Source organism: Mycobacterium sp. BK086 (assembly GCA_004362315.1).
Classification (GTDB): domain Bacteria; phylum Actinomycetota; class Actinomycetes; order Mycobacteriales; family Mycobacteriaceae; genus Mycobacterium.
Window position 1 is genome coordinate 732,516 of record SNWL01000005.1, and the last position, 57,671, is coordinate 790,186.

The following is a 57,671-nucleotide window of genomic DNA, read 5'->3' on the forward strand; positions in this document are numbered from 1 at the left end:
GCCCGCACTGCTGGCCCGGGCGGCCTGGCCGATGCGTGCGCCGCGGGCCGCAATCGTGCTCTGGCAGTCGATCGCGGTGGCCGCCGTCCTGTCCGCGTTCAGCGCCGGCCTGGCGATCGCCAGCCGGCTGTTCGTCCCCGGTCCCGATGGGCGCCCGACCGCCACGATCACCAGCGAGATCGCCGCACTGGGCTGGCCGTTGTGGCTGGCCTACGTCCTGGTTTTCGCCATCACCCTGGTCATCGGTGCCCGCCTGCTGCTCGCCGGTGTGCAGGTCGCCGTGGCCACCCGCCGGCGCCGGGCACACCACCGGATGGTCGTCGATCTGCTCGGCGACTGCCGGCATGGCATGAGCGGGCTGCGAGTGCTGGACGTGGCCGAACCGCTGGCCTATTGCCTGCCCGGGGTGCGGAGCCGGGTCGTGCTGAGCAAGGGCACTCTGGCCGCGTTGAGCGACGCCGAGCTGGTGGCGATCCTCAGCCACGAACGTGCGCATCTGCGCGCCCGCCACGATCTGGTCCTCGAGGCGTTCATCGCCGTGCACACCGCCTTCCCCCGCTTCGTCCGTAGCGGCAGCGCGCTGAACGCGGTGCGGCTGCTCGTCGAGCTGTTGGCCGACGACGCGGCCGTGCGGACCGCCGGTCCGACTCCCCTGGCCCGCGCCCTGGTCGCCTGCGCCTCGGGTCGCACACCAAAGGGTGCGCTGGCCGCCGGCGGGCCGACGACGGTGATCCGGGTGCGCCGGCTGTGCGGCGAGGGCAACAGCCTGCTGTTGTCGCTGGCCGCCTACACGACCGCCGCGGCTGTGCTGGTGGTGCCGACCGTCGCGGTCGCGATGCCGTGGCTGACGGAGCTGCACCGGCTGTTCTTGTCGTCCTGACCATCGTTTTTGAAAACGTTCTTGCCACAACAAAATTCACACAACTGAAAGGCGCGATATGAGCTCACCCCAGACGGACGGCACTGCACAGATCGGTGTTACCGGAATGGCGGTGATGGGCTCCAACATCGCGCGGAACTTCGCCCACCACGGGTACACCGTCGCACTGCACAACCGGTCGGTCGCCAAGACCGACGCCGTTCTCGCCGAGCACGGTTCCGAGGGCAAGTTCGTCCGCACCGAGACGATGGCCGAGTTCGCCGCCGCGCTGGAGAAGCCGCGCCGCGCGCTCATCATGGTCAAGGCCGGTGACCCCACCGACGCCGTCATCAACGAGCTCTGCGAGGTCTTCGAGCCGGGCGACATCATCATCGACGGCGGCAACGCGCTCTACACCGACACCATCCGGCGCGAGAAGGCGGTGCGCGAGCGCGGTCTGCACTTCGTCGGCGCGGGCATCTCCGGCGGTGAGGAAGGCGCGCTGAAGGGCCCGTCGATCATGCCGGGCGGGCCCGCCGAGTCCTACAAGTCGCTGGGCCCGCTGCTCGAGGAGATCTCCGCCCACGTCGACGGCGTCCCGTGCTGCACCCACATCGGCCCCGACGGCGCAGGCCACTTCGTCAAGATGGTGCACAACGGCATCGAGTACTCCGACATGCAGCTCATCGGCGAGGCCTACCAGCTGCTGCGCGACGGGTTGGGCAAGACCGCACCCGAGATCGCGGAGATCTTCGCCGAATGGAACAAAGGCGACCTGGACAGCTACCTGATCGAGATCACCGCCGAGGTGCTGCGCCAGACCGATGCCAAGACCGGCAAGCCGCTGGTCGACGTCATCGTCGACGAGGCCGAGCAGAAGGGCACCGGCCGCTGGACGGTCAAGTCCGCCCTGGACCTCGGGGTGCCGGTCACCGGTATCGCCGAGGCGGTCTTCGCCCGCGCGCTGTCGGGCTCTGTGCCGCAGCGCAAGGCGACGACCGGCCTAGCCTCCGGGGAACTCGGTGAACGCCCCACGGACGCAACGCAATTCATCGACGATGTCAGCAAGGCGCTCTACGCGTCGAAGATCATCGCCTACGCCCAGGGCTTCAACCAGATCCAGGCAGGCAGTGCCGAATACAACTGGGGCATCACCCTGGGTGACATGGCCACCATCTGGCGTGGCGGCTGCATCATCCGGGCCAAGTTCCTCAACCGGATCAAAGAGGCGTACGACGAGAACGCCGAGCTGGCCACGTTGATCGCCGCGCCGTACTTCCGCGACGCGGTCGAGGCGGGCATCGACAGCTGGCGCCGAGTCGTGGTGAAGGCCACCGAGCTGGGCATTCCGGTCCCCGGGTTCGCCTCGGCGCTGTCCTATTACGACGCCCTGCGCACCGAGCGGCTGCCCGCGGCCCTGACCCAGGGGCTGCGCGACTTCTTCGGCGCGCACACCTATGGCCGCACCGACGCCGACCCGGCGGCCCGCTTCCACACCCTGTGGAGCGGTGACCGCACCGAGGTCGAGGCCTAACCGCACTACCCTGGTGTGGTGCGCTTTCTCGACGGCCAGCGGCCTCCGTACGACCTGACCTACGACGACGTCTTCGTCGTCCCCAGCCGATCCGACGTCGCGTCCCGGTTCGATGTCGACCTGTCGACATCCGACGGGACCGGCACGACGATCCCGGTTGTCGTGGCGAACATGACGGCGGTGGCCGGCCGCCGGATGGCCGAAACGGTCGCCCGGCGCGGCGGCATCGTCGTGCTGCCGCAGGACCTGCCGATCGATGCGGTCAAACAGACCGTCGATTTCGTCAAGAGCCGCGACCTGGTGGCCGACACCCCGGTGGTGCTGGCCCCCGACGACTCGGTCTCCGATGCCGTCGCGCTGATCCACAAGCGCGCCCACGGCGTGGCGGTGGTGGTGTTCGAGGGCCGGCCGATCGGGCTGGTCACCGAGGCCGCCACCGCGGGCGTCGACCGGTTCGCCCGCGTGCGCGACATCGCGGTCAACGACTTCGTCACCGCGCCGGTGCACACCGAACCCCGCCAGGTGTTCGAGATGCTCGAGCACGCCCCGATCGATGTGGCGGTGCTGACCGAGGCCGATGGCAGCCTGGCCGGAGTGCTGAGCCGCCTCGGCGCGGTGCGGGCCGGCATCTACACCCCCGCCGTCGACAGCGCGGGACGGCTGCGCATCGCCGCGGCGGTGGGCATCAACGGCGACGTGGCCGCCAAGGCGCAGGCGCTGGTCGAGTCCGGTGTCGACGTCCTGGTGGTCGACACCGCGCACGGCCACCAGGTCAAGATGCTCGACGCCATCAAGGCCGTCGCGTCGCTGGATCTGGGTGTCCCGCTGGCGGCGGGCAACGTCGTCTCCGCCGAGGGCGCCCGCGACCTGATCGGGGCGGGCGCCTCGATCGTCAAGGTCGGCGTCGGACCCGGTGCGATGTGCACGACCAGGATGATGACCGGCGTAGGCCGTCCACAGTTCTCGGCTGTGCTCGAATGCTCTTCGGCTGCAAGGGAACTCGGTGGTCACGTGTGGGCTGACGGCGGAGTTCGTCACCCGCGTGACGTGGCGCTGGCTCTGGCCGCCGGCGCCTCCAACGTGATGATCGGCTCCTGGTTCGCCGGCACCTACGAGTCCCCCGGCGATCTGATGCTCGACCGGGACGGCAGGCCGTACAAGGAGAGCTACGGAATGGCCTCCAAGCGGGCGGTGGCCGCGCGCACCAGCGCAGACAGCGCCTTCGACCGTGCCCGCAAGGCGCTGTTCGAGGAGGGCATCTCGACGTCCCGGATGGCGCTGGATCCCGACCGGGGCGGCGTCGAAGACCTGCTCGACCACATCACCTCCGGGGTCCGCAGCACCTGCACCTACGTGGGTGCGGCGACCATCGCCGAACTGCACGAGCAGGTCGTCCTCGGCGTGCAATCGGCGGCCGGCTTCGCCGAAGGGCATCCGCTGCCGACAGGCTGGTGAACCCGACCGCGACCGGCGAGCCGCTACGATAGGGGTTTGTTCTGCCCCCATCGAGGAAGGGATCCCGTGCCGCAGGCACCCGTCGAGGCCCCCGCGGATCGGGCTGCTTCCGGTGTGCGGCCGGCAGACGATTCCCCTGCAGCCGATTCCGGGGCAGAACCCTCCACTAGTCGGCCGGGCATGCGGCCCGGCGACATGAAGGCCAGCGGCCGGTGAACCTCGCTTTCACCCTGTTGAGCCTGTTGGCGATCGTCGTGCTGACATTCGGCACGGCGTTGTTCGTCGCCGCCGAGTTCTCGCTGACCGCCCTGGAGCGCAGCACCGTCGACGCCAACGCCCGTTCCGGCGACCGCCGGGACCATTTCGTGCAGCGGGCCCACCGCACGCTGTCGTTCCAGCTGTCCGGGGCGCAGCTCGGGATCTCGATCACCACCCTGGCCACCGGTTACCTCGCCGAGCCCGTGCTGGCGCGCCTGTTCGACCCGGTGCTGGAGTTCCTGCACGTGCCGGACCGCGCGGCCGAGGGCGTCGCGCTGGTGCTGGCCATTCTGATCGCCACATCGCTGTCGATGGTGTTCGGCGAGCTGGTGCCCAAGAACCTGGCGGTGGCGCGCCCGGTGCCGACAGCGCGGGCCACGGCCGGATTCCAGCTGATGTTCTCCACCGTGATGACGCCGCTGATCAAGGCCACCAACGGCACTGCCAACTGGATCCTGCGCCGCCTGGGGATCGAGCCGGCCGAGGAGCTGCGGTCGGCACGCTCGCCCGAGGAACTCGGTGCGCTGGTGCGCAGCTCGGCCGAACACGGTTCGCTCGACGAGGCCACCGCCGCACTGGTCAACCGCTCGCTGCAGTTCGGGTCGCGGATCGCCGAGGAGTTCATGACCCCGCGCACCGAGATCGAGGCGCTGGATGTCGACGACACCGTCCTGGACCTGGTGGCAGCGTCGGCCGGCACCGGTTTCTCCCGCTTCCCCATCATCAACGGCGACCTCGACGAAACCATCGGCATTGTGCACGTCAAACAGGTGTTCGGGGTGCCCACCGCGAACCGTTCGACCACCAAGCTGGCCCTGCTGGCCATCTCGGTGCCGACCGTGCCGTCGTCGCTCGACGGCGATGCCCTGATGTCGCAGCTGCGTGCGCACGGTCTGCAGACCGCGATGGTGGTCGACGAATACGGCGGCACCGCGGGGATGGTCACCGTCGAGGATCTGATCGAGGAGATCGTCGGCGACGTCCGCGATGAGCACGACGACTCCACCCCCGACTTCCAGAAGTCCGGCCTGGGCTGGCGGGTGTCGGGGCTGCTGCGCATCGACGAAGTGGCCGAGGCGACGGGATTCCGGGCACCCGAAGGCGAATACGAAACGATCGGCGGTCTGGTCCTGGAGAAGCTCGGTCACATCCCCGAGACCGGTGAATCGGTGGAGCTGTCGGCCTTCGACCCCGACGGCCCGTACGACGATCCGGTCCACTGGCGCGCGACCGTCGTCGCGATGGACGGGCGCCGCATCGACCAACTGGTGCTGACGCAGATCGTGCACCCCGGCGACGGCGACGAGGCCGGCTGATGGGTGCTGACTTCCTGGGTGTGCTGCTGACGATCGCGCTGCTGGGCGCCAACGCGTTCTTCGTCGGCTCGGAGTTCGCGCTGATCTCGGCCCGCCGCGACCGGCTGGAAACCCTTGCCGAACAAGGCAAGCGGAGCGCGGTCACGGTATTGCGGGCGGGCGAGCAGCTCTCGCTGATGCTGGCCGGTGCCCAGCTGGGCATCACGGTGTGCTCGATCCTGCTCGGCCGGGTCGGCGAACCCGCGGTGGCCGGCCTGCTGGAGAAGCCCTTCGATCTGGTCGGCGTGCCCGACGCGGTGCTGCACACGGTGTCGTTCATCGTGGCGCTGGGCATCGTCGTGACGTTGCACGTGCTGCTCGGCGAGATGGTGCCCAAGAACATCGCCATCGCGGGCCCGGAGAAGACGGCGATGCTGTTGATGCCGGTGTACCTGGCGTATGTCCGGTTCGCCCGGCCATTCATCGCGTTCTACAACTGGGCGGCCAACGCCACGCTGCGCGGCTTCGGCATCGAAGCCAAGGACGAGCTGGACGTCACCGTGTCCACGGTGGAACTGGCCGAGATGATCGCCGAATCCCGTTCCGAGGGTCTGCTGGATCCCGAAGAACACATGCGGCTGACCCGTGCGCTGCAGATCCGCAACCGCGTTGTCAACGATGTCGCGGTCCCGCTGAGCGAAATCCGCGCGATCCCGGTCGCCCGGCCCGGCTGCGGCCCGACGGTCAGCGCGGTCGAGGAGGCGCTGCGCGAGACGGGTTACTCCCGGTTCCCCGTCGACGGCGGCGACGGCACGCTGATCGGCTACCTGCACATCAAGGATGTGCTGAGCGAGATCGACGATCCGGATTCGGTGCTCGACGTGTCGGTGGTGCGCCATCTGCCGCGGGTGGCCGCCGACATGGCGCTGCCCGACGCGTTGTCGCAGCTGCGCCGCGACAACAGCCACTTGGCGCTGGTGACCGATGCCACCGGGGCGGTGTGCGCGATGGTGGCGCTCGAAGACCTGGTCGAGGACCTGGTCGGCACCGTGCGCGACGGGATGCACCGTGCCTGACGTGCTGTCCGAGCACGAGTGGACAGCACGGGCGGCGGCGCATCGGACCAAGGTCGAGGCGTTCACCGGCCCGCATGCCCGTCGCGCCGGCCGCGGTGAGGCTCACCCGGTGTGGGATTTCCTGTTCACCTACTACAGCCTGCGGCCCCGCCAGCTGCGGGTTTGGCATCCCGGCTACGGCACCGCGCTGGCCGGACCGGCCGCCGCCGAGTACCTCGATCGGGCGGGCTATGTGGCGAGCCCCGACGGTCTCACCGTCAGTGCGGAGTTCGTGCGCTCGCGGCTGCCCACGGTCGCGTTCGTCGCCGACCTGCTCCGCGCGACCGAGGGCCGGGCGCCGCAGTTCGGCTGCTTCGGCATGCACGAGTGGGCGATGGTCTATCGCGCCGAGGCTGTTCGCCACGGCCGGGTACCGCTGCGACTGGGCGTGGCCGGCACCGATGCGGTGGTCGAGTCGATGCCGTTGCGCTGCACCCACTTCGACGCTTTCCGGTTCTTCACCGACGCGGCCGCTCCGCGCAACCGCGGCGTGCCGACCCGCGCTGACCAGCGCGACTGGGAACAGCCCGGCTGCCTGCACGCCAACATGGACCTCTACAAGTGGTGCTACAAGCTCGGACCGCTGGTGGACTCGGGGCTGCTGGTGGATTGCCTGGAACTGGCCGCGCAGGCCCGTGAGCTCGACATGCGGGCCAGCCCCTACGATCTGACACACCTCGGGTTTGAGCCGATCACCGTGGAGGAACCCGCCGGACGCGCGGAATACGTGCGGTGCCAGGGCGTTATCGCCGAGCGTGCCGTACCACTGCGTGCGGCGCTGTTGGCGTGGTGTGACCGGTTGCTCACCGCTGGAGTGGCCTACGACACTGTGTCGGAGGGGGCCCTACCTGCGGGTAATATGAATTGATTTGTCGTGAGGGAGGACAGATGACCGAACGCGTGTCCGTCGGCAACCTGCGTGTGGCGCAGACGTTGTACGACTTCATCACCAACGAGGCGCTGCCCGGCACCGGCATCGACCCCGATAGCTTCTGGTCCGGGGTGGACAAGGTCGTCGCCGACCTCACCCCGCAGAACCAGGACCTGCTCGCCCGCCGCGACGAGCTGCAGGCCCAGATCGACAAGTGGCACCGGCAGCGGATCATCGGCGGTATCGACGCCGGCGAGTACCAGCAGTTCCTCCGGGACATCGGTTACCTGACGCCGGAGCCCGCGGACTTCACCATCACCACCTCCGGTGTGGACGACGAGATCACCACCACCGCGGGCCCGCAGCTGGTGGTGCCGATCCTCAACGCCCGCTTCGCGCTCAACGCCGCCAACGCCCGCTGGGGCTCGCTGTACGACGCGCTCTACGGCACCGACGTCATCAGCACCGAGGACGGCGCCGAGCCCGGCAGCAGCTACAACAAGATCCGCGGTGACAAGGTCATCGCCTACGCCCGCGGCTTCCTGGATGCGGCGGTACCGCTGGCCGACGGCTCCTGGGCCGATGCAACCGGAGTCAGCGTCGCTGACGACACGCTCGAAATCGCGTTGGGCGACGGGAAATCCACGCACCTGGCCAGCCCGGAGAAGTTCCTGGGCTACACCGGTGAACTCGGCTCGCCGTCGTGGTCGGTGCTGCTGGTCAACAACGGCCTGCACATCGAGGTCCTGATCGACCCCGAGTCCCCCATCGGCAAGACCGACAAGGCCGGCATCAAGGATGTCGTGCTGGAGTCTGCGATCACCACGATCATGGACTTCGAGGATTCGGTGGCCGCCGTCGACGCCGACGACAAGGTCCTCGGCTACCGCAACTGGCTTGGCCTCAACCGTGGCGATCTGGCCGAAGAGGTCAGCAAGGGCGGCAAGACGTTCACCCGGGTGCTCAACGACGACCGCACCTACAAGACGCCCGGCGACGGTGAGCTGACGTTGCCCGGCCGCAGCCTGCTGTTCGTCCGCAACGTCGGTCACCTGATGACCAACGACGCGATCGTCGATGCGGACGGCAACGAGATCTACGAAGGCATCCAGGACGCGCTGTTCACCAGCCTGATCGCGACGCACGGCCTGAAGGCGCAGGACGGCAGCCCGAAGCAGAACAGCCGAACCGGCTCGATCTACATCGTGAAGCCGAAAATGCACGGCCCGGACGAAGTCGCCTTCACCTGCGAGCTGTTCAGCCGCGTCGAGGACGTGCTGGGCCTGCCGCAGAACACCATCAAGGTCGGCATCATGGACGAGGAACGCCGCACCTCGGCCAACCTCAAGGCCTGTGTGAAGGCCGCCGCCGACCGGGTTGCGTTCATCAACACCGGCTTCCTGGACCGCACCGGCGACGAGATCCACACCTCGATGGAAGCGGGTCCGATGATCCGCAAGGGCGCCATGAAGACCCAGCCGTGGATCCTGGCCTACGAAGACCAGAACGTGGACGTCGGCCTGGCCACCGGGTTCTCCGGGCGGGCGCAGATCGGCAAGGGCATGTGGGCCATGACCGACCTCATGGCGCAGATGGTCGAGCAGAAGATCGGTCAGCCCAAGGCCGGTGCCACCACGGCGTGGGTGCCGTCGCCGACGGCGGCGACGCTGCACGCCATGCACTACCACTACGTGGACGTCTACGAGGTGCACAAGGAACTGGCCGGCCAGACCCGCACCAGCATCGACGACCTGCTGACCCTGCCGCTGGCGCAGGAACTGGCGTGGTCGCCGGAGGAGATCCACGAGGAGATCGACAACAACTGCCAGTCGATCCTCGGCTATGTGGTGCGCTGGATCGACGCCGGTGTCGGCTGCTCGAAGGTGCCCGACATTCACGATGTCGCGCTGATGGAAGACCGTGCAACACTGCGCATTTCGAGTCAGCTGCTGGCGAACTGGCTGCGCCACGGTGTCATCACCGAAGACGACGTGCGGGAGAGCCTGCGCCGGATGGCCGCGGTGGTCGACGAGCAGAACGCGTCGGATCCCGATTTCAAGCCGATGGCGACAGACCCGGACAACAGCATCGCCTTCCAGGCGGCTCAGGAGCTGATCCTGGCGGGCGCCGCGCAGCCCAACGGCTACACCGAGCCGATCCTGCATCGCCGCCGCCGGGAGTACAAGGCCAGCACCGGCGCGTAAGCCCGCACCGCACGACCGCTGACACGAAAGAGGATCAAACACCGCCATGGGCAGGCACAGCAGACCCGGTCCCGGGGAGTCTTTCGGCGAACGGGACGAGCCTGCCGAGGGACCGGAAAATCCCACTGCCCGGATCCCCCAGGCCGACGACACCCCGGTGTACGAGCCGTCGCCGCTGACCGATACGGCTCGCCGGCGGGTGGCCGCCTTCGAAGGTGGCCACCGCAGCGAGACCGGCCGGCGCGGGGTGAGCCTCGGCGTGATCGCCGCCCTGGTCACGGTGGTTGTCGTCGTCGGTGCGGTGATCCTGTGGCGGTTCTTCGGTGACGCGCTCTCGCACCGGTCGACCGATGCCGCGCAGAAGTGCATGGCCGGGGCGGTCAACGTCGGGGTGGTCGCCGACCCCTCGATCGCCAGCGATGTCAGCAAGTTCGCCGAGAGCTTCAACGCCACCGTCACCCCGATCGGTGATCGCTGCGTGAAAATGGTTGTCACCGCGGCTGATTCGGATCGAGTGGTCGAGGGATTCGTCTCCGACTGGCCCGGTGACCTCGGCGAGCGCCCGGCCTTGTGGATACCGGCCAGCTCCATCGCCGAGGCACGGCTCCAGTCGACGGCAGGCAAGGCCGTGGTCAGCGACGCGCGCTCGCTGGTCAGCTCGCCGGTGGTGCTCGCGGTTCGCCCGCAGCTCAAAGACGCCTTGGGCCAACAGAATTGGTCGGCACTGCCGGGTCTGCAGACCAATCCCACCGCCCTGGACTCGCTGAATCTGCCCGGCTGGGGTGCGCTGCGCCTCGCGCTGCCGACCGGCGGCAACGCCGACGCCACCTACCTGGCCGCTGAGGCCGTCGCCTCGACGTCGGCGCCGGCGAATGCGCCGGCCACGTCGGGTCTTGGTGCCGTCAATGCCCTGGTTGCCGGCCAGCCGAAGCTGCCCGACACCACCGCCGACGCCGCGTGGAAGGCGCTGTTGGCCGCCGGCGATGCGGCCGGCGCGCCGGTGCACGCCGTGGCCACCACCGAGCAGCAGTTGTTCAGCCGGGCCTCGGCACCCGAGGCCAAGAACAACGTCGCCGAATGGCTGCCGTCGGGTCCGGTCGCGACCGCCGACTACCCCACCGTGCTGCTGTCGGGCACCTGGCTGTCCAGCGAACAGGTCAGTGCCGCCAGCGAATTCGCCCGGTTCATGCGCAAGCCCGAGCAGCTGAGCACTCTGGCGAAGGCCGGTTTCCGAGCCGAGGGCACCGCCCCGGCAGGCAACGACGTCGTCAGCTTCCCGCAGTTGGGTACGCCGCTGTCGGTCGGTGACGAGTCGGTGCGTGCCACCCTGGCCGCGGCGGTGTCGTCGCCCGCCACCGGGTCGGCCACCACGATCATGCTGAACCAGGCGATGAGTGCGGACGAGGGCGGCAGGTCACGACTGGCCAATGTGGTCGCCGCGCTGAACAACCGCATCGGGGCGCTGCCGCCGAACGCGGCCGTCGGGCTCTGGACGTTCAACGGAACCGAGGGCAAATCGGCAGTGCCGCTGGGGCCGGTGTCCGATCAGTCGGCCGCGCTCACCGGCACGTTGACCGGGTTGTCCCCGTCGGGTAGCGGCGCGGTGTCGTTCACCACGCTGCGGCTGGCGTACGGCGAAGCGCTGGCCAACTTCCGTGACGGACAGGCCAATTCGCTGCTGGTGATCACCCAGGGACCCCACACCGACCAGACGCTGGACGGTCCGGGACTGATCTCCTACGTCAAGTCGGCAGCCGACCCGGCGAAACCGGTGGCGATCAACGTCATCGACTTCGGCGACGACTCCGACCGCGCGACATGGGAGGCCGTCGCGCAGGCTTCGGGCGGCAGCTATCAGAATGTCGCGACGTCGGATTCACCCGATCTGGCGAGCGCCGTCACCGAGCTGCTGTCCTAGTCGAGCTGCAGCAACTTCTTTGCCCCGGCGGTGAATTCGTCGGGCACCTCGATCTGCGGGTAGTGCCCGATGCCGGGCAGTTCGATCACCTCGGCGGTGGGCCGCAGCTCCCGCAGACCGGCCAGCACGTTCGTGGTGGCGACGGGATCGCCGGTGGCCCACAGGAATCCCAGCGGTTTGTCCCAATCGCGAACGGCCCCATGCCAGCGCGGCGCGAACCGCACCCGCTCGTTGAGGTAGGCGCACAGCAGGTTGATGATGCGGTGGCCGTCGTTGTTGGCCATCAGCGCCCACTGCGCCTGCGCTTCCTCGTCGGACAGCGGGTGTGCGGCGCTGAACAGTTTGGCGAAGCCCCGCAGGAAGCCCTGTTTGTTGGTCAGCCGGGCCAGGATCGGGCCGAACGGACCACGCAGGATCTTCTGGCTCGGCCGCAGGCTGGCCCGCTCGATGATCACGCTGCCGTTGGTGAGCACCGCGCGCTGGATCTCGAACGGCAGAGTGCCCGAGACGTCACGGGCCAGCAGTTCGGTGGCCACCGAGGTGCCCATATCGTGGGCCAGCAGCACCACCGGGCCGGGTGCGACGTCGGCGACCACCTGCTGCACGATGTCGGCCTGTTCCAGCAGGCTGTAGCGATGCGGACGGGGTTTGTCCGACAGCCCGAAACCCAGGAAGTCCAGCGTCACCCAGGCACGGTCGCCCAGCCGGTCGACGACGTCGCGGAAGTCGTACGAGCTGGACGGGAAGCCGTGCAGCAGAAGGACAGCCGGGCCTCGCCCGGATTGGGAGCGGACGAACACGTTGCCCGCACTGGTGGACAGCATCCGTCCACCCTCTTGCCACTGACGGACGCTGGCAGGCAGCACAGGTGCGACGCTATCAGTCGTCATCGTGTCCGGCGTCGTCCCGCCGGCGTCTGCGCGACTGCACGAACGCGATCACGCCGCCCACGGCCAACCCGGCGATGCCGGCGTACACGATCTGCGTCGGGATGCCCGACCCAGCGGATTCCGCCGCCGTGACGGCCGCTGGGCTCGTCGATAGCCAGAAAGTCGTCAGGGTCACCGGGCTCCTTCCAGATACGGCTGCAAGCACGTCCGAGTCTACGTTTGGCGTAACGCACGACTGTTTGCCTGCGACAATCACGACATGTCGAAGAAATCTGCAGCAATTCTGCTGAGTGTGGCCGCATTGTCGGCAATCCCCGCGGCGATCGCCCCGGTGGCCCAGGCCGATATTTGCGGCGATGTCGGTGGCCGGCACGTCAACGTCGGTGGCTGCACCCCGGGCATCGCCGGCGATGCCGTCGATGCGGCGGTGGCCGGCGACTGGGCGCGCTACGGCTTCCCGCAGGGGTACGCCTACTTGCTGGTGCCCTCGTTCCCCGGCGAGGCACCCTGTATCTCGCCGACCGGCATCCCGTACTACACCCCGGGCACCGAGCCCTGCTACGCCCCGTAAGTAGCTAGGCGAACGCCTCCACCGGCGGGCACGAGCACACCAGGTTCCGGTCGCCGTAGGCACCGTCGATGCGGCGCACCGGCACCCACACCTTGGGGCGGAAGCCCTTGCCCAGCGGGTAGGCGGCCTGTTCACGGGTGTACGGGTGGGTCCACTCGTCGACCAGCAGGCATTCCGCGGTGTGCGGCGCGTTGTGTAGCGGGTTGTCGTCCGCCGGCCACTCACCCGAACCGACTTTGTCGATCTCGGCGCGGATCGCGATCATCGCCTCGCAGAACGCGTCCACCTCGGCCAGGCTCTCGCTCTCGGTGGGCTCCACCATCAGCGTGCCCGCCACCGGGAAGCTCATCGTCGGCGCGTGGAAACCGAAGTCCGCCAACCGCTTTGCCACATCGTCGACGGTGACGCCGGTGGCCTTGGTGATGCCCCGCAGATCGAGGATGCACTCGTGGGCCACCATGCCGTTCTCGCCGGTGTACAGCACCGGGTAGTACTCGTCGAGGCGCCGCGCGATGTAGTTGGCGGACGCGATCGCCGTCAGCGTCGCACTGCGCAGCCCGTCGCCGCCCATCATCCGGATGTAGGCCCAGGTGATCGGCAAGATCGACGCCGACCCGTACGGCGCCGCGGACACCGCATGCCCCTTGGGCAGCTCCTCGGCCAGCGGATGCCCGGGCAGGTAGGCGGCCAGGTGCGAGCGCACCGCGACCGGCCCGACGCCCGGGCCGCCGCCGCCGTGCGGGATGCAGAACGTCTTGTGCAGGTTCAGGTGGCTGACATCGCCGCCGAACTTGCCCGGCCGGGCCAGCCCCACCAGGGCGTTGAGGTTCGCGCCGTCGATGTAGACCTGCCCGCCGGCGTCGTGCACGGCAGCGCACACGTCGGCGATGTCGTGTTCGTACACCCCGTGCGTGGACGGGTAGGTGATCATGATCGCGGCCAGTCGCTCGGCGTGCTCGGTCACCTTGGCGCGCAGGTCGTCCAGGTCGACGTCGCCGTTCTCCCGGCAGGCCACCACGACCACCCGCATCCCGACCATCGCGGCCGACGCGGCATTGGTGCCGTGCGCGCTGGACGGGATCAGGCACACGTCCCGGCCGGTGTCGCCACGGCCCACGTGATAGTCGCGGATGGCCAGCAGCCCCGCGTACTCCCCCTGCGATCCGGCGTTGGGCTGCAACGAGATTGCGTCGTATCCGGTCAGCCCGGTCAGCCAGGTCTCCAGGTCGGCGATCAGCTTGCGCAGCCCCGGAGTGTCACCGGCCGGGGCGAACGGATGCTGGCGGCCGAACTCGGGCCAGGTGATCGACTCCATCTCGGCGGCCGCGTTGAGCTTCATGGTGCAGGAACCCAGCGGGATCATGCTGCGGTCCAGCGCGATGTCCTTGTCGGCCAGCGTGCGCAGGTAACGCATCATCTCGGTCTCGGTGCGGTACCGATGGAACGCCGGGTGGGTGAGGAATTCGGTTGTCCGCGGCTCGATTTCGGGGCCCGCGTACTCCCCTGCCGGCGACGCGCCAAACGACTCGAGGACCAGCGCGACATGCGCGGCGGTGGTGGCCTCGTCACAGCTGATCGACACGTGATCGGCGTCCACCCGCCAGATGTTGATCCCACGTCCCTTGGCCTCGGCCTGCACCGCGGCGGCCCGGTTCGGGACGTGGGCCAGCACGGTGTCGAAGAAGCTGTCGTGCACCACGTCCACGCCGGCCGCACTCAGACCGGCGGCCAGCGAACGGGCGTGACCGTGCACGCGGCGGGCGATCCCGGTCAGGCCGTCGGGGCCGTGGTAGCTGGCGTACATCGCCGCCATCACCGCCAGCAGCACCTGTGCGGTACAGATATTGGACGTCGCCTTGTCGCGGCGGATGTGCTGTTCACGCGTTTGCAGCGAAAGCCGGTAGGCCGGTGCGCCATCGGCATCGACCGACACCCCGACCAGCCGGCCGGGCAGCTGACGGGCGTGCTTGGAATGCACGGCCAGGAAACCGGCATGCGGTCCGCCGAATCCCATTGGCACACCGAATCTCTGAGCGCTGCCGAAGGCGACGTCGGCACCGAACTCCCCCGGCGGCGCGATCAGCGTCATCGCCAGCAGGTCGGCGCCCAGCGCCACCAATGCGCCGCGCTCGTGTGCGGTCTCGACCAGCTTCGACCAGTCGGTCACCCGGCCGCTGGCACCGGGCAGTTGCGCGATGACGCCGAAGAACTCGCCGTCGGGCAGGCCGTTGCGCAGGTCCGCGGTGACGATCTCGATGCCCAGCGGTTCGGCGCGGGTCGCCAGGATCGCGGCGGTCTGCGGGAACAGGTCCTCGTCGACCGCGAGCCGGGTGGCCGGCCCGCGCGTCGCCCGCTGCATCAGGGTCATCGCCTCGGCGGCGGCGGTGGCCTCGTCCAACATGGACGCGTTGGCCAGATCCAGACCGGTCAGGTCGGCGATCATCGTCTGGAAGTTCAGCAGCGCCTCGAGCCGGCCCTGGCTGATCTCCGGCTGATACGGCGTGTAGGCGGTGTACCAGGCCGGGTTCTCCAGGACGTTGCGCAGCAGCACCGGCGGGGTCAGCGTGTCGTAGTAGCCCTGACCGATCATCGACACGGCGATGGTGTTGGTGTCGGCCAGTGCGCGCAGCTCGGCCAGCGCTTCGTGCTCGCCGACCGCGGCGGGCAGTTGATCAAGTCCGGGCGCCAGGCCGGCAGAACCGACGGCGTCGAGGATGCCGGCCGGCAGTGCCTTGGCGGCCAGGTCGTCGAGCGAGGCGACGCCGATGACGTCGAGCATGGCCGACACGGCGTCGGCATCCGGACCGATATGACGATCGGCGAACGTGGGCTGGGAGTGGTCGGGCACTGGAGCGGTCTCCTGACTCGGGCGGACGCAGCCGTCAGCGGCGTCCTCTCCCTCTGTCGTCGACCCGGACCGGGCGCCTGAGAGATTCGGCGTTACGCCTTTCCCCATGGGCGGGCGACCGTGCGGTCACCGCTTTCCAGAGGCATCGTGGCCATGCGCGGTCCTGGGGCCTGAGAGGTTGACGGAGAGGTGTTGCTCCTTCGGCGTCCGTGACTGGCTGCCACGAAGCTCTCCCGCGCGAGGGCGATACGCCGCCGAGTCTAGCCGATCTTGCGGTCGCGGCTCTTCCGCCGGGAGGCCAGCTCGTCCTCGGGCGAGGCGATCGATTCGCCGCCGTCGGCACGCTCGCCCGGGAAGTCGGCGATCGCGCCGGAGAGTTCCCGCATCGCACCGCTGACCGCGATGCCGAACACGCCCTGTCCGCCCTGCAGCAGGTCGACGACCTCTTCGGCCGACGTGCACTCGTAGACCGTTGTGCCATCGGAGAACAGCGTGATGTTGGCCAGGTCCTGCACGCCGCGCTGGCGCAGATGGTCGACGGCGACGCGGATGTTGTGCAATGAAATGCCGGTGTCGAGCAGGCGCTTGACGATCTTGAGGACCAGGATGTCCTTGAACGAGTACAACCGCTGGCTGCCGGAACCGGCCGCGCCGCGGATGGACGGCACCACCAGCGAGGTGCGGGCCCAGTAGTCCAACTGCCGGTAGGTGATGCCGGCGATCTGGCAGGCGCTCGGGCCGCGGTAGCCGACGAGTTCGTCGGGCACCGAGTCGTCGGGGAACAGGCCCGGCTGCACCGGCTCGCCGACCGGCATACCGGCTGCCGAATCGGCTTCGAAGCGCCCTTCGGAAGTGCCAGCAAGGTCCAGTTGTCCCTGACGTGGCTGCTCGCCCACGATGCTTCCTCTCGCCGTTCGAACTATGGCCCGCTGATCGCTCTACCTACCGCGTTTGCCCATGTCGAGTCCATCGAGCATACGCTTTTCGACGGGCAGTCGTGCTCGTCGTCGTGATGAAAGTATGGCTGCCCGTGCCCGTGCTCCCCGTCATCCGTCGCGCGTGTCGAGCCGCTGCAGGCCAAGTGATACGCGTCCGTGATCTTGGCGTTCAGGTGGCCTTGAAATCGTCCGGGGACACGCTGTCGAGGAACTCCTTGAATTTCTCGACCTCGTCCTCGCGGACGGCGCCGGAGGGCTCTTCGTCGCTCTCGTCGGGAATCAGCAGGCCGGCCTCGGCCAGCACCGCTTCTTCCACGTAGATCGGCACACCCATCCGCAGCGCGATCGCCACCGAGTCCGACGGGCGCGCCGACACCTTGATATCGCGGTCGAAGATCAGGTCGGCGTAGAACGTGCCTTCCCGCAGATCCACGATGCGCACCTCTTTGAGCGAATGCCCAAGTGCGCCAATGAGATCTCGGATCAGGTCATGGGTCAGCGGGCGGGTCGACTCCACACCCTGCTGCTCGAGGGCGATGGCGTTGGCCTCCGGCTGGCCGATCCAGATAGGCAGGTAGCGGTCGCCGTTGGATTCCCGCAGCAGCAGAACCGGCTGGTTCTGGGGCTGCTCGACTCGAATGCCAACCACACGAACCTCACCCATCTGTGTCTGACCTCCGCGCCGGTTGTGCTGCCCCGATTGAGTCTAGTCCTCAGCGGTCGAGAACGTCGCGTACAGCGGACTTGATCAGCGACGTGTGCAACGTGATTGCCAGGGCCGCCACCTCGCGCGCCAAGTCGTCGGCGCGGTCGCGAGCGCCGGTCTTCGACGCCTTGCCCACCGGGCCCGCGATCTGGGCGATCAGGTCGGATTGCCGATCGGCCGCCGAGCGGAACGCCCGCAGATGCCGCGGTTCGACGCCGTACTCCCCCAGCGCCCGCGCGCACTGCGCGATGACCACCGAATGCTCGTCGAACAACCCGCCGGGGCCGGTGGTGATCACGCCGGCCTTACACAGGGCGACCACCAATTCCTCACCGACGCCGGAGCGCTCGAGCAGATCCTCGCGGCTCAGCCGCACCTGCGTGGGTGCGGCATCCTCGTCGTCGTCCGCACCCGCGCCCGACACCGTCACCAAACGCGGTACGGCGTAAGGCGATCCGCTGCACGGCAGCTCGCCGTCGGGTTGAGCGTCGAGCTGAGCCTTGATGACTTTGAGCGGCAGGTACTGATCGCGCTGCGCGGTCAGGATGAATCGCAACCTGGCGCAGTCGTACGCGGTGAACCGCCGGTACCCCGATGCACTGCGCTCCGGCGTGACGAGACCCTCGGCTTCCAAGAATCGAATCTTGGAGATCGTCACGTCCGGGAAGTCCGGTCGCAGCAGGTCCAGGACCGCTCCGATAGACATCCCGGCAAGCGCGGGACTATCGGGTGCGGTCACTAGCTTCCCGGACCACCTTCGTCGTCGGATTGCTTGGGTCCGGTCAGGAAGACCAGCCGGAACTTGCCGATCTGGACCTCGTCGCCGTTGGCCAGCGTGGCCGAGTCGACCGGTTCGCGGTTGACGTAGGTGCCGTTGAGGCTGCCGACGTCGACGACCTGGAATTCGTTGCCGTCCAACCGGAACTCGGCGTGACGACGGCTGACGGTCACGTCATCGAGGAAGATGTCGGAGTCCGGATGGCGGCCTGCCGAGGTGGTCGGCTGATCGAGCAGGAACCGCGAGCCCGCATTCGGCCCGCGCTTGACGACCAGCAGTGCCGAGCCGACCGGGAGACCTTCCACCCCGGACACCGCGCTCTCGCCGCTGGCGGTCGCCGGGGCATCCAGCTCGTTGAGGAAGTCGGCGCGGAAGACGGAGGTCGTCTCCACAGTGACCTCTTCAGACGTCTCGTTCTGGTCCTTGTCCGTCACCCGCTGCTCCTCACTGGCTGCCGTGGCGATACTTGGCGGAGTGCCCGCTCAAGGCGCCCGTCCGCCTCCACCATCACTTACGTCGACCGTACCGCGCAGTGGTCGCCGTTGTGCCCACCACCGCCGGATCGGTGGTTGGCAGGCACCCTAACAAGGTCATTCGGTCGCTGTCGTTATTCGGTCACTGTGCCCCGATAGGCGTCCGCATCAAGCAACGCCGCCAACCCCTGGTCGAGCGTATCGCCGTCGACCTGCAAGTCCAACAACCACCCCTGGCCGTAGGGATCGGAGTTCACCAGGCCGGGGTTTGCCTCCAGATCGCCATTGACCGCAATCACTTTGGCGCTGACGGGGGCGTAGAGGTCCGAGACGGACTTGGTCGACTCGACCTCGCCGAACGATTCGCCGGCCGTGACATCGCTGCCGACGTCGGGCAACTGCACGTACACCACATCGCCCAGCGAGGACTGCGCGAAGTCGGTGATACCGACGCGCACGGTGTCGCCACCGGTGCGCTGCACCCACTCGTGTTCGGCGGTGTAGTGCAGGTCGGCTGGGATTTCGCTCACAGTGCTCCTCGGTGTCGGGCTGCTCATTTGACGGGCTGAGCGTATTGGCGGGCTTTCGGTTGCCGCAAGGTGGTGATCTCCACGTGGTCGGACTGCGAGACGGTCATTTGCCCGCCCACCCGTTCGACGCTGTCGACGGCGCCGCCCGGGATGTTCATCGCCGCCGCCAGGGTGGGTGGATCGCCAATGGCCAGAACAGAATACGGCGGGCTCAAAGTTTGCGTGTCGATCTCCAGCGCGCCGGCGCTGCCGACCACCCAGCTGTCCACCCCGATCCGCACGGCCCGCTGCCCGGAACGGATCTCCATCGCCTCGGCCCCCGCGGCGCGCAATTCGTTGATGACGTCGAGCATCGTTTCGGGCGCGACGCCCGGTCCCGGATCGTCGATCGTGATGCTCACGCCGGGTCCGGTGGCGCCGACGGTGCCGATCAGGATCGACAGCGCGGCCAGCCTGGCCTGGGCGTTCTGGATTGCGGCCTGGTCGCTGCTGCCCGCGGTCTGCATCGCCGCGAGGTTGCGCTGCAACTCGGCCACCTCGGTGTTGAGCGCGGCCTCACGTTGCTGCAGGGAGCCGAGCAGGACCAGCAGATCGGCCGGGCGCGCGGTGTCCAGCGCGTCACCGGATTCGGTTTGCCGCACCTGGGTGGCGATGCCGATACCGAGCACCACACACAGCAGCACGCCCAGCACGCCGAACATCTGCTGGGTGCGACTGCGGGGCCGCTTGACCGGCGGCGCGGTGCCGGGCAGTTCGTGGCGGCCGTGTTCGTCGGTCATCTCAGGCCCCGAACAGCTTGCGGCGCAACGCCGCGGCGTTGCCGAAGATGCGGATCCCGAGCACGACGATGATCGCCGTCGAGAGCTGGGTGCCCACGCCCAGCTGATCGCCGACGTAGACGATCAGCGCGGCGACGAGCACGTTGAACACGAACGACACCACGAACACCTTGGGGTCGAAGATCTTCTCCAGGTAGGCCCGTAGCCCGCCGAACACCGCGTCCAGCGCGGCGACGACGGCGATCGGCAGGTACGGCTGGATGACCTCGGGGACGCTGGGGTGCAGCACCAGGCCCAGCACGATGCCGACGATCAGTGCGGCGATTCCGATCATGCCTCTCCCTTGACCCGGGTCGCTTCGCTCTCCCCCTGGCCTTCGGCGGGGGGTACCCCCAGCCCACACATAACCCTAAGGCCCGATTTGCTTGGCAAATTTAATCTCTCGTACCGCACTCGCGGGCAACGACAGGCCGTCACCGTTGGCCACGCTGACCCCGACGCCGTAGGACGCCTCCAGCAGCCGCAGCCGCTGCAGGCCGCCGCTGTGGTCGAAGGTATCGCGCATGCTGTTCGGCGGTCCCACCGCGAGAATGGTGTACGGGCTGCTGATCGGATGATTGTCGACCAGGATCGCGCCGCCCGCTTGGCGGATCGTCACGTTGGGCCCCATCCGCACGCCGCCGACCGAGATCGCTTCGGCCCCACTGGCCCACAGCGAGTTCACCACGAGCTGCAGATCGCGATCGAGGATCACCTGCCGGCTGCCGGGCACCCGCTGGTTCGAGACGTCGGACAGGCCCCGGCTCATCCCGGGATCGGTGACCGTGACGGTCAGCCCGGGCCCGATGACGGCGGTGGTGGCCGCGGCCAGGCTGGCCGCGTCCAGCCGGCTGAGCAGGTCGCGCCCGGTGGCGTCGTCGCGCAGCTGTCGGCGCTGGATGTCGTCGGCCTGGGTGGCCAGCTCATCGCGGCGGTGGGTGAGCCGGTCGGTGGTGGCATCGGCCGATCGCACGCTGGCGGCCAGCACCTGCTGGGCTTCGTTGACGCCCGGGGCGGTGGAGCGGGCCTGGGCCACGGCGGCGGCGAACACCGCGGCGATCAGCAGCGCGGCCAGCGCCTGCCAGGCATGGGTGGCCAGCGGTTTGCGGGATCGCCCGGTGCGTTCGCGCTCGGCGGCGGCCGCGGCGTAGCCGGGGTCGAGGTGCTCGGTCAGCAGCGAGCGCAGCAGGCCCGGCAGCGGGATCAGGGTGGGTCGCCTCTCGTGGCGCTCGCTGCGGCCGGCCTGCGGGTCGTAGCCGCCCAGCGCGCTGTCAGCGGCTGGCATCGCCGACGCCCGCCCTGGGCAGCATGGTCACGACCAGGCGCACCTGCAGCAGATACAGGACCGCCGACCACAGGTACATCCCGACACCCCAGAGCAGGAAGCCCCAGCCTGCGGCGCCGACCACCCGGCTCCACAGCGCGTCCCGCTGCCCCAGCAGCACCAGCGGGAAGCCCGACATCAGCGCGAACGTCGCCGCCTTGCCGATGTAGGTGACCGGAAGGGCGGTGATCCCGCGGCTACGCACGATCGGCAGTGTCGCGGCCAGCACCAGGTCGCGGCCGATCAGCGTGATCACCAGCCACCACGGCACGACGCCGGCGAAGCCCAGGCCCAGCGGTACGGCCAGCATGTAGACGCGGTCGACCAGCGGGTCGAGCAGCGCCCCCAGCCGCGACGACTGGTTGGCCACCAGCCGTGCGATCTTGCCGTCGGCCCAGTCGGAGAATCCGCTGAACATCAGGATCGCGACCGCCCAGCCATAGGCATGGGTGATCAGCAGCAGATACAGAAAGACCGGCAACAGGACGAGCCGGATCACAGACAAGACGTTCGGGATCGTCAGCACCCGATCGCGGGCCGGCTGCGTCATGGACAAAACCTAACGGAAAACCCCGGGCAGACTCAGCGCGGACAACGTGTCGTCGTTGAGTGGGTTGTCGTGAACCATGTAGGTCCACGTCGAGGTCGGCCGGGCCAGTTTCGACAGATCCAGACCCTGCTCCTCTTCGAGGATGTTGGCCGTCTCGAACGTCTGCTGGGAGGCCTCGATCGCGTCGGCGGCCAGATTGGCAAACGCGTCCACAGCCATCCGGTGGAACTCGTCGAGCGGGTTCTGCCTGCCCAGGGCGCGCAGGTGGATGCTCTCCCGGATATCGGCCAGGTAGGCCAGGTGATCGGCCCAGCCGCGGTCGAGGTGGAAGAGCATGATCTGGCGGCAGATGATCTCCAGCTGCTCGTCGCTGGAGTTCGCGGCCAGCTCCTCGTAGCGCTCCGGCGACAGATCCTTCAGCTCGTTGCGCGCGGCGGGAGTGGACAGCAGGGTGTTGCGCCGCTCGACGATGATCGCGCGCTGCTGGGCGATGAGCTGGTTGTAGCGCCAGGTGTTGGCGTGCACATCGAGCAGCCTGCCCTCGGCCACCCGCTGGGCGTGATCGAGCAGGGTGCCGGCCTTGGCGCTGATGATCTTGCCGGAATCGTCGGCCTCGGTGGGCAGCTTGCCCTCGTCGAGATGGGCGACGACGACGTCGTCCTCCCAACTGGCGAAGAACACCGACGAACCCGGGTCGCCCTGGCGCCCGGCGCGACCGCGCAGCTGGTTGTCGAGGCGTTCGGTGCGGTGCCGTCCAGTGCCGATGACGTGCAGGCCACCGAGCTCGGCGACCTTATCGTGGTCGGTCTCCTCCGACCCGCCCAGCCGGATGTCGGTACCGCGACCGGCCATCTGGGTGGACACGGTGACGGTGCCGAGCTTGCCGGCTTCGGCGATGACGGCGGCCTCTTCCTCGTCGTTCTTGGCGTTGAGCACCACGGCCGGAACGCCACGGCGGATCAGCCGCTCGTGCAGTTCCTCGGATTCGGCGACGTCATGGGTGCCGACCAGGATCGGCTGGCCGGTGGCGTGCACCTCGATGATGTGCTCCATGATCGCCTCGGTCTTGGCCGCGGCGGTGATGTAGACCCGGTCGGCGGCGTCCTCGCGGACGTTGGGCGCGTTCGACGGGATCGGCGAGACGCCGAGCTTGTAGAACTGGCGCAGCTGCTCACCGGCGGCCAACGCGGTACCGGTCATCCCGCACACCGTCGGGTAGCGGTTGATCAGCGCCTGCACGGTGATGGTGTCCAGGACCTCGCCGGTCTCGGTGGTCTCGATGCCCTCCTTGGCTTCGACGGCGGCCTGCAGGCCGTCGGGCCAGCGCTGTAGCGAGGCGATCCGGCCGCGGGAGGAGTTGATCAGCTGCACGGCGCCGTCACGGACGATGTAGTGCACGTCGCGCTGCAGCAGCACATGCGCGTGCAGGGCGACGTTCACCTCGGTCAGCGTGGTCGTGACGTGCTCTTCGGAGTACAGGTCGATGCCGCCGAGCGCGGCCTCGAGCTTCCTGGCGCCGTCCTCGGTGAGGTGGACGTTGCGGCTGTCGGAGTCGGTGTCGTAGTCGATCCCCGCCGCCAATTCGCCTACCAGACGGACGATTTCGACCTTCGGGGTTTCGCGGTGGGTGGTGCCGGCCAGCACCAGCGGCACCAGCGCCTCGTCGACGAGCACCGAGTCGGCCTCGTCGATCAGCGCCACATCGGGGTTGGGCGACACCAGGTCGGCGACGTCGGTGACCAACTGGTCGCGCAGCACGTCGAACCCGATTTCGTTGACCGAGGCGTAGGTGACGTCGCATTCGTAGGCGGCCCGGCGCTCGTCGGCCGTCGACTCGGCGGTGATCCAGCCGACCGTCAGGCCCATGGCCTCGATCAGCGGGGCCATCCACTCGGCATCGCGGCGGGCCAGGTAGTCGTTGATGGTGACGACGTGCACGTTGCGCCCGCCCAGTGCGTAACCGGCCGCGGCGATGGCGCCGGACAGGGTCTTGCCCTCGCCGGTGGCCATCTCGACGACGTCTCCGGCGAGCATGCGCAGCGCGCCGAGCAGCTGTACATCGAAAGGACGGAGCGCGGTCGTCCGTTCGGCGGCCTCGCGGGCGATCGCCAGAAATTGCGGAATGTCGGCGGCGGCGGCCAGGTCGCCCAGTTCCAGCAGCTTGGCGGCCTTCAGCAGCTGTTCGTCGTCGAGGCCCTTGGCCTTCTCGTCGAACTCGGCTGAGGCCGACACCTCGGCCATCGACTCGGCTTTGGTCTTCTCGGTGCTGGCACCCAGGAGACGCCAGAAGCCCCGGCTGATGCGGCCGGGTCCGGCAGCGCTGTTCTTACGATCTTTCGCCACGTGACAACGGTACCGTCGGCGGCGTGACGGATGTCGACGTACTCATCGCCGGCGCGGGACCCATCGGACTGACCGCCGCGCTGGAGCTCACCAGGCACGGTGTGCACTGCCGGATCGTCGATCCGGTGATCGACCCGCCGCAGTACGCGAAAGCCGTTGGCGTGCAACCCCGGACCCTCGAAATTTTCGAAGGGATGGGACTGCTGCACCGTTTCCTCGACGCCGCGATTCCGCTTTGCGGCCAGTTCGTCTACGTCAACGGCGCGCGGGTCGGCGAGCTCGCCATGGCGGTCCCGCCCGACGTCCCGTTCGGCTTCGTCGGCCTGCCGCAGTACGCCACCGAGCGCATCCTGCGCGAGGAACTGGCTGACCTCGGGGTGCAGGTCGAACGTGGGGTGCGCCTGGAGACCTTCGAGCAGGATGCCGACGGGGTGACGGCCACGCTGAGCACCGAGGTGATTCGCGCCCGTTACCTGATCGGCGCCGACGGCGCGCACAGCACGGTGCGCAAGACGCTGGGCCTGGCCTTCGACGGTGGCGCGTTCGCCGAGCAGTACATGCTCGGCGATGTCCAGGTCGACTGGTCGGTACCGCGCGGCTATGTGGTGCGCAGCATGCATCAGATCGACGGGGTCACCGACGACATCCTGGTGGCCATTCCGCTGCCCGACCGGGGCCGCTACCGGATGGTCATGCTGGTGCCCGAGGGGCTCGACGCCGACGCGAAACCCGAACTGCACCACATCCAGGCGGTGCTGGACCGGCTGTCACCGGAGCCGACCACTGCCCGGAATCTGCGCTGGTCGTCGGTGTTCGGCATCAGCCACCGCATCGTCGACAGCTACGGCACCGGCCGGGTGTTCGTCGCCGACGACGCCGCGCACATTCACCCGCCGACGGGCGCGCAGGGCATGAACACCGGGATCCAGGACGCCCACAACCTGGCCTGGAAGCTGGCGCTGGTGCTGCAGGGCGTCGCGGCGGACGGCCTGGTGGCCAGTTACGACGCCGAGCGCAGGCCGGTCGGCGAAGAGGTGGTCGGCCGGACCGTGCGGCACGCCCAGCAGGGCATCGGCGCCGGCGAGACCGACCTCGACCACGTCCTGCGCCGGGAAGCTCAGCTGCTGATCGACTACGGCGACAGCCCGATCGTCGGGGCGTCAGGCGACACCGGGTTGCGGGCGGGCCTGCGCGCCCCGGATGCGACCGGGTTGGCTCGCGCGGCAGTCACCGCGCCGGTCCGGCTGTTCAGCGTGCTGGACCGCCGCCGGCATACCACGCTGCTGTACGCCGGTGCCGAGACGACGGCGGCCGACGTGGCACGGCTCGAAGAGGTGGCGGCGGCCGCGGTCGAGGCCGCACACGGTCAGATGGACGTCTACCTGGTGGCCGATCCGGACGCCGACGTCGCCGACACCGTGCTGCCCCTGCTGCGGGATGCAGCCGGTGAGTTCGCGGCGAGGTACGCCCCCGGGCCGTCGGCTGTGTTCGTCATCAGGCCCGACGGTTATCTTTGCTTGGCCGACCGCGACTCGCCCACGGCGGCGAACGTGACGGCGCAGCTGAAGCTCACATTTCGCTAGCCATCTCGGGCGGACCCGCGCGTTCGCCTGGATGCAAGGGTAGGTTCGCCGGGAAAGCCGCCGCAGGAGGAGTAACGCGTTGGAGAAGTTCACCCCGTCTAAGGACTGGGGGCACGAGCTCGTCCCGTCCCTGATCTGGATTTCCGAAGCGTGGGCGATCAGCGCTGTTCTGAGCGTCGCGGTGCTGGTGCTGCTGGCGCGCTACACCGTGTGGGGGCGGCAGTACTGGCGGATCACCGGCGATTACTTCAAGGGCCGCGAGAGCATCCGGGTCTGGATCTGGCTCGCGCTGTTGTTGCTGTCGACGATCATCTCGGTGCGCCTCGACGTGCTACTCAGCTTCTACAGCAACGACCTGTACACGTCGCTGCAGGTCGCCTTCCAGGGCGGCGCCGCAGGCAACGCGGAAGTTCGCGATTCCGGTATCCACGGCTTCTGGACCGCGCTGATCCTGTTCGGCATCCTGGCCACCATTTACATCGGCCGGGTGATGCTCGACATCTACTTCATGCAGCGGTTCATCATCCGCTGGCGCGTGTGGCTCACCGACCGGTTGACCTGTGACTGGCTCGATGATCACGCCTACTACCGCACCCGATTCACCGACACCGACATCGACAACCCCGACCAACGCATCCAGCAGGACATCGACATCTTCACCGCCGGGGTCGGCGCGTCGCCGAACACCCCGATGATCGGCAGCTCCAGCACTCTCGTCTTCGGGGCCATCAACTCGTTGGTGACGGTCGTTTCGTTCGCGCTGATCCTATGGAATCTGTCCGGCCCGCTGACCTTCGCCGGCATTACCCTCGGCCACGCGCTGTTCTGGGTGGTGCTGTTCTATGTGATCTTCGCGACGATCATCGCGTTCTGGATCGGCCACCCGCTGATCAAGCTGAGCTTCCGCAACGAGCTCACCAACGCGGTCTTCCGGTATGCGCTGGTCCGGCTGCGTGATTCCGCCGAGGCCGTCGGCTTCTATCGCGGCGAGAACGTCGAGCGCGGTCTGCTGCGCACCAAGTTCGCCCAGATCATCGCCAACTATCGCCGGTATGTGAATCGCACAATCGCGCTGACCGGGTGGAACCTCTCGATGAGCCAGATCATCAACCCGCTCCCGCTGGTGATCCAGGCGCCCCGCCTCTTCGCCGGCCAGATCGACCTCGGCGACGTCACGCAGTCGTCGAGCGCGTTCGGCTCCATCCACGACTCACTGTCGTTCTTCCGTAATGCCTACGACTCGTTCGCCTCCTACCGGGCGGCCATCATCCGTCTGCACGGACTGGTCGACACCAATGCCGAGGCGCGCGAACTGCCCAAGCTGAGCGTCGTGCCCAGCCCGGACGGTGCGGTGGAGCTGCGCCAGGTGGAGGTCCGCACGCCCAGCGGGGAGCAGTTGGTCGACGCGATCGACCTCCGGTTGGAACCGGGCGAGACGCTGGTGATCACCGGATCGTCCGGTGCTGGTAAGACCACGCTGCTGCGCAGCCTGGCCCAGATGTGGCCGTACACCTCCGGTGCGCTGTGTCGCCCCGACGACGACGAGACGATGTTCCTGTCGCAGATGCCCTATGTGCCCCTTGGTGATCTGCGCACGGTGGTCTCGTACCCGGCGGCCTCCGGTGAGATCACCGATGGTCAGCTGCAACACGCCCTGAACAGTGTGGCGCTGTCGCACTTGATGATTCGGCTCGATGAGGTCCAGGACTGGGCCAAGGTGCTGTCCCCGGGTGAGCAGCAGCGCATCGCGTTCGCCCGTGTGCTGCTGACCCGGCCCAAGGCAGTCTTCCTCGACGAGGCCACCTCGGCTCTCGACGAGGGCCTGGAGTTCGCCCTGTACGACATGGTCCGCACCGTGCTGCCGGACACCATCCTGGTCAGCGTCAGCCACCGCACCACCGTCGAGCAGCACCACGCCAAGCACCTGCAGCTGCTCGGTGGCGGCGAATGGCGGCTCGGCGAGGTCGACGGCAAGGAAACCATCAAGCTGTAGTGCGGTGGTAGCGCCCGTCGTCCTCCCTTGGTCGTAGATCAAGATCATTCCTCGGCACGATGTGCTTGGGGCGCAATGTTTTTAGCGTTGGGTGCATGACATTTGCACACGCTCGAAGCGTCACCGCCGGCGCGGTGCCAGTCGTGGCGCCCCGCACGGTATTTCGTCGCCGCCCCGTTGAGCTGGTCAGGAGCTGGGCCGCTGCCGTTCGCGCGGCCATGGCACCTGATGAGGGTCGGCGCAGACCGCCATATCCCGCGTTGCGTACCGAATTCATGGAAGACGCGGCGATGAAGCGGGAGATGCACCGCCTCTAGTGGTGCGTGTACTACCAGCGGAGTACATCCCGCGGGCGATGTGGCCAGCGGGTGGCCCGCCTAGGCTTGTCCCATGCTGGTTGCGGTGAGGCGACAGTTCCGGGAGTGGGCCAGGAGCCGAGAGCCGATGATCCCGGCGGGCTTCAGTTGGACGTTCGTCGTCATCATCGACGTGACCATGGTGGCGATCGGGCTTGTCGCGACGCTGCAACGGCCGATGTCCGATTGGCCGGTGGCACTGGCGGCAATCGTCGTCGCGTTCATGCCCTGGGTGCTGTTCTTCGTCTTCAACGTCTGCAAGTACGAGGGGCCAGCGCTGTGGGCCGCATGGATGGCCGGTACGGCGGTCCTGCTCTTCGCCACCTCCACACCGGTGCGCGGTGATTTCGCACCGCTGCTGCTCACCCTGACCGTCGGCGTCGTCGGCGCCATCACCTCGAAGCTGGGCGGCTTCCTCGCGGCCGCATCGGCTGCGGCGCTGTTGATCGGCGCGGCAGCGGCGCATCGGCTGGAGACTCCCGAGCTGTATCTGGCGTTCCTGGGTATCGGCTGGCTCGTCGGCTACCTGATCCACGTTCAGCGCCAGCTGCTCATCGAACAGCAACGGACCCAGGCCGAATTGGCCGCGCACGCCGCAGCTGACGAACGCCGCCGGATCGCCCGTGAAATCCACGACGTCATCGCGCATTCCCTGAGCATCACGCTGCTGCATCTGACCGGTGCCCGGCACGCGCTCGAGCACGGCGGCGCCGACGCTGCCGCGGTCGACGCGCTGCGACAGGCCGAGGAACTCGGACGCCAGGCGATGTCGGATGTGCGCCGCACGGTCGGGCTGCTGGACGCGGGCAACGAGTCCCTGGCCCCGGAACCCGGCGTCGAGGACATCGCCGGCCTCACCGACGATTTCATCCGAGCCGGGCTCAACCTGACCGCCGAGATCCGCGGGTCCTACCAGAACGTCTCTCCCGCTGCGGGATTGGCGCTCTACCGCATCGCCCAGGAATCGCTGACCAACATCGCCAAGCACGCACCGGCGTCATCGTCGAGCCTGGCTCTGGTGATCTCCGCGCACGAGGCGACGTTGAGTGTTGTCAACGACGCGGACGGCGCGGGCGTTGTCCCCAGGACCGCACGGGGGCGAGGACTCAACGGGATGGAACAACGGATCGAGATCTTCGGCGGCACCGTCCATGCCGGCCCGCGCGGCGACGGCTGGTCGGTGCGAGCGCAACTGCCGCTGGACACGGCGCGATGAGCGACGAGGACGTTGTGACCGCGCTGATCGTCGACGATCAGGAGCTGGTGCGATCAGGCCTCGCCCTGATCCTGCAGCGCCAGCACGGTGTCATGGTGGTCGGTGAATGCACCGACGGTGACGAGGTCGACGACGCCGTGGGCCGGCTTCGGCCCGACGTCGTCATCATGGACCTCCGGATGAAACGCATGGACGGTATCGAGGCGACCCGGCGCCTGTCTGAGGCCGGTGGGCCCGCGGTGCTGGCCCTGACGACCTTCAACGACGACGAACTGCTGTCGGGCGTATTGCGTGCGGGCGCAGCCGGTTTCGTGCTGAAGGATTCCCCTGCCGAGGAGCTCATCCGCGCGGTTCGCGCGGTCGCCGCCGGCCATGGCTATCTCGACCCCGCGGTGACGGGGCGCATCCTGAGCGCCTATCGAAATACCGCGCAGCCGGCCCGGCCCAGCCCCGCGCTCGACGGCGTCACGCCCCGTGAGCTCGACGTGCTGACGTTGATCGCGCGTGGCCGGACCAACGGCGAAATCGCTCATGAGCTAGGCATTTCCGCCCTGACCGTGAAAACACACATCGGGCGGATCTTCACCAAACTCGGCCTGCGCGACCGCGCTTCGGCGATCGTCTTCGCCTACGACAACCGCATCGTGAGCTCGCCCTAGACCTTCGCGGTGGCCGCGGCGTGCGTGCCGGCGCGGCGCCCGAAGAACGAGCCCTCCCCCAGCTGCGTGCCGCTGGCGTAGCCCTTGCCGTCCTGGGCGATGTTGGATGCACACGCCCCGGCCGCGTACAGGCCGTGGATCACGCTTCCGTCGGCCCGCAGCACCTCGCCGTTGACATCGGTGGCCAGGCCGCCGACGGTGAACCCGGAGTACATCGCCTTGCCCAACGTCAGGTCGAAGGCGCCCCACGGCCCCTTGTCTTGCGGCGCAAGGAATTCCGGCTGCTTGTGGAACTCGGGGTCCTCGCCCTTGGCGGCATGCTCGTTGTAGTTGTTCAACGTCTCGACGAGGTTGCCGGTCGGGATCCCGAGTGCGGCCTCCATCTCCTCGACGGTCTCCCAGCCGTCGATGAAGGTGATCAGCGGGATCTCCGGGCGCTGCATGTGCGACTCGTCGACGATCAGGTACGCCGCGCTGTCGGGCTGGTCCATCACGTAACCCGACGTGCGCGAGTGGTAGCCGTCCTCGGTGACGAATCGCTTGCCGAACTTGTTGACGATGATGCCGGTCAGCAGGATTGACGGCGGGTAGACCGGCGCGGTGATGAACACCTGGTCCATGTGCTTGGTGGCACCGCCCACCGACTCACCGAGACGGATGCCCAGCCCGTCGTCGTAGGTGTTGCCGAGCACGAACGGCTTCTCGGCGAGTTTCGGGGTGAACTTGGCCACCATCTCGGGATTCATCACGAACCCGCCCGCGGCGATCACCACCGACTTGGCCTTGATCGACCCGGTTTCGTTGAAACGCTTCCAGGCCACGCCGACGACGCTGTCGTTGTCGACGACGAGATTTGTTGCGCCCGTTTCGTAGCGGATCTGCACGCCAAGTTCGGCGGCCCGCTTGAGAAGCAAATCGATGACCATCGCCGCGCCCTGGGTGTCACCGGGGACGGGGACCTTGTGCCCGCGCGGAGCCGGCACCGCCATGTTCTTGTACGGCCACACCTTCTCGTTGCCGGTGAACATCAGGCCCTCGGTATTGGGCTGAATCACCGCCTTTTCCGGGTAGTAGGAGCGCTCGAAGGCCACTCCCAACTCCTCGAGCCAGTTGAAGTGCTCGACACTGCCCTCGCAGTAGGCCCGGATCTTGTCGAGCTCGGGTTCGCGGGACACCGCGACGAGGTACTTGTACATCTCCTCGACGCTGTCGCTGTGCCCGGTCGCCTGCTGCACGGCGGTGCCGCCGCCGAGGTAGAAGTGACCCCCGGCCATCGACGTGGTGCCGCCGGCCACGGCGGCGCGCTCGAGCACCAGAACCCGGGCGCCCGCCGCCGCGGCGCTCACAGCCGCGCAGCCGCCGCCAATGCCGAAACCGATCACGACGACGTCGACGTCGTCGGACCACTCGGCCACCTCGGCGGCGTCGACGGTCGCGGGGATGTCCAGGCCACTCATTGCTGCTCCTGTTTCACATAGTCGAAGAACGTGCGGATGTCGTCGGGGATGTAGGCGATCTCGAGGTAGGGCACTCCGGCCGCGGGGGCGGACACGTACGCGAACTGCATGCCGCCGGGCATCTCTCCGCGCGCGGCGACCTCGGCGCCGGCCAGCGCGGCTTCGAACGCGTCGGGGTCGGCGGCCTCCACGCAGATGTGGTGCAGGCCGGGGCCGCTTTGGGTCAGAAACTCGGTGTAGATGCTCTCACCGCTGGTCGGGGCGATGAGCTCCAGCTGGGTGTCGCCGGCGTAGCTCAGCGAGATGTCGGCGTGGTAGTCGGCGGGTGCGCCCCGGTGCACACAGGTGTCGGGTCCGAAGTGCACATCGGGCATCCGAATCCATTTCCTGGCCCCGAGCAGCGCCGTCAACGTCGCTTCGGTGGCGTCCAGGTCGTGGGTCACCCACGCAATCTGGACAGGTGTCTGGCTGGTCATCGGTTTGAGGATATCCCCGGCCCGCCGGTGTGGCTAGAACGTGTTCTAGTTCTGCGGGTTCACGGTCAGCAGATCGATGGCCAACCGGATCTGCTCGTCGAACAGAACCCCGGGATCGGTGAACGTGTCGGCGCCGTACTGGTCGAAGATCTCCAGGCTGATCGCGCCGATGATCAGTGCCCAGACCGCGGTGCACCGGATCACCAGCGCGTCGTCGCCGGGAAAGCCGAACTCGTCACGCACCCGCAGGAGGTCCGCCGACATCGGTTGTGCGACATGATCTTCGGTGAGTGCGATGTCTCCCGTCGCCACCCCGGTGGCCACCGCGTCGAACAACATCCCGATCACCCGGGTGCCCGGCCCGGTGGTCAGGTCGGCAGGCGCGTGATAGCCCGGCACCGGGCTGCCGTAGAGCAGCGCCCAGTCGGCAGGCTGGGCGGTCGCCCACTGCCGCAGCGCGTGGGCGATCGTTGCGACGTCCGCGCGCCAGCCGCCGTCGGTGTCCGCCCGGGCCTGCCCGACGGTGTCGGCCAGATCGGAATAGGCGTCGACCAGCAACAGGGTCAGCAGCGCGTCACGGCTGGCGACGTAGCGGTACACCGCCGAGGACACCATGCCCAGTTCGCGGGCGATCGCGCGCACCGAGAGCCCCGCCGCGCCCACCGTGGCCAGCTGCCGTCGGCCCAGCTCCACGATCTGCGCCTCGATGCGTTGTCGCGTGTCCTCCCGTTTCCCCACGCGCCGAGTCTCGCACGTTCGAGATCACTGCTCTTGATTTTGGCGGAGCCGGCTGGCATCCTCGAAACAAGAGCACCGCTCTCTAAATGGAAGGCAGGCCGATGAACCAGCACTACGACCGCCCGAACGCCGCAGCGCGGGTCTTCAACGCAGTCGTCCGACGGCTCGCCGAGGCCGGCATCAGCATCGCGGGAACCCGAGCCCTGCGGGTGCGCGGCCGAAAGTCCGGCGCACTGCACAGCGTGGTCGTCAATGTGCTCCGGGTCGACGGCGTCGACTACCTGGTGTCGCCACGCGGGAACACCCAGTGGGCGCGCAACGCACGGGCGGCCGGCGCTGTGGAGCTGGGTCCGCGCTGGCGGCATACCCCCGTCGCGGTCACCGAGGTCGCTGACGACGAGAAGCCCGACCTGCTCAGGCGCTACCTGGATCGGTGGTACTGGGAGGTCAAGGGGCACATTGCCGGCCTCACGCCGGACTCCAGTGCCGATCAGTTACGCGCAGCCGCCCCGGTCATCCCGGTGTTCGCGCTCGCGCCCTAGTTGGCGTTCGTCTCTTGGGCGGCGGCCACATTGACCACGCCGATGCCGGCATTGGCCTGCTGGCTGGTGGCCACCCAGGACACCGCCGCGGGGAAGGTGCCCCACGTGCTGTTGAACAGCCCGATGATCACGGCCTTGTTGTTGTCGACCGGCATGTAGACCGGCCCGCCGGAATCACCCTTCTGGCTGACCACGCCGTTCTCCATGGTGAACCAGCCGTTGTTGACCCGCTCGATCGATCCGCAGCTCTCGCCGGTGACGACGCCGAAGTGGCAGACCGGCTGGCCGGCGGCCATCGCCGGGGCGGCCTCGGCAACCAGCTGACGACCGCCGGGCAGGATGTTGTTGATGACGACGTCGGGGGCCAGGGTGATCGTCTCGTAGTCGGAAATCACCTGGTCGGTGCGCACGACGGCACCGTCGGGGGTGTTGTCCTGGGACGTCGAGACGGTGCCGATGATCTGGCCGTCACGATTGGTGACGGGCCCATCGGCGCGGCAGTGGCCGGCCGAATAGGCGATCCGCGCGGCGGGGTCGACGTAGCCGAGCGTGCAGACGTTACTGGCTTGGCGGATCTCCATCCCGGGTGAAACGACGACGCCGGGAGTAGCGTGAGCGGCTGGTGCCACGATCGCGGACGCAGCCAAGACGGCGGCGGTGGCGAGGAAACCCTTCCGAGCAAAACGCGACACTGTACACCCCGATCGGTCGGCGACTCGTCAAGGACGCGCCGCGAAAGTATCTCGACTGTGTATCGGCGCCGATCTCAAATCGTTACCAACGAACTATGACGTACCCGGCGTGTCGCCGCAGCAATCCCGTCGAAGGGGTTTACAAGCGCGTTAGGAGTCGAACCCCAGCCCGAGCCGGTCGAGGGTGCGCAGGAAGATGTTGCGTTTGCCCGCGTTGTGATCCGCGCGGTTCAGCGACCACCGGGTGGCCTGGATGCCGATGCTTGCCGCCGGCTCGGGCGGGAACGGAAGCGGTTTGCGGTTGACCATCTCGAGTTCGGTGCGCTCGGTGGGATGCCCGTCGAGCAGGTCCAGGCAGACGTCGGCGGCGAACCGGGCCGCACCCACTCCGAGACCGGTGAATCCGTTGACGTAGGCGATCCGCCCGCGCCCGGCCAGGCCCCAGTGCGCACAGAACCGGGTGTTGGTGTCGATCGCACCGGCCCAGCGGTGGCTGAATCGGACATCCTCGAGTTGCGGGAAGGTGATGAAGAAGTGCGCGGCGAGGCGGCGGTAGGTCTCCTGCCGGTCTTCGTAGGCCGGGTTGACCCGACGGCCGAAGTAGTAGACGGCGTCGTATCCGCCCCAGACGATCCGGTTGTCGGCCGAAAGCCGGTAGTAGTGGAACTGATTGGCGCTGTCGCCGATCCCCTGCCGCGATTGCCATCCGATGCGGTCGAGCTGAGCCGGCGTCAGCGGTTCGGTGGCCAGCACATAGTCGTACACCGGAATCGTGTGCAGCCGGTTGCGCTTGAGCAGGCTGGGAAAGACGTTGGTGGCCAGCACAACCTGGTCGGCCTCGATCACGCCGGTGCGGGTGGCCACCTGGATGCCGTTGCGGTCCCGCTCCACCGACAGCGCCGCGGTGTGCTCGAAGATCTGCACGCCCGCCTCGGCGCACACGCGAGTGAGCTCGAAGACCAGCCGGGCGGGATGGACGATCGCACAGGTGTCGGCCGCGAACAGCCCGGCCTGATAGGTCGGCGAATCGACTTGGGCGCGCACCGCGGCCTGGTCGAGGAATTGTTCGTGGCCGTCCTCGGCGCCTTCCCGTAGCCACTCGACCTGATGCGGCTCGGTGGCAACGGTCAGCATGCCGGTGCGTTCCCAGTCCACCGCCATGCCGTACTTCGCGATGTCGGCCTGCATACCGTCGAGGTTGGCCAGCCCGAGCTTCTCCAGCTGGTCGAATTCACTTGGCCAACGGGACTTTCCGTTCTCGGCACCGTGGGTGATGCTGGCCTCGACGAAGCCGCCGTTGCGTCCCGATGCCGCCCAGCCGACCCGCTCGGCCTCGATCAGCACGACGCGCGCGCCGGGGTTGCGCTCGATCGCGTGCAACGCGCTCCACAGGCCGGCATAACCACCACCGACCACCAGCAGGTCGCAGCTCAGGCCGGCGGTCAGCTTCGGGTAGTCGGGACGGGGAATGTCCAGCCACATCGATCCGAACGACGCCGACCCCAGTGCTCGGGAGATCAGCGCGGCGTCGACGGGGCGATCGAATACGGTCTGCACGTCAGAATCCTGCCACGGCGTCGCCGCGCTACCTGGCGAATCGGGCGAGCAGGGGGCCGATGGTGGCCAACACGAATACGTATGGGGTGGCGAGGGATCCGATCGCGGCCACTGATGTTCCGGCCAACCCGATGATCACCAGCGAGAACTCGCCGCGGGCGATCAGCGCCGTGCCGGCACGCAGCTGACCCGGCCGTCCCACGCCGTCGCGGCGGGCCGCGTAGACGCCGGTGGCCACCTTGGTGATCGCGGTGACCGCGGCGAGTAACGCGGCCGCCGGCAGCATCGGCACCAGGTCTTTGGGATCCACCGACAGCCCGATCGCCAGAAAGAACACGGCGGCGAACAGATCGCGCAGTGGCGTCAGGACGGCGCGGGCCCGTTCGGCGGTCTCCCCCGTCAGCGTCAGCCCGACCAGGAACGCGCCGACCGCCGCCGAGGCGTGCAGATGTTCGGCGGCAGCCGCGACGAGCAACGTCAGGCCGAGGATGCGCAGCAGGAGTTGCTCGTCGTCCGGGTGCGCGATGAGACGTCCGACGTGATGGCCCCAGCGATACGACGCCGCGAACACCGCGACCAGCGCGATCATCGCGGCGCCCATCCACAGCAGCGCCTCCCACCAGGTGCCGCCCGCCGCCAGCACCGCAAGCAGCGGCAGGTAGGCGGCCATCGCGAAATCCTCGAGCACCAGGATCGACAGCACCGCGGGGGTTTCCCGGTTACCCAGCCGGCGCAGGTCGTTGAGCAGCCGGGCGATCACCCCGGACGACGAGATGAATGTGATGCCGGCCATCGCCAGGATGCCGACGAAGTTCAGGCCGAGCAGCCAGCCGGCGATCGCACCCGGGGTGGCGTTGAGAACGAGGTCGACGCCGGCCGACGGCAGGTGACGCCGCATGCTGGCGGCGAACTCGCCGATCGAGAACTCCAGGCCCAGGGTCAGCAGCAGCAAGACGACGCCGATCGTTGCGCCGGTCGACACGAACTCCCCTGCCGCCGGAATCGGCGCGATACCGCCGTTGCCCAGCGCCAGCCCCGCGAGCAGGTACAGCGGGATCGGTGAGAGTGCGAACCGGCGCGCCAGTGTTCCCAGGAAGGTCAGGACCGTGAAGATGACGCCGAGTTCGAGGAGGAGCGCCGCCGACACCGCCACCGGCGTCAGCCTTGGTCGACGATGCGCCGGACGCCTGCGATGCCGTTTTCGGTGCCGATGACGACGAGGACGTCATCGGCGTGCAACACCTCGGCCGGACCCGGCGAGGCCAGCACTTCCTCGTCGCGCACGATCGCCACGATCGACGCGCCGGTGCGGGTGCGCGCCTTGGTGTCTCCGAGCGGCCGGTCGACGAACGGTGAGGTCGGGACGATCTCCACCTGACCGGCGTCCAATCCTGGGACCTCCTTGGTCAGGTCGGCGAAACGTTCCACCATCCGTGGGGCGCCGAGGATCTGCGCCAACGCGTCGGCTTCGTCGTCGGTGAGCCGGAAAACCGGTCGCGCCTGGTCGGGGTCGGCGGCGCCATAGACGACGAATTCGAAATCACCACTGCGACGGGCGATCACGCCGATGCGGTTGCCGTCGGCGTTGTCGAACTCGTAGCGCAGCCCGACTCCGGGCAGCAGGACTTCCTTGACCTCCATGGGCTCCATCCTCGATGACGGCACCGATGCTGTGAATTATCTGTTCGCCACCGTAACGGACTGCGCGGCCGCCGTGGGCGTCCAGCCCGGCGGCCCGAACACGTAGCCAAGCCGATCGCGCCAGCGGGTGGCCGCGCGCACGTCATGCGCGATCGCCACGTACTCGCGGGTCTGCAGCTTCCAGATGTTGAAGGTGTTGACCGGTTTGGTCAGCCCGTAGTGCGGGCGGAACAGTTCGGGCTGGAAACTGCCGAAAAGGCGATCCCAGATAATGAAAATTCCACCGTAGTTCTTGTCCAGATATTCGGGATCCATGCCGTGGTGCACGCGGTGGTGCGACGGGGTGTTGAACACGAACTCGAAGGCTCTGGGCAACGTGCCGATGCGTTCGGTGTGGATCCAGAACTGGTAGATCAGGCTGATCGAGAAGCTGGTGAACACCATCCACGGCGGAACGCCCAACAGCGGCAACGGAATCCACATGATGATCTCGCCGCTGTTGTTCCACTTCTGCCGCAGCGCGGTCGCGAAGTTGAAGTACCGGCTGGAGTGGTGGGCCTGATGGGTGGCCCAGATCAGCCGCACCCGGTGTGCGGTGCGGTGGTAGGCGTAGAACAGGATGTCCACCCCGACGATCGCGATCACCCACGTGTACCACTTCGTCGGCGACAGATGCCACGGCGCGACGTAGGCGTACAGCGCGGCATAGCCCAGCAGGGCCAGGAACTTCCAGGCGCCCATCGTCGCCACCGACACCAGGCCCATCGAGATCGAGTTCCAGGCGTCGCGGGTGTGATAGCCGCCCGACGCGGGGCGGTCCTCCTCGGTCAGCTTCTCGAGCTTGCGGGCAGCGGTCCACTCGATGATCAGTAGCAGCAGAAAGAACGGGATCGCGAACAGCACCGGGTCGCGCATTTGAGGCGGGAGAACGGACAGCCATTCCCCGATTCGGTCCACGTCAGACACCTCCCGCACGGGAGTCTAACGCGCCTTGTTAGACACCGGTTCAAGAAGCGGGTCAGCGGAAGCTGAGCACTTCGTCACCCCAGGCCTGCCGGATCTGGCGGTCCAGGTCGTCCACGACACGGTCGTGGGCGTCGATGACCAGGGTGGCGCGGTCGTCGCTGCGGTAGGGCGCCCATTGCGGCTGGCCGATCGGCACGTTCGGATCGCCGGTGGCCGCGAACGCGGTCCAGCGGGCACGCATCCGCGCCGAGAGCTCGTCACCGGTCTTCAGCCCGCCGAGTTTGAAGGTCACGTCGCGGGGGCCGGACACCAGGTTTCCCCACACGTAGATCAGCTCGGTGGCATGGGCGGCGCCGAGCTGGATCAGCTTGAAAATCGGTGTCGCCCAATCGAATCGGTAGAGGTACACCGGAGCCGACGCGCTGTGCCCCTCGGCGAACCACACGGTCGGCATCCGGAAGCCCATGTCGCGGGCCACCTCGATGCTGCGGGTGCGGGCCCGCCGGGCCGGGTAGGCCATGCTGACCTGCTCGGCGGTGGGAAGCTGCAGGCCCGGCTGGTCGTCGGCCATCTCTGTGAACATCGTGCGCACCGCCTTGGGGGCGACAGGCATCAGCGGCGAACGCATGAACCGGAACAGCTTGGCCTCGTCCTTGTTGGTGCCGATCAGCAGCGGCACCGGGTGGGTCTTCCCGGCGCGTGCCAGCGTCACCGGATAGTCCGGGACGAGATCGCCGTCGACCGTCGGCGCGAACGCCAGCCGGCCCGGCATCGCCGTCGGGATGTGATCGAAGATCTCCATGGAGGCGTCGATCAGCGTCTGCACGGGCGCCCGGTGGGCTTCGGCGGCGGTCATACCGAGCCGCTGCAGGAACATCTCGGACACCGCGCTCGCACGCTTGCTGTCGTAGACCGACGTGGCCGGTGCGCTCTGGGCAATGGCACGCGAGAACAGACCGGCCGCCTGCGGGACCGCCAGCAGCGTGGTGATGATCCCGGCCCCGGCGGATTCGCCGAACAGGGTCACCCGGTCCGGGTCGCCGCCGAATCCGGCGATGTTGTCCTGCACCCAGCGCAGTGCGGCCAGCACGTCGCGCAGGGCGACGTTGCTGTCGAAACCGGCCGACGAGAGGTCGATGAAACCCAATGCCCCGAGCCGGTAGTTGATGGTCACGACGACGACGTCGGACTCGCCGGCCAGGACCGATCCGTCGTACAGCGGCTGGCTGCCGGAGCCGAAAATGTAGGCCCCGCCGTGCACCCAGACCATCACCGGCTTGGGCGAGATGTTGACGGCATCCACATCGGACGGCGCCCAGATGTTCAGGAACAGGCAGTCCTCGTCGGCGCGGGTGCCCAGGCCCATCGGGATGGGGCTGCGAGGCTGCGGGCTGACCGGTCCGAAGGCCGTCGCGTCCATGATCTCGGCCGACGGCTCCGGCGCCACTGGCGCCCGCCACCGCAGCTCGCCGACGGGCGGGGCGGCGTAGCGAATGCCCTTCCACGTCCTGACCCGGCCGTCATCGCTACCGCGGACCGGGCCGTATCCGGTCTCGACGACCGGCTGGCCGGGGACCTGGCGAATATTGGTGTCCGCTGTCATCCCATCCACGTTACCGACGGGTAACCGCGTTTGCGGTATGACGGCCGACACAAATCGGCGCCCAGCTATCCTGACCAGGCTGATAGCCGATGGAGGTGCGGGGCGTGCGGAAGTGGGCACTACTTCTGGCCGCCATCTGTGTCGAGGTCACCGGCACCCTGTCGCTGCGGGCTTCCCAGGATCACCGGGCCTGGCTGATCGTGGTCGTCATCGGCTATGTCGCCTCGTTCTATTTCCTGGCCCAGGTGCTGCGGGCCGGCATGCCGGTCGGTGTCGCCTACGGCGTCTGGGGCGCGGTGGGCACCGCGGCGACGGCGGCGCTGGCCGCGGTGATCTTCGGCGACCCGTTCACCACCCCGATCATTGTGGGCATTGGGCTGATCATCGTCGGGGTCCTGATGGTCGAGCTCGGCTCCCGGCACCAGGAGACCCCGTCATGATGTGGTTGACGCTGGCCGGGGCCATTCTCGTCGAGGTGTGCGCCACCCTGTCGTTGCGTGCGTCGGACGGCTTTCGCAAGAAGGTCTGGATCGCGCCGATGTTGATCGGCTACCTGATCTCGTTCACGCTGCTGTCGGTGACGCTGTCGCTGGGGATGCCGGTCGGCGTCGCCTACGGGGTCTGGTCGGCGGCGGGTGTGGCGCTGATCGCGGTGATCGCGCGGGCGTTGTTCAAAGAACCGCTCACCCCGCTGATGGTGGCCGGCATCGGGCTGATCATCGCCGGCGTGCTCACGATCGAACTGACTGGCTCCGCGGGCTGAGCACGCGCGCCAGCACCACCGCGACCAATCCGGCGGCGACCACACTGAGCAGCCCGGCGCGCAGCGACACCGCGTCGGCGACCGCGCCGACCACGATCGGCGAACCCAGGAAGCCGGCGCGCATCAGCCAGCTCAGCACCGTCAACCCGGTGCCGGGACGCAGACCGGGAAGCTCGTCGGCGGCATGCATGGCGCCCGGGATCAGGGTGGCTGAGCCGAAACCGGCGGCCGCGAATCCGGCGATGGTGCCGGGCACACCCGGGAACGCCAGTGCGGCCGCCATACCCACCGCGATGATCAGTCCCCCGGCACTGGCCACGGCGCGCTGTCCCCACCGGTCGACCATCCGGTCACCGAGCACCCGGCCGATGAACTGGAAGCCGATCATCGCGACGTACCCGAGCGCGGCGATCGCCGCCGGAGCCGATAGCGAGTTGTGCAGGTACAGCGTGGCCCATGAGCTGCCCGCGTCCTCGACGACAGCACCCGCGATCGCGATGGCCACCAGCGCGGCCAGCACGAGGTGGACCGATCGAATCGGTGGCCGCGGCTGGTTCCCATGGGGCGTGGGATCGCCATCGTGGTCGGGACCGGTCAGCAGGAAGCGATACGCGATCACGCAGACCGCAACGAACAGCACGCCCGACACCGCCAGTTGTGCCTCTCGCGGGATGCCGAGATAGATTGCGCCCGCACCGATGAGGCCACCGAGTACGGCACCGGAGGACCAGACCGCGTGCAGCGAGTTGATGATGAACCGGCCGTAGGCGCGCTGCACACGCAGGCCGTGCACGTTCTGCGCCACGTCGGTCACCGCGTCGGCCGCTCCCGCGCAGAACAGCGCCGCCGCCAGTGTCACGCCGCTCGGTGCCAGGCCGGCGGCAAGGACGAACGCGGCGATCAGCACGCTGGTCGTGACCGCGACCACCGAGGAGCGATACCGGCGGATCAGCGCAGCGGCGGTCGCACCGCTGAGCAGCGCACCGGCCGAGAACGCGGCGACCGCCAGGCCGAAGGCCGTGTTGGACAACCCGAGGTCCGCCTTGATCTCGGGATAACGCGGCAGCAGGTTGGCGAACAGCGCGCCGTTGGTCAAAAACAGCGCCGCCGTCGCGACCCGGGCCCGGCGGAGTCGCACGTCGAGTTCGGGGGTGCCCACGTGAGGCGAGGTTACGGGTAACCAAGCAAGATGACAGCCATGACTGACGCGTCGCTGGCCGAACTCGCCCACCGATTCGGCGTGGCCACCGAGTATCACGACTGGACGGGACGGCTCGAGGCGGTCGACGAGGCGACGCTGGTGGCGGTGCTGGGCGCACTCGGCATCGACGCCGGCTCCGAAGAGGGCCGGGCAGCGGCACTTTCGGCCGAGGACACCCGGTACTGGTCGCGGTCGCTGCCGCCGACGATCATCGGCCGCGCCGCGACCGAGACGTCGTTCTGGGTTCACGTCAACCACGGCGATCCGGCGCACGTGTGGGTTCGGCTCGAAGACGGCACGGTCCGCACCGGTGTGCGGCAGACCGACAACTGGACGCCACCGTTCAACCTGGACGGCCGGATGGTGGGTGAGGCGACGTTCGTCCTGCCTGCGGATCTACCGCTGGGCTATCACCAGGTGCATCTGCGCTCCGGTGGCCAGGAGACGAGCACGCCGCTGATCATCACCCCGGCGTGGTTGGGGCTGCCGCCGCGACTGGGCGCCCGCCGGACCTGGGGGTTGGCCACCCAGCTGTACAGCGTGCGCTCGAAGAACTCCTGGGGCGTCGGGGATCTCGGCGATCTCGCCGACCTCGCGGTGTGGGCAGGTGCGCGTCATGGCGCCGGCTACATCCTGGTGAACCCACTTCATGCGGCCGCGCCCACCCAACCGATGGAACCCTCCCCCTACCTGCCGACCTCGAGGCGGTTCACCAATCCGCTATACCTGCGGGTCGAGTCGGTCCCCGAATTCGCGTTCCTGCCCAAACGCGGCCGGGTGTGGAAACTGCGCGCGGCCATCCAGGGGCGTGCCCGCAAGGTCGACACGATCGACCGCGATTCCTCGTGGGCAGCCAAACGCATTGCGCTGAAAGCGATTTACCGTGTACCCAGGTCGGCGGGGCGTCAGCTGGCATTCGACGCCTTCAAGGAGCGCGAAGGCCGGGCTCTCGACGACTTCGCCACCTGGTCGGCGTTGGCCGAGAAGCACGGCGGCAACTGGCACGAGTGGCCCAAGACGCTGCGGCACCCGGGCAGCCCCGAGGTGCTCGCCTTCGCGCAGCGGCACAGCTCGGCGGTCGACTTCCACCGCTGGCTGCAATGGCAGCTCGACGATCAGCTCGCCGCCGCCCAGTCTCAGGCGGTCCGGACCGGGATGGCGCTGGGCATCATGCACGACCTGGCGGTCGGGGTGCATCCCGACGGCGCCGACGCCTGGGCCTTGCAGGATGTGCTCGCACTCGGGGTCACCGCGGGCGCGCCGCCGGACGAGTTCAACCAGCTGGGGCAGAACTGGTCACAACCGCCGTGGCGTCCCGATCAACTGGAAGAGCTTGGCTACCAACCGTTCCGGGAGCTGATCCAGGCGATCCTGCGGCATGCGGGTGGGGTCCGGATCGATCACATCATCGGGTTGTTCCGGTTGTGGTGGATTCCCGCGGGCGCATCGCCGACCAAGGGCACTTACGTGCGCTACAACCATGACGCGATGATCGGGATCGTCGCGCTCGAGGCCTATCGGGCCGGGGCCGTCGTCGTCGGCGAGGATCTGGGCACCGTCGAGCCATGGGTCCGTGACTATCTGCGGGCGCGAGGGGTGCTGGGGACGTCGATCCTGTGGTTCGAGCTGGATCGTGACGGGGGCGGCGGCCCGCTACCTGCCGAGCGGTGGCGCGAGCTGTGCCTGTCCTCGGTGACCACCCACGACTTGCCGCCGACGCCCGGCTATCTGGCCGGTGAGCATGTCCGGCTGCGCGACGAGCTGGGCTTGCTGACCCGGTCCGCCGAGGACGAGCTTGCCGACGACCGCGCCGAGCAGGCAGCCTGGATGGCCGAACTGCGCCGGGTCGGTCTGCTCGGTGCGGATCCCGACGAGGAGCAGGTGATCCTGGGCCTGTACCGCTATCTGGCCCGCACACCGTCGCGGTTGTTGGCACTTGCACTGCCGGACGCCGTGGGCGACAAGCGCACCCAGAATCAGCCGGGCACCACCGACGAGTATCCCAACTGGCGGGTTCCGCTGACCGGGCCGGACGGCGCCCCCATGCTGCTGGAGGACGTGCTGACCGATCCGCGGGCCGCGAGACTGGCGGCCGCACTGCACGCGGCCACAGTGCCACGCCCGGAGTAGCGATGCCGAAATACAGTGCGGGCGTGCTGTTGTACCGGATCACCGACGGCGTCGCCGAGGTGTTGATCGGCCATCCGGGTGGCCCGTTCTGGGCGCGTAAGGACGACGGTGCGTGGTCGATTCCCAAGGGTGAGTACGAGCCCGATGACGATCCATGGGCGGCGGCGCAACGTGAGTTCGCCGAGGAGCTGGGCTGCGCGCTGCCCGATGGTCCCCGGCTGGCGTTCGATCCGGTCAAGCAGCCGAGCGGCAAGGTGCTGACGGTGTTCGCCGTCGGCGCCGACCTCGACGTGGCCGACGCGCACAGCAACACCTTCACACTCGAATGGCCGAAAGGGTCGGGGCGGCTGCAGGAATTCCCCGAACTGGACCGGGTCGGTTGGTTTCCGGTGGCGCAGGCGCGCCGGAAACTGCTCAAGGGCCACGTGGTGTTCCTGGACCTGCTGATGGCTCATCTGGCGGGACCGGGCGAAGGCGACGCAGACCCGGAGGGTTAGCCTCACGACGTGAAGGTCGCCGTCGTCGCTCCGATCGGAGCCGGGGTCACCGCGGACCCCCTGTGGATGGGCGAGTTCGCCCGCCATCTCGAAGCCTGTGGCTTCGAATCGATTGTGATGGCCGAGCACACCGTCCTGGTGACCCGCTACTCGAGTGTGTATCCCTACGATCCGTCGGGGCGGGTCGAGGTGGCCCCGGAGTGCCCGGTGCCCGATCCGCTGGAGCTGTTGGCGTTTCTGGCCGGTCAGACCACCACACTCGGGCTGGCCACCGGTGTGCTGGTGTTGCCCAACCACCATCCGGTGATGCTTGCCAAGCGGGCAGCGAGCATCGACGTGATCTCCGGTGGGCGGCTGCGACTCTGCGTGGGTGTCGGATGGCTGCGTGAGGAGATCGAAGCCTGCGGAGCGGATTTCGACACCCGGGGCCGGCGCGCCGACGAGCAGATCCACGTGCTGCGGCAGCTATGGGCCGACCATCCCGACGGAGTCAGCCACCACGGCGAATTCTACGACTTCGACGATGCGATGTGCTATCCGAAACCCATTGCCGCACAGGGTGTGCCGGTCCACATCGGCGGACACAGCCGCGCGGCGGCACGCCGGGCCGGACGGCTGGGCGACGGTTTCCAGCCACTCGGGGTGGGCGGCAGCGAGCTGGCCACCCTGGTCGAGGTGATGCGGGTGGCCGCCGAAGACGCCGGCCGTGACCCGGATTCCCTCGAATTGTCGCTGGGCCATCTGGTCACCAAGGTCGACGCCGACCGTGCCGGGCGACTGGCCGAGGTCGGCGCCGATCGCTTGGTGCTGGGGATGCCCTCGGTCACCGATATCACTGAGGCCAAGGACATCCTTTCAGCCTGCGCGCAGCGACTGGGCTTGTCGCCGTGACACTTTCGGTGTCGGATCGCCTGGCGCTGTCGGATCTGGTGCATCGCTATGCCGCCGCGGTCGACGACCGGGATATCGCGACGGCCCTCGGATTGTTCGTCGATGAGGGCGAATTGGTGCTGCCCGAGCCGCCCGACGTGCTGACGCCGGTAAGCCACCATCGCGGGCCCGACGAGGTCGGGGCCGCGCTGGCGGCCGCGACCACGGTGGGGCGCACGCATCACGCCATCGACTCCGAGGTCTACTCCCCTGGCGCGAATCCCGATGTGGCGCAGGGACGTATCGCGGCAACCGCACACCATTGGAGCCGCCGCGACGAGGGCATCGTCGACCTGGTTTGGTATCTGCGCTACGACGACGAGTACGTACGCTCGGATTCGGTGTGGCTGCTGGCGCGGCGTGCCTTGACAATCGACGCGATCGAGACGCGCCCCACCCGCCGCCTGCGCTAGGGGTTTCGCCAAGGCGCGGAATGGTTTTCCACAGATCCCGGTTCATCCACAGGCCCGGCTGGACGCGCGGAATCTGTCGGCGGAGCGGCATAGAATTCGAACATGAGTTCGATCGATGTGGCGTTGGATGCGCTCGATGCCGCGGTCGAACTTGTGAGTGCTGCCGATGTTGGAGACCTGCCCGCGCCGCAGCGGTTCGCAGCGTTGGAACGGCTCGAGAACGCGATCCGTCGGCAGGTCGCCACGGCTCACAGCCAGACCACGCGGTTGGAGCGCTACGAGGGGTGCCCGCCGATTCCGATCGTGCTGGCTGATGTGCTGCGGATCAGCCGTAGTGCGGCCAAGCGCCGGGTTCGGGATGCCGAACAACTCACGGCACGCGCCACGTTGACCGGGGAGTCGTTGCCGGCTCTGCTCCCCGAAACCGGCAGGGCGTGGGCGGCCGGCGATCTCGACATCGAACATGTACGGGTCATTCAGAAGTTCTTCCGCGATGTGCCCGACCATGTCGGGCCGGTCGAGGTGGAGAAAGCTGAACGGACGCTGGCGCAGCATGCCCGCACGATGCGGCCCGATCAGCTGGAGAAGATCGCCGACCGGCTGGCCACCCACCTCAACCCCGACGGAACATTCTCCGACGAAGACCGGGCCCGCAAGCGCGGTTTCCAATGGTGCGGGGGCCAACGGCCCGACGGCACGAGCGTCGCAAAGCTGATCGCTGATCCGATGTTGCGAGCCCAGCTGGACGCTTGGTTCGCGAAGTTCGCCGCACCGCAGCCCGAAGATCTACGCAGTCATGCCCAACGCCAACACGACGCCTTGGCCCAGTTGGTACGTAGCCGCCTCGGCGATCCGAAACTCGGCCAGCACAACGGTCTTCCCGTCACCATGATCGTCACCACCACCTTGCAAGACCTGCAGGCCGGAGCCGGTCAGGCCGTCACCGCCGGCGGAACCTTGATTCCCATGACGGATCTGATCCGCGCGGCCACGCCCTCCTACAACTACCTGGCGGTGTTCGACGGCGTCACCGGCCAATCGCTGTGGCTGGGTCGCAGCAAGCGACTGGCCTCAGCCGATCAGCGAATCATGCTGCTGGCCAAATACCGTGGCTGCACCGCGCCGGGCTGCACCGTCAACGGCTACAACAGCCAAGTGCATCACGCCACCACAGACTGGAAACACGGCGGCACCACCGACATCGACCACCTCACCCTGGCCTGCAAATGCGACAACCTGTTGGTCGAGAACGACGGGTGGGACACCCGCCAACTCGAAGACGGCCAAACTGAATGGATACCACCGTCCGACGTCCCGATGCGCGGGGGCACCAACGACTACCACCACCCAGAACGCTTGCTGGGCGACGAAGACGATCCGTGAAATTGCCCTAACGCACGCCGGCAGCCGCTTCGGCCAGCGCATCGGTCGCGGCCTTGCGGCGCATCTCTATGACATCGCCGATCTGCCGCGCCAGTCGGGCATTTCCCTGCACCACCGCATTCATGGCATCGCGCGGCACCGACACGATCGTCGTGTCGGTCAGCGCCACCACACCGGTGATCATCCGCTGCCGCGTCAGCGACGTTCCCCCGATGTAGTCGCCCACCCCAAGGTGACCCAGCGACAGCTCCCGGCCGTCCTCGGCATAGACGATCATCTCCACCGACCCCGCCGTGATGAAGCAGACCGCGTCGGGAACGGAGTTGACCGGCTGAATGATCTCGCCCTCGGCATAGAGCAACTGGCGGCTCGCCGTGGACATGGCCGCGGCAGCCTCGGATCCCAGCCCGAGCGCGGCCGCAACCCGGTGCACCGCGGCGTCGACGTAGGCCGCGGCGGCGTCAGGATCAGGGTTCGCCTCGTCCAGGTGCAGCCCGGCTCGCTGCGCGGCATACCAGGCGCGGTGCAGCAGTAGCGCTTTGGTGCGCCCCTCGTCGGCCGGTGAGGCGATCGGCACCGACACCTTGTACCGGGCCTCCCCCAGCGCCACCACCTTGGCCGGTGAATTCGCCAGCCGGGTCGGCAAACCGGCGGCCACCGTCATCAGCGCCGCCGCCACCGCACCAGGCGGGTCGTCCGGGCCGAACGCCAGCTCCGCGGCCGCCTGATACGCCGCGCCCTGCACCCGGCTGAGGTTGGTGAACGATCCGGTGGCCAGCATCGCGTTCGGCACGATCTGGATCCCGTTGCCGGTGTCGATGTGCGCGGCGCGCCAGTTCACTTCGACCACACGGCCTTTGGCCGCAGACGTGTTCAGCCAGTCGCCGATGCGGAACGGCTGCTCGAACAACAGCAGCAGGCCCGCGATGACCGGACCGACGGCGGTCTGGACCGCGAGGCCGATCACGATCGACGTCACGCCCACCGCGGCGATGAGCCCACCGATGTTGGCCCCCCACACCCACGACAGCAGCAGGCCGACGCCCAGGATTATCAGCACCAGTCGGCCCAGGTCGATGAAGATGCCGGGCAGACGTTCTCGCCAGCTCCCCGCCCGAGCCGTCCCGAACAGCGCGGCGTTGGCCCCCGACAACAGCAGCAGCATGATCAGGAACCCGAACGCCGTCGCCGCGATCTTCGACCAGGTGGCGTCGACGTCAGCCTGTTCCAGCTGGGCGATCAGCAAGTACACCGCGCAGGCCGGTAGCACCCAGTTCCGCAGCAGAGCAACGGGTTTCGTGTATGAGCTGCCCCGCCGCGCCAGCACCCCGTGCAGCTCGTTGAGCAACAGCAGCGCCAGCGGCAACCCGACGATGACGCCGAGCGCCGGCCAGAACCAGGGTTGCGCGATCAGCGTATTCATGCCGACTGCCGCGTTCCGACATCGAGGCGCCACACCGGCTCGTTGCCGTCGGCGCCGGCCAACGCCCCCGCGTCAGAGAAGGTGTAGATGCCGACCACGGCCTCGTGCACCCGGTCGCTGACGAACACACCCGGCGTCTTGGTCGACGCGTGCACCCGGTTGGCCAGGTCGACAGCCTCGCCCCACAGCGCGTAGATCTTCGACCGCTGCCCTACCAGACCGCTTGTCACCGGCCCGCTGTCGATGCCGGCACGGACCGCCAGCCGGGCGTCGTGCTGGTCGTTGAAGCGGTGAACGATATCGGTCAGCTCACTGGCGAAGGCGATGGTCCGGCTGGCGTGGTCGACCCGCGGCACCACCAGACCACAGGTGGCCAGCAGCCCGTTGTCCTGCATGCTTCGGACCTGCTCGACCCCATGGCGTTCGGCCGCCCCGTCGAACGACTCGACAAGCGAGTTGAGCATCGCGACCGATTCGCCGGTCGGCATCGAGCGGGAGAACTCGTCGAACCCGAGCAGTTGGGCGTAGATCACCGACACGTCGCGGTAGTGCGTGCTGATGTTCTCCTCACCCTCGCGATAGCGCCGCGCCACCGGCTCGGGCATCAGACTGGCCAGCAGCTTGTCGTTCTCCCGCCGCTGCTCGTCGATGAGCTGCTGCTTGGTTTGCAGACTGGTGCTCATATCGTTGAAAGCCGAAGCCAGCTCGCCGATTTCGTCTTGTGCCGAGACCGGAACACTCACCCCGAGCTCGCCGCCTGCGACCCGGCGCACCGCGGCGGCCAGGCTCTTGATCGGCCGGGTCAGAATCCTGCTGAACAGCAGCGCCAGCAGCGATACCACCAGCACGATCGCCGCCGTCGACAGCGCGATGTTGCGCGCGAACGTGTCGACCGGGGCCAGTGCCTCCGACTTGTCGATCTTGGCCACCAGCACCCAGTCCAGGCCCGGGATCTCCAGCGGCGCGTAGGCGACCAGCGCCTCGGGGCCGATGTAGTCGCGTGCGGTGGTCACCCCGGTCTCGCCGGTGAGCGCACGGTTGACGGCCAACTTGTCCACCGGCTGCAGAAGCACGCTGCCCTTGACGTCAACCTGTCGCTTGGCTACGTCCTCGGGGGTGCCGTCGGCGATCACCTCTTCGGCGTAGTGCTTGGGGTCGGTCAGCAGTTCGCGGGACACCGATCGCATCAGTTTGTCCGGCCCGGCCAGATACGTCTCACCCGACTGCCCGAGACCATCATCGACCCAGTGGCCCTGTCCGGTCATCACGTCGTTGACCGAGTCGAGGGACAGCTGTAACGCGAGCACTCCGGCGATGGTGCCCTCGCGCCCGATCGGCGACAGTACCCACTGGGTCGGCCTACCGTACGACGGTGCGTACCGCTCGAAATCGCTGATGAAGGTCTGATCGATCGACGTCGCCTGCAGGGCCTTGCGGTACGTCGTCGCCAGGACCGTCGTGCTGTACGGGCCGGTGTTCACGTTGGTCCCGAGGTCGACCCCCTTGTACGCGGTATAGACGACGTTGCCTTGGGTGTCGAGGATCATCGCGTCCTCGAAATTGAACCGCTGTGTCAGATCGGCGAAGAAGGGCTGATAGCGGGCGTTGACCGCCGACCAAGCGCTGGGATCCCCCGCCGAGTCGACCTTGATCGCCGCATCGGAATCACCCTGTGCGGGAACGGTGTACAACGCTTGCAGGTATTTCGCGGCGTTGTTGGCCGGCTGGAACAGTGAAGCGTCCACGGGCTGACCCGTGCGCTGGGCCAACGTGGGCCCGAACACCGTCGAGTAGTACTTGGTGATCGCCTGTTCGGCACCCGGCGGCAGCGGCGTCGTCTGAAGCTCGTTGAAAGCCTTGGTGAATTCATTGGTGGCGGCGATCGACTGCGTTCCGTGGGTGACGATCGACGCCGCGTCGCTGATATCGCTGTAGAACGAGGTGATCTCGCGCGACCGCGACTCCCGCAGCTGGGTCAGCCGCTGGAACTCCGCGTTGCGCAGGGACGTGGTGCCCGAGACGTATCCGATCGCACCGGCGATCACGACCGACACGATGCTGACCGCCAACAGCATGATCAGCAACTTCGACTGGAACCCCAGCGATCGTGGTCGAGAACCCCGTGACAGCGCACCCGATAGTCGGACCACCTGTGACCCCCGCTCTCGTCTGACGCGCGGATGTTAACCCACCGTCAGGGCCGGGGTTGTCAGTTCTGGGACTGCAGCGCCTGCTGACCGAACGTGCCGACCTCCAGCGATCCCTCCGGCAGCACCAACTCTCCGCTCTCCAGCCGCGACCTGAGGTAGGCGAACGTCTGCGCGGTCTGGGCGAACAGATGCTCGCCGGCCACCAGCGCCGCCCGCGACGGCCCGTCGGCGAACTGCGGCAGCGGCTGCACCACCGTGTCGTAGTCGACGTTGAAGAACAGCGGGAACGAATACCGTTCCTCTTTGACCTTGCGCACCCGGTGCGAGGTGGCGACGTAGGCGCCGTTGGTCCACAGCTCGAGCAGATCGCCGACGTTGACGACGAAGGTGCCGGGAATCGGCGGGACGTCGATCCACTCGCCGTCGCCGTTGAGGATTTCCAGCCCCGGGGCGGTCGGCTTGAGCAGCGTGAAGCACTCGTAATCGGTGTGGGCCCCGATGCCCTGGGCGTCTTTGGCCTCCGGGTTGTACGGGTAGTAGATCAGCCGCAGCTGGCTCGGTGTCTTGGTGGCATGCCGGGAAAAGGTATCCGGATCCTCCCCCAGCGCTACGGCGAAGGCCCACAACAGATCCTGGCCGACGCCCAGCACCGCCTGGTAGTAGTCGGTGACCGCCTCGGCGAAACCCGGGATGTCGGGCCACACGTTGGGTCCGAGCATCGGGTTACCGGCCAGGTGGTCGGGGTCGTCGGCGGGCAGGTCCAGCGCGGTGTCGAACGCCTCCTTCAGATCGGCCGCCGGCTCGCCGTAGAGCCCTTCCTCACCCACCGGCACATAGCCCCGGTGACAGGTGGACAGGCCGATGTAGGACTCCATCTTCTCCTCCATCGGCAGCGCGAAGAACTGCTTGGTCGCATTCAGCATCGTGTCGAACACGTCGTCGCTGACCGCCGTGCCGGAGATGTAGAAGAACCCGACTTCGCGCGCGGCCGTGCCGAGTTCGGCGGCCACCCGCTCCCGTTCGGCGCGATCATCCGACCGCAGGCCGCTGATGTCGATGACCGGCACAGACTGGAATGCACTCACAACGTCACGCTTCCTTCGCTTTCCTCGATCTCCCATGCGATGTCGTCGTTGACTCGTAGCTGTCCTGATGTCAGTTCGGGCCTCAGTGTGGTGCCTACCCGTGCAGCATCAGCGGAAACTGTTATCAGCCAATCGGTTCCGTCGATCTCGCCGATCGACACATCCGCGTCATCGCTTCTGCGCCAGGCCCAGCCGAATCGGTGTCCCACACGGACGAGCACAGCCGACGACAGCCGCAGCCCCCAGCACGGCTCGACCGATCCCGGGTCACGCTCCCAATGTTCGGTGTAATCGGCATGAACGCCGACCTCGACCAGCACGTCATCGGCCCAGCTCATCCGCCCGGCGTCCGGCAGCCCGGGCGGCTGCAGATCCACCAACCTGTTCCACTCGAACACATCGAGGCGCTGATCGAGCTGTCCGGCGAAGCCCTCGCCAGGGCCGCGGACGTCGACGAAGAACGAAAGCCCTTGCAACCAAACCACACTCGTGCCAGTGTCCCGCGACCCGTCGGTATCGATCAACAAGGTTCGCCGCCACAGTCCGGTGCACTCGGCGATCACGGGCGTCACAGTGCGGCCTCCCAGCGCTCGCGCAGCAGCGCCAGCCCGGCATCGGTGGGCCGGCCTGACGCCCGCACGCGGGCGATACCGCCGTCGGGATAGGCCTGCACCCGAATCGCGGTGATCGCAGCGGCGGTCACCACGAAGACCTGGCGGGCGTCCGCAAGAAGCCGGGTGCGGGGCAGCACGATCTCGTCGAACGACAGTGCCCACCAAGGCCGTCCGGGCGTCGGCACGTCGCGGGTGCCGTGCACGCAGACCTCCCGGGAGGCGTTGAACACGAAGTACGAGGTGTCGATCTCGACGCGGTCCAGATCGGTCGGAGTCAGGAACGAGATCGTCACCGCGTCGTGGGTGTCGGGCCCGATGTCGCGGCGACGCCGGGCCTCCCACCCCGCCCCCATGTTGTGCGGCCGGTCCGCCGAGATGATCGCGCGGGCATCCGAATAGAACGTGTCGCTGCAGTGTTCGACGCGCCCGCCCTGCTCGGCCCCCGAGACCTCGACGGTCACCCCGGACCACAGCGCGGGGTCGGGCACCGGATCACCGTAGGCTCGCAGCCTGGCCACCCCGCCGTCCGAGGCGATCACCAACTTCACGTGGGTGTAGCGGCGCCGGTCGGTGACGGCGATCGGGTTGTGCGCGTCGGCCTTCAGCGGCGTGGACGGCGCCAACAGCCGCCACTCGACACCCGCATCGCACGGGTCGGCCGCCGCGGCAAGCGTGGCACCGTAGAGCGTGCAACCGGTCGGATGGTTACCGGTGAAGAACCGGGTGTCGACGTCGATGGTGCGTAACCGGCCGGGCACACCGAGTCGCACGACGGCCCAATCCCCGTTCGGCGCATGGCGGCGGGTCTCCCAGCCGTCGACCACCTCACCCCGAAGGTCGAACGTGCCGGGCACGAAACTGGGTTCGGCGGGGTCGATCAGCCGTTCCTTGAACCCGAACGATTCATCGCTGGCCGCGACGACGCTGCCGCCCACGGTCCGGCAGGCCAGATCCAAACCGTCGGTCATAGCCCGAGCGCCTTCGACAGCGGCCAATGCGAGCGGGGGTTGTCCGGCCCCGGCGCGTACGCCCCGGCCTTACTCGTCGACAGGCCAAGGCCGACCAGCATCTGGGCCAGCCCGACCGCGGCGGCGACCCCGTCGACCGCTGGCACACCCAGCGCCTCGGTGATCGCCCCGGTGACTCCGGCCATCCCCGCGCAGCCCAGGCAGATCACGTCGGCACCGTCCTCGGTCACCGCACGTTCGGCCTCGGCGACGATCGCCTTGACCGCGCCCGCCGGATCCGCGTCGACCTCCGCGGTCCCCAGACCGCACGCCCGCACCGAGGCGCAATGCGCACCCAGCCCGGCCAGCAGCAACCGGTCCTCGATGGGCGCGATCGACCGGACCAGGGTGGTCACCACGGAAAACCGCCTGCCGATCAGATGCGCGACGTGGGCGGCGGATTCGGCGATGTCGAGCACCGGAACCGCAAGCATTTCCTGCAGCGCATCCTTGCCGTGCTCGCCGAAGCCGGCCAGCACCACCGCGTCGGCATCGAACGTTCCGCTCGCCAGTTGCCTGGCGACGACGTCCATCACCCCGACCGCGGACAGGTAACTCTCCGCTGCCGAATCGATCGCGGCCGCCCCGAAATCGGGCTGGGCGGTGGCGATGTCGGTTCCCGGCGCGGCGGCAGCCCGAGCCGCGGCGTCGATCTCGGCGCTCATCGTCGCCGACGTGTTCGGGTTCAGCACCAGGATCTTCACGCCGGCTCCCGAATTCCCGCCGACAGCAGCTCGCCCTGGCTGTCGTCGCCGACCACGTCCCCGGCGCGCCAGATCTGGCGCACGGCGCCGGTCAGCGCCATCCCCTCGTACGGGGTGAGCGGATGGCGGTGGTGCAGCTCGGCGCCGCGTACCACCCACGACGTGTCGGGGTCGAAGACGCAGAAGTCGGCGCGATGACCGGGCGCGATCGCGCCACGGTCGGTCAGACCGGCCAACGTCGCGGGTGCCTGCGCCATCCACCGGCACACATCGGGCAGCCCGAAGCCGGCGCGAGCAGCCTGTGTCCACACCGCGGGCAGCGCGATCTGCAGCGAGCTGATCCCGCCGAACGCCCGGCCGAAGTCTCCGCCGTCGAGGTCCTTGTGCTCACCCGCGCACGGGGAATGGTCGGAGACCACCATGTCCAGGGTGCCGTCGGCCAGCGCTGCCCACAGCAGAACACGGTTGTCTTCACCCCGGATCGGTGGGCAGGCCGCGTACACGGTGCCGCCGTCGGGAATGGTTTCGGCGGCGAAAGTCAGGTAGTGCGGGCAGGTTTCGGCGGTGACCGGTAGCCCGGCCCGTTTGGCCTCGGCGATCATCGGCAGCACCGCGGCGCTGGAGACGTGCACGATGTGAGCCCGGGCGCCGGTGTCGGCGACGGCGTCGAGCACGATCCGCACCGCATCTCGCTCGACCTCGTCGGGACGGGACCGCAGAAACTCGCCGTAGCCGCGGCCCGCCGGTGGTGGACAGTCCTCCAGCACCCGCGCGCTCTCCGCGTGTACCAGCAACACCGAATCCAGTTGGGCGACAACGGCCATCGCGGTGCGGAACTCGTCGACGTCCAGGGGCGGAAAGTTCGGGTTGCCCGATTCGGACAGAAAGCATTTGAACCCCAGCACACCCGCCGACGCCAGTTCACCGAACGAGCCGAGATTGCCGGGCACGATCCCGCCCCAGAACCCGGTGTCGACGCGGCACGCTCCGGTAGCCGCGGCTCGCTTGGCATCGAGCGCGGCCACCGTCGTGGTCACCGGGTCACTGTCCAACGGCATATCGACAACGGCGGTGATGCCGCCGGCCAGCGCCGCCGCGGTGGCCGTGGCGAAACCCTCCCAATCGGTGCCGGGATCGTTGATATGCACGTGGGTGTCCACCAGGCCCGGCAACACAACGACGCTCTCATCGAGCACGGTCTCTGCGGTGCAGCCCAGATCCGCGTCGATCTCACGAACGACCCGAATCATGCCGTCCGCCAGACCGATTGCGGCCGGTCGGACAGTGTCGTCGATCACCGCGCGGCCGGCGCGAATGACGTGCTCGACGGCAGGCACGGTCACCGTGGCCGTACCGGACCGAACCGCTCCTCGAGCCGCTGGGTCAGTTCCGGCCAGACGTGGGGGTCGTGGCCGGGAACCAATTCGTACCCCTTGTCGGTGGCCAACTTCTTCAGCCGCCGGATCGGCTCCACGGTCTCGGCCGGGTCGACGTCGATGTATCCGCCGATCGGCAGTTCATGTTCGATGTTCTCGGTGAGGTCCGCGGCGTCGAACGCGAACACGAAACCGCCGCCACCGACGCTCGAATCGAGCTCCACGACGAAGCTCTGATGCCCCAGTGTGTGCCCATAGGTGGGTACCGCGGTGATGCCAGGGGCGATCTGAGCCTCGCCGTCGGCCAGCACCCAGTCGATGCGGGGGTCGTCGAAGTCGAACCGGATAATCGCATTCCGTTCGGCCTCAGGGTGATTCGACAGCCCGTATTCCACCTCGCGGCGCTGCGCGTGGATCGGCACCTTGCCGGCGAACAGCTTGACGCCGCCCGCGTGATCATGGTGCAGGTGCGACAGCGCCACGAGGTGGATGTCGTCGATATCGATGCCGATGTCGTGCAACGACTCCTCGATCGGCTCGCCTGGTCCTGGGAGTACCGGAATGTACTCGACGGTCGGGAAAAACCGCCGGTACAGCGCCGGATCGCGGATCAGTGCGGTGTTGAACCCGGTGTCGAGCAACACCCAGCCACCGTCGGTCTGCAACAGCACGCCCGGCACCGGCTCGCGCATCCTCAGCTCCGGCGGTGATCCGTACACCGATACCGACTTCGGCAGTTCCTCCCAACCGAGCGTCAGAAGGACGATCCGCCGAACTTTTCCGTCTCCCAGGACCATTCGGGTCAGCCTACCGACAGTGAGGCCAGCCGAAGCGTGTTCGGATTGGTCACCACGTGGGACTGTTCGACGCCCTTGAGCCACGGTTGGGCGACCATGAAATCGTCCACGTCGGCGATGTTCAGCCAGCAGCCCGTCTTGAGCGCCTCGTCGCCGGCCTGCCCGAAGTCCTGCGGCGAACCGGATACCAGGCCGCGCGCCAACGCGTCGGTCACCGGCGGAGCCGAGCAGCCCAAATAGTTCAGGCCACCGTCGGGATCCCACGAGATGTGACCCCAGGTGTAGGGCGACGGCGCGTCCGGCCAGGCCAGCAGCGAGATGACGTCCGGCGCGGCCTGACCGTCGCCGCCGATCCAGCCGTAGATCTCCGACGTCGGGTAGGCCTGGACCTTGGCGGTCAGACCGGCCGCGGCCAGCTGGGTCTGGATCAGGTTGGAGATCAACTGGTTGTCCGGATTGGACGAGTCGTAACCGACGGTCACGGCCTTCTGATCGGCAGGCAGGCCCGCCGCGACCTTGGTCAGCGCCGACGGATCGAGCGTGATGCTCTGCTTGGCCAGGTCGGACGCCAGCATGTTCGGCGGGTAGATCTGATCGGCGACCTTGCCACGGCCGAAGTAGGTCTGCTTCACCAGCGTGTCGACGTCGATCGCCTTCAGTACCGCATTGCGGTTACCGGCGTCGGCCAGCATCCCCTTGTGCGGGTTGAGGTACAGGTAGTTCGACATCATCGTCGGCAGCGAGTAGTGCGAGTACTTGCTGTCGTTGAGGTACTGCCCCACCGCGGAGGACGGCAGGTCGTGCAGGATCGCGGCGACCTGACCGTTGTTGAACTGCAACTGCTGCGCCGAGACGTCGGTGATGACCGGGATCTCGACCTTCTCGAAATACGGCTTGGTGCCCCAGTAGTCGGGGAACGACGCCAGCGCGTAGCGCGACCCGACCTCCGCGGCGGTCAGCGTGTACGGACCGGTGCCCAGGTCGTGGTTGGTCAGGTACTGCTGTGCGTTGTCGGTGCCGCCGTTTTTCTTCAGTCCTTCGGGGCTGAGCATGCGGGGGCCGTACGGGCAGGCGAGGTAGTCCAGGAACGCCGAGTTGGGTGCCTTCAACGTGATCGTGACGGCGTGGTCACCCTGTGTGGTGACCGAATCGATGTCCTTGACCATGTAGGCCGGACCCTGGTTGACCGCCAGGCGGCGGTCGAACGAGGCCTTCACCGCATCGGCGGTGAACGGTGTTCCGTCGTGGAACTTGACGCCCTCGCGCAGCTTGAACGTGAACACCTTGTGATCGGGTGACTCGGTCCACTCGGTGGCCAACAGCGGTTCCAGCTCCGGCTTTTCGGTGCCGGCCTTGTACTGCAGCAGACCCTCATAGGTGTTGGTGGTCAGCAGCAGGCCCTGGCCGGCGTAGAAGATGTCGGGGTCTGGCGGCTGCCCGG

General features: G+C 68.0%; 53 protein-coding genes, 1 pseudogene and 2 riboswitches (2 of these 56 cut by a window edge). Of the genes and pseudogenes, 22 read left to right on the top strand and 32 right to left on the bottom strand.

The features are described from left to right. The 8 genes and pseudogenes from EV580_RS20075 to EV580_RS20110 form a co-directional block, all read left to right on the top strand. Nucleotides 1-880, top strand: partial view of a M56 family metallopeptidase gene (locus tag EV580_RS20075; RefSeq protein WP_133692938.1) — the 3' portion only. It extends 50 nt beyond the left edge of the window; 880 of the gene's 930 nt are visible here — the last part of the coding sequence; the start codon falls outside the window, past its left edge; its stop codon occupies nucleotides 878-880. Between the two features lie 58 nt (nucleotides 881-938). Next, nucleotides 939-2,393, top strand: a complete 1,455-nt coding sequence (gene gnd, locus EV580_RS20080; RefSeq protein ID WP_133692939.1) for an NADP-dependent phosphogluconate dehydrogenase — start codon at nucleotides 939-941, stop codon at nucleotides 2,391-2,393. 15 nt (nucleotides 2,394-2,408) lie between these two features. Further along, the gene (locus tag EV580_RS20085) at nucleotides 2,409-3,848 is read left to right on the top strand and encodes a GuaB1 family IMP dehydrogenase-related protein (protein WP_183505081.1); all 1,440 of its coding nucleotides are present in this window, start codon (nucleotides 2,409-2,411) and stop codon (nucleotides 3,846-3,848) included. Nucleotides 3,849-4,060: 212 nt separating this feature from the next. Next, complete coding sequence (locus tag EV580_RS20090) at nucleotides 4,061-5,422, top strand: hemolysin family protein (protein ID WP_133692941.1); 1,362 nt, start codon at nucleotides 4,061-4,063, stop codon at nucleotides 5,420-5,422. Next, a complete protein-coding gene (locus EV580_RS20095) occupies nucleotides 5,422-6,477 on the top strand; it encodes a hemolysin family protein (RefSeq protein ID WP_133692942.1) in 1,056 nt (351 codons plus the stop codon). The genes EV580_RS20090 and EV580_RS20095 overlap by 1 nt, the downstream gene beginning before the upstream one ends. Then, nucleotides 6,470-7,384 (top strand): 3-methyladenine DNA glycosylase, encoded by a 915-nt coding sequence (locus EV580_RS20100; protein ID WP_133692943.1) that lies wholly within the window; start codon nucleotides 6,470-6,472, stop codon nucleotides 7,382-7,384. The genes EV580_RS20095 and EV580_RS20100 overlap by 8 nt, the downstream gene beginning before the upstream one ends. Nucleotides 7,385-7,404: 20 nt before the next feature. Next, nucleotides 7,405-9,613: pseudogene (locus EV580_RS20105) on the top strand (malate synthase G). 24 nt (nucleotides 9,614-9,637) lie between these two features. Further along, nucleotides 9,638-11,509 carry a substrate-binding domain-containing protein gene (locus tag EV580_RS20110; protein WP_133692945.1) on the top strand — a complete coding sequence of 624 codons (1,872 nt, stop codon included), beginning with the start codon at nucleotides 9,638-9,640 and terminating at the stop codon, nucleotides 11,507-11,509. On the opposite strand, the gene EV580_RS20115 is transcribed toward EV580_RS20110, so the two are convergent. Continuing rightward, the gene (locus EV580_RS20115) at nucleotides 11,506-12,333 is read right to left on the bottom strand and encodes an alpha/beta fold hydrolase (RefSeq protein ID WP_133692946.1); all 828 of its coding nucleotides are present in this window, start codon (nucleotides 12,331-12,333) and stop codon (nucleotides 11,506-11,508) included. The two genes, EV580_RS20110 and EV580_RS20115, sit on opposite strands and share 4 nt — an antisense overlap. A 55-nt stretch (nucleotides 12,334-12,388) precedes the next feature. Beyond that, nucleotides 12,389-12,574 carry a hypothetical protein gene (locus EV580_RS20120; RefSeq protein WP_183505075.1) on the bottom strand — a complete coding sequence of 62 codons (186 nt, stop codon included), beginning with the start codon at nucleotides 12,572-12,574 and terminating at the stop codon, nucleotides 12,389-12,391. An 84-nt stretch (nucleotides 12,575-12,658) separates the two neighbouring features. On the opposite strand from EV580_RS20120, the gene EV580_RS20125 reads away from it, so the two are divergent. Then, on the top strand, nucleotides 12,659-12,970 hold the full coding sequence (locus EV580_RS20125) for a hypothetical protein (protein ID WP_133692947.1): 312 nt from the start codon (nucleotides 12,659-12,661) through the stop codon (nucleotides 12,968-12,970). A 4-nt stretch (nucleotides 12,971-12,974) separates the two neighbouring features. On the opposite strand, the gene gcvP is transcribed toward EV580_RS20125, so the two are convergent. The 11 genes from gcvP to secA2 all read right to left on the bottom strand — a co-directional run bounded on the left by gcvP (nucleotide 12,975) and on the right by secA2 (nucleotide 24,278). Next, nucleotides 12,975-15,818 (bottom strand): aminomethyl-transferring glycine dehydrogenase, encoded by a 2,844-nt coding sequence (gene gcvP, locus EV580_RS20130; protein ID WP_133692948.1) that lies wholly within the window; start codon nucleotides 15,816-15,818, stop codon nucleotides 12,975-12,977. Between the two features lie 43 nt (nucleotides 15,819-15,861). Then, nucleotides 15,862-15,966: riboswitch (glycine riboswitch) on the bottom strand. Then, nucleotides 15,967-16,064: riboswitch (glycine riboswitch) on the bottom strand. It abuts the riboswitch before it with no gap. A 14-nt stretch (nucleotides 16,065-16,078) separates the two neighbouring features. Next, entirely contained in the window at nucleotides 16,079-16,714 is a 636-nt protein-coding gene (locus EV580_RS20135; protein WP_133692949.1) for a MerR family transcriptional regulator, read from the bottom strand. A 211-nt stretch (nucleotides 16,715-16,925) separates the two neighbouring features. After that, nucleotides 16,926-17,420 (bottom strand): bifunctional nuclease family protein, encoded by a 495-nt coding sequence (locus tag EV580_RS20140; RefSeq protein ID WP_133692950.1) that lies wholly within the window; start codon nucleotides 17,418-17,420, stop codon nucleotides 16,926-16,928. 49 nt (nucleotides 17,421-17,469) lie between these two features. Beyond that, a complete protein-coding gene (gene ftsR / locus EV580_RS20145) occupies nucleotides 17,470-18,201 on the bottom strand; it encodes a transcriptional regulator FtsR (protein WP_133692951.1) in 732 nt (243 codons plus the stop codon). Further along, nucleotides 18,201-18,674 (bottom strand): glycogen accumulation regulator GarA, encoded by a 474-nt coding sequence (garA, locus tag EV580_RS20150; protein WP_166654781.1) that lies wholly within the window; start codon nucleotides 18,672-18,674, stop codon nucleotides 18,201-18,203. The genes ftsR and garA overlap by 1 nt, the downstream gene beginning before the upstream one ends. A gap of 173 nt (nucleotides 18,675-18,847) precedes the next feature. Then, entirely contained in the window at nucleotides 18,848-19,243 is a 396-nt protein-coding gene (gene gcvH / locus EV580_RS20155; protein ID WP_133692953.1) for a glycine cleavage system protein GcvH, read from the bottom strand. Nucleotides 19,244-19,266: 23 nt separating this feature from the next. Further along, the gene (locus EV580_RS20160; protein ID WP_133692954.1) at nucleotides 19,267-20,022 is read right to left on the bottom strand and encodes a DUF881 domain-containing protein; all 756 of its coding nucleotides are present in this window, start codon (nucleotides 20,020-20,022) and stop codon (nucleotides 19,267-19,269) included. 1 nt (nucleotide 20,023) lies between these two features. After that, nucleotides 20,024-20,356, bottom strand: coding sequence for a small basic family protein (locus tag EV580_RS20165; protein ID WP_133692955.1), 333 nt, complete (start codon nucleotides 20,354-20,356; stop codon nucleotides 20,024-20,026). Between the two features lie 75 nt (nucleotides 20,357-20,431). After that, the gene (locus tag EV580_RS20170) at nucleotides 20,432-21,346 is read right to left on the bottom strand and encodes a DUF881 domain-containing protein (RefSeq protein ID WP_133692956.1); all 915 of its coding nucleotides are present in this window, start codon (nucleotides 21,344-21,346) and stop codon (nucleotides 20,432-20,434) included. Next, a complete protein-coding gene (locus tag EV580_RS20175; protein WP_133692957.1) occupies nucleotides 21,333-21,935 on the bottom strand; it encodes a CDP-alcohol phosphatidyltransferase family protein in 603 nt (200 codons plus the stop codon). The genes EV580_RS20170 and EV580_RS20175 overlap by 14 nt, the downstream gene beginning before the upstream one ends. A 9-nt stretch (nucleotides 21,936-21,944) precedes the next feature. Further along, nucleotides 21,945-24,278 (bottom strand): accessory Sec system translocase SecA2, encoded by a 2,334-nt coding sequence (secA2, locus tag EV580_RS20180; protein WP_133692958.1) that lies wholly within the window; start codon nucleotides 24,276-24,278, stop codon nucleotides 21,945-21,947. Between the two features lie 23 nt (nucleotides 24,279-24,301). Between secA2 and EV580_RS20185 the strand changes: the two genes are divergently transcribed. The 5 genes from EV580_RS20185 to EV580_RS20205 all read left to right on the top strand — a co-directional run bounded on the left by EV580_RS20185 (nucleotide 24,302) and on the right by EV580_RS20205 (nucleotide 30,085). Next, nucleotides 24,302-25,861, top strand: coding sequence for an FAD-dependent monooxygenase (locus EV580_RS20185; RefSeq protein ID WP_133692959.1), 1,560 nt, complete (start codon nucleotides 24,302-24,304; stop codon nucleotides 25,859-25,861). A 79-nt stretch (nucleotides 25,862-25,940) separates the two neighbouring features. Then, complete coding sequence (locus EV580_RS20190) at nucleotides 25,941-27,854, top strand: ABC transporter ATP-binding protein/permease (protein WP_133692960.1); 1,914 nt, start codon at nucleotides 25,941-25,943, stop codon at nucleotides 27,852-27,854. Between the two features lie 95 nt (nucleotides 27,855-27,949). Then, nucleotides 27,950-28,171 (top strand): hypothetical protein, encoded by a 222-nt coding sequence (locus EV580_RS20195; protein ID WP_133692961.1) that lies wholly within the window; start codon nucleotides 27,950-27,952, stop codon nucleotides 28,169-28,171. Between the two features lie 73 nt (nucleotides 28,172-28,244). Continuing rightward, complete coding sequence (locus EV580_RS20200; protein ID WP_286171692.1) at nucleotides 28,245-29,426, top strand: sensor histidine kinase; 1,182 nt, start codon at nucleotides 28,245-28,247, stop codon at nucleotides 29,424-29,426. Next, a complete protein-coding gene (locus EV580_RS20205) occupies nucleotides 29,423-30,085 on the top strand; it encodes a response regulator (protein ID WP_133692962.1) in 663 nt (220 codons plus the stop codon). The genes EV580_RS20200 and EV580_RS20205 overlap by 4 nt, the downstream gene beginning before the upstream one ends. Here the strand turns inward: EV580_RS20205 and EV580_RS20210 are convergent. Genes EV580_RS20210 through EV580_RS20220 form a run of 3 tightly spaced genes read right to left on the bottom strand, consistent with a single transcriptional unit; the run spans nucleotide 30,082 to nucleotide 32,756 of the window. Beyond that, nucleotides 30,082-31,542 carry an FAD-binding protein gene (locus EV580_RS20210; RefSeq protein WP_133692963.1) on the bottom strand — a complete coding sequence of 487 codons (1,461 nt, stop codon included), beginning with the start codon at nucleotides 31,540-31,542 and terminating at the stop codon, nucleotides 30,082-30,084. The two genes, EV580_RS20205 and EV580_RS20210, sit on opposite strands and share 4 nt — an antisense overlap. Continuing rightward, nucleotides 31,539-32,018 (bottom strand): VOC family protein, encoded by a 480-nt coding sequence (locus tag EV580_RS20215; protein ID WP_133692964.1) that lies wholly within the window; start codon nucleotides 32,016-32,018, stop codon nucleotides 31,539-31,541. Before EV580_RS20215 ends, EV580_RS20210 begins: the two co-directional genes overlap by 4 nt. 45 nt (nucleotides 32,019-32,063) lie before the next feature. Beyond that, entirely contained in the window at nucleotides 32,064-32,756 is a 693-nt protein-coding gene (locus EV580_RS20220) for a TetR/AcrR family transcriptional regulator (RefSeq protein WP_133692965.1), read from the bottom strand. Between the two features lie 101 nt (nucleotides 32,757-32,857). Here EV580_RS20220 and EV580_RS20225 point away from each other — a divergent pair, with 101 nt between their 5' ends. After that, entirely contained in the window at nucleotides 32,858-33,298 is a 441-nt protein-coding gene (locus EV580_RS20225; protein ID WP_133692966.1) for a nitroreductase/quinone reductase family protein, read from the top strand. Here the strand turns inward: EV580_RS20225 and EV580_RS20230 are convergent. The 6 genes from EV580_RS20230 to EV580_RS20255 form a co-directional block, all read right to left on the bottom strand. Then, nucleotides 33,295-33,990, bottom strand: a complete 696-nt coding sequence (locus EV580_RS20230; protein ID WP_133692967.1) for an Rv1815 family serine proteinase — start codon at nucleotides 33,988-33,990, stop codon at nucleotides 33,295-33,297. The genes EV580_RS20225 and EV580_RS20230 overlap by 4 nt on opposite strands. Before the next feature lie 150 nt (nucleotides 33,991-34,140). Further along, entirely contained in the window at nucleotides 34,141-35,547 is a 1,407-nt protein-coding gene (locus EV580_RS20235) for an NAD(P)/FAD-dependent oxidoreductase (protein WP_133692968.1), read from the bottom strand. 28 nt (nucleotides 35,548-35,575) lie between these two features. After that, on the bottom strand, nucleotides 35,576-36,700 hold the full coding sequence (locus tag EV580_RS20240) for a cation:proton antiporter (protein WP_133692969.1): 1,125 nt from the start codon (nucleotides 36,698-36,700) through the stop codon (nucleotides 35,576-35,578). 5 nt (nucleotides 36,701-36,705) lie between these two features. After that, nucleotides 36,706-37,188: a cation:proton antiporter regulatory subunit gene (locus EV580_RS20245; protein WP_133692970.1), complete on the bottom strand. Its 483-nt coding sequence runs from the start codon at nucleotides 37,186-37,188 to the stop codon at nucleotides 36,706-36,708. Nucleotides 37,189-37,224: 36 nt separating this feature from the next. After that, the gene (locus EV580_RS20250) at nucleotides 37,225-38,103 is read right to left on the bottom strand and encodes a sterol desaturase family protein (protein ID WP_133693164.1); all 879 of its coding nucleotides are present in this window, start codon (nucleotides 38,101-38,103) and stop codon (nucleotides 37,225-37,227) included. A gap of 103 nt (nucleotides 38,104-38,206) precedes the next feature. Then, the gene (locus EV580_RS20255) at nucleotides 38,207-39,757 is read right to left on the bottom strand and encodes a carboxylesterase/lipase family protein (protein ID WP_133692971.1); all 1,551 of its coding nucleotides are present in this window, start codon (nucleotides 39,755-39,757) and stop codon (nucleotides 38,207-38,209) included. Between the two features lie 104 nt (nucleotides 39,758-39,861). Between EV580_RS20255 and EV580_RS20260 the strand changes: the two genes are divergently transcribed. After that, nucleotides 39,862-40,197, top strand: a complete 336-nt coding sequence (locus EV580_RS20260) for a DMT family transporter (protein WP_133692972.1) — start codon at nucleotides 39,862-39,864, stop codon at nucleotides 40,195-40,197. Next, nucleotides 40,197-40,520 carry a DMT family transporter gene (locus tag EV580_RS20265; RefSeq protein WP_166654806.1) on the top strand — a complete coding sequence of 108 codons (324 nt, stop codon included), beginning with the start codon at nucleotides 40,197-40,199 and terminating at the stop codon, nucleotides 40,518-40,520. The genes EV580_RS20260 and EV580_RS20265 overlap by 1 nt, the downstream gene beginning before the upstream one ends. On the opposite strand, the gene EV580_RS20270 is transcribed toward EV580_RS20265, so the two are convergent. Next, nucleotides 40,489-41,679, bottom strand: coding sequence for an MFS transporter (locus tag EV580_RS20270; RefSeq protein WP_133692974.1), 1,191 nt, complete (start codon nucleotides 41,677-41,679; stop codon nucleotides 40,489-40,491). The genes EV580_RS20265 and EV580_RS20270 overlap by 32 nt on opposite strands. 30 nt (nucleotides 41,680-41,709) lie before the next feature. Here EV580_RS20270 and malQ point away from each other — a divergent pair, with 30 nt between their 5' ends. The 5 genes from malQ to EV580_RS20295 all read left to right on the top strand — a co-directional run bounded on the left by malQ (nucleotide 41,710) and on the right by EV580_RS20295 (nucleotide 47,074). Next, nucleotides 41,710-43,851: a 4-alpha-glucanotransferase gene (gene malQ, locus EV580_RS20275; RefSeq protein ID WP_502703937.1), complete on the top strand. Its 2,142-nt coding sequence runs from the start codon at nucleotides 41,710-41,712 to the stop codon at nucleotides 43,849-43,851. Between the two features lie 2 nt (nucleotides 43,852-43,853). After that, entirely contained in the window at nucleotides 43,854-44,348 is a 495-nt protein-coding gene (locus EV580_RS20280; RefSeq protein ID WP_133692976.1) for an NUDIX hydrolase, read from the top strand. 9 nt (nucleotides 44,349-44,357) lie between these two features. Then, a complete protein-coding gene (locus tag EV580_RS20285; RefSeq protein ID WP_133692977.1) occupies nucleotides 44,358-45,239 on the top strand; it encodes an LLM class F420-dependent oxidoreductase in 882 nt (293 codons plus the stop codon). Next, nucleotides 45,236-45,691: a nuclear transport factor 2 family protein gene (locus tag EV580_RS20290; protein WP_133692978.1), complete on the top strand. Its 456-nt coding sequence runs from the start codon at nucleotides 45,236-45,238 to the stop codon at nucleotides 45,689-45,691. The genes EV580_RS20285 and EV580_RS20290 overlap by 4 nt, the downstream gene beginning before the upstream one ends. 102 nt (nucleotides 45,692-45,793) lie before the next feature. Continuing rightward, nucleotides 45,794-47,074, top strand: a complete 1,281-nt coding sequence (locus tag EV580_RS20295; protein ID WP_133692979.1) for an HNH endonuclease signature motif containing protein — start codon at nucleotides 45,794-45,796, stop codon at nucleotides 47,072-47,074. A gap of 7 nt (nucleotides 47,075-47,081) precedes the next feature. Here the strand turns inward: EV580_RS20295 and EV580_RS20300 are convergent, their stop codons facing one another. The 9 genes from EV580_RS20300 to EV580_RS20340 form a co-directional block, all read right to left on the bottom strand. Then, nucleotides 47,082-48,497 carry a mechanosensitive ion channel family protein gene (locus tag EV580_RS20300; protein WP_133692980.1) on the bottom strand — a complete coding sequence of 472 codons (1,416 nt, stop codon included), beginning with the start codon at nucleotides 48,495-48,497 and terminating at the stop codon, nucleotides 47,082-47,084. Then, nucleotides 48,494-50,572 (bottom strand): adenylate/guanylate cyclase domain-containing protein, encoded by a 2,079-nt coding sequence (locus tag EV580_RS20305; protein ID WP_133692981.1) that lies wholly within the window; start codon nucleotides 50,570-50,572, stop codon nucleotides 48,494-48,496. The genes EV580_RS20300 and EV580_RS20305 overlap by 4 nt, the downstream gene beginning before the upstream one ends. 134 nt (nucleotides 50,573-50,706) lie before the next feature. Further along, complete coding sequence (locus EV580_RS20310; protein ID WP_370629547.1) at nucleotides 50,707-51,732, bottom strand: isopenicillin N synthase family dioxygenase; 1,026 nt, start codon at nucleotides 51,730-51,732, stop codon at nucleotides 50,707-50,709. Then, nucleotides 51,729-52,304, bottom strand: coding sequence for a hypothetical protein (locus EV580_RS20315; protein WP_133692983.1), 576 nt, complete (start codon nucleotides 52,302-52,304; stop codon nucleotides 51,729-51,731). Before EV580_RS20315 ends, EV580_RS20310 begins: the two co-directional genes overlap by 4 nt. Then, nucleotides 52,301-53,314, bottom strand: coding sequence for an allantoicase (locus tag EV580_RS20320; RefSeq protein ID WP_133692984.1), 1,014 nt, complete (start codon nucleotides 53,312-53,314; stop codon nucleotides 52,301-52,303). The genes EV580_RS20315 and EV580_RS20320 overlap by 4 nt, the downstream gene beginning before the upstream one ends. After that, complete coding sequence (locus EV580_RS20325) at nucleotides 53,311-54,057, bottom strand: aspartate/glutamate racemase family protein (protein ID WP_133692985.1); 747 nt, start codon at nucleotides 54,055-54,057, stop codon at nucleotides 53,311-53,313. The genes EV580_RS20320 and EV580_RS20325 overlap by 4 nt, the downstream gene beginning before the upstream one ends. Further along, complete coding sequence (gene allB, locus EV580_RS20330) at nucleotides 54,054-55,400, bottom strand: allantoinase AllB (protein WP_133692986.1); 1,347 nt, start codon at nucleotides 55,398-55,400, stop codon at nucleotides 54,054-54,056. Before allB ends, EV580_RS20325 begins: the two co-directional genes overlap by 4 nt. Continuing rightward, a complete protein-coding gene (locus tag EV580_RS20335; RefSeq protein WP_133692987.1) occupies nucleotides 55,397-56,230 on the bottom strand; it encodes an N-acyl homoserine lactonase family protein in 834 nt (277 codons plus the stop codon). The genes allB and EV580_RS20335 overlap by 4 nt, the downstream gene beginning before the upstream one ends. A gap of 5 nt (nucleotides 56,231-56,235) precedes the next feature. Continuing rightward, on the bottom strand, nucleotides 56,236-57,671 hold the 3' portion of the coding sequence (locus EV580_RS20340; RefSeq protein WP_133692988.1) for an ABC transporter substrate-binding protein. The gene runs 145 nt beyond the window's last position; only the last 1,436 of its 1,581 coding nucleotides appear in the window; its start codon lies off the right edge, out of view; its stop codon occupies nucleotides 56,236-56,238.

Coding starts and splice junctions, on each gene's coding strand:
- gnd (WP_133692939.1), top strand. CDS start 939: ATGAGCTCACCCCAGACGGACGGCACTGCACAGATCGGTGTTACCGGA.
- EV580_RS20095 (WP_133692942.1), top strand. CDS start 5,422: ATGGGTGCTGACTTCCTGGGTGTGCTGCTGACGATCGCGCTGCTGGGC.
- EV580_RS20110 (WP_133692945.1), top strand. CDS start 9,638: ATGGGCAGGCACAGCAGACCCGGTCCCGGGGAGTCTTTCGGCGAACGG.
- EV580_RS20115 (WP_133692946.1), bottom strand. CDS start 12,333: ATGCTGTCCACCAGTGCGGGCAACGTGTTCGTCCGCTCCCAATCCGGG.
- EV580_RS20125 (WP_133692947.1), top strand. CDS start 12,659: ATGTCGAAGAAATCTGCAGCAATTCTGCTGAGTGTGGCCGCATTGTCG.
- EV580_RS20140 (WP_133692950.1), bottom strand. CDS start 17,420: ATGGGTGAGGTTCGTGTGGTTGGCATTCGAGTCGAGCAGCCCCAGAAC.
- EV580_RS20160 (WP_133692954.1), bottom strand. CDS start 20,022: ATGACCGACGAACACGGCCGCCACGAACTGCCCGGCACCGCGCCGCCG.
- EV580_RS20165 (WP_133692955.1), bottom strand. CDS start 20,356: ATGATCGGAATCGCCGCACTGATCGTCGGCATCGTGCTGGGCCTGGTG.
- EV580_RS20170 (WP_133692956.1), bottom strand. CDS start 21,346: ATGCCAGCCGCTGACAGCGCGCTGGGCGGCTACGACCCGCAGGCCGGC.
- EV580_RS20175 (WP_133692957.1), bottom strand. CDS start 21,935: ATGACGCAGCCGGCCCGCGATCGGGTGCTGACGATCCCGAACGTCTTG.
- EV580_RS20195 (WP_133692961.1), top strand. CDS start 27,950: ATGACATTTGCACACGCTCGAAGCGTCACCGCCGGCGCGGTGCCAGTC.
- EV580_RS20200 (WP_286171692.1), top strand. CDS start 28,245: ATGCTGGTTGCGGTGAGGCGACAGTTCCGGGAGTGGGCCAGGAGCCGA.
- EV580_RS20205 (WP_133692962.1), top strand. CDS start 29,423: ATGAGCGACGAGGACGTTGTGACCGCGCTGATCGTCGACGATCAGGAG.
- EV580_RS20210 (WP_133692963.1), bottom strand. CDS start 31,542: ATGAGTGGCCTGGACATCCCCGCGACCGTCGACGCCGCCGAGGTGGCC.
- EV580_RS20215 (WP_133692964.1), bottom strand. CDS start 32,018: ATGACCAGCCAGACACCTGTCCAGATTGCGTGGGTGACCCACGACCTG.
- EV580_RS20225 (WP_133692966.1), top strand. CDS start 32,858: ATGAACCAGCACTACGACCGCCCGAACGCCGCAGCGCGGGTCTTCAAC.
- EV580_RS20245 (WP_133692970.1), bottom strand. CDS start 37,188: ATGGAGGTCAAGGAAGTCCTGCTGCCCGGAGTCGGGCTGCGCTACGAG.
- EV580_RS20250 (WP_133693164.1), bottom strand. CDS start 38,103: ATGCGCGACCCGGTGCTGTTCGCGATCCCGTTCTTTCTGCTGCTACTG.
- EV580_RS20255 (WP_133692971.1), bottom strand. CDS start 39,757: ATGACAGCGGACACCAATATTCGCCAGGTCCCCGGCCAGCCGGTCGTC.
- EV580_RS20265 (WP_166654806.1), top strand. CDS start 40,197: ATGTGGTTGACGCTGGCCGGGGCCATTCTCGTCGAGGTGTGCGCCACC.
- malQ (WP_502703937.1), top strand. CDS start 41,710: ATGACAGCCATGACTGACGCGTCGCTGGCCGAACTCGCCCACCGATTC.
- EV580_RS20280 (WP_133692976.1), top strand. CDS start 43,854: ATGCCGAAATACAGTGCGGGCGTGCTGTTGTACCGGATCACCGACGGC.
- EV580_RS20295 (WP_133692979.1), top strand. CDS start 45,794: ATGAGTTCGATCGATGTGGCGTTGGATGCGCTCGATGCCGCGGTCGAA.
- EV580_RS20300 (WP_133692980.1), bottom strand. CDS start 48,497: ATGAATACGCTGATCGCGCAACCCTGGTTCTGGCCGGCGCTCGGCGTC.
- EV580_RS20305 (WP_133692981.1), bottom strand. CDS start 50,572: ATGCTGTTGGCGGTCAGCATCGTGTCGGTCGTGATCGCCGGTGCGATC.
- EV580_RS20320 (WP_133692984.1), bottom strand. CDS start 53,314: ATGACCGACGGTTTGGATCTGGCCTGCCGGACCGTGGGCGGCAGCGTC.
- EV580_RS20335 (WP_133692987.1), bottom strand. CDS start 56,230: ATGGTCCTGGGAGACGGAAAAGTTCGGCGGATCGTCCTTCTGACGCTC.